Genomic DNA, 53,219 nt, shown 5'->3' on the forward strand with positions numbered 1-53,219 from the left:
TCTTTTTAATTATTTTTCCATCCTTAAAAGTATTTTAGAACAAGAATATTATTATGAAAGAAGAACTAAAAGGGCCTGAAGTTGAAAATGTATACGTTGCTATAGTACAAGAAGTTGGGGAAGATAATTTACCTGTTTTCGATGTTTATTTTATCAACGAAAGTGATGACATTTTGGAGCAAGTTTTAATTACATCGAAAGGTTATGCGATAAATAAAGAAACTGGAGAAAAAGTTGAAACTACAACTTTAAGAAAAGATTTGGGTGGATTAATTCCTTTTTCAGCACAGAAAGTAGAACCAATTATGGAAGACGTCATGGCACTAACAAATGAATATTGGGTGTGTTTTTGGGTTGGAAATAAAATGTACGATAAGAAATACGTTTTTCATTCTGACTTAATAAAAGAAGAGAATTTCGTTTACATTCCTCTATTGAATTTGAAAGGAGTATTGGTAGGGTAGGACAGCTTTGAGTTGGAGTATAGAAGTTAAAGTAGAGAAAAATATTAACCGGGACAAAGACTGTGTAATGGTCGCTAAGAAAAAACATTAAGTAAGTTTATATGTTGTTAGTCATTAACTTAAACACATCTAACGTCTAATAATTAAGATCTTTTGTCTTTCCCTTTCCGAACTTTGCGATAACCTTAGCGTTGTTTTGCGGTTAATTTTTAAGTGGCAAAGCCGCTATCTCAACCGCTCAAGACTCAAAACTGTGAAGTTACCACTTAGGACAAGTTCCACAGTTATTTTTTGGTCGCGCAAAAACATTGAAGCCTAATTGAACAGAAGGCGAAATGAATCCAACAACTTGCTTTCCCTCTGTGGCTCCATTATCAGATAGTTTAATTTGATTTTGATTTAGAATTCCACCGTCTAATTCCAATTGAAGAAAAATATGCTGTATAAATTCGAATCTTACACCAATATTTGCAGCAGCACCAAATCCACTTAATGAAGAAATCCCTGGTGAAGTATAACCATCATATGTGTATTCCACTTGTGTTAATAAGGGCCCCACTTGTACACCGTAAATTGTTTGCAATGCGAATTCAGATTTTCTCGTTCTGGTTAATAAATCGTTGCGCTGAATACCTACAGAAAAGAAGTTTACTCCGCTCGTTTGCGCTATATTGAACTGATTTCTTGTCAATAATACTTCTTCGTTTACTGCTCCAGAATAAGTTGAGTTTTCACCAGGTGCAAAATTGCCTTCTAAGGTTACTTCCTGATTGTCTTCGAAAAAGGTATTGTACCGATCAAAACCTATTGTAATTGCCCATTTTGGTTTAACGAAATAACCTAATTTTATATTGATTTGAGGAGATTTGCTAGAAAAAAATGCACCTAATTTTTCTCCTTCTAAATTATCCTGAATAGATGTTTCATTCAGTATGACATTATAATTGTTTCCTGATAATTCAACGTTAGAATTGCTATAAACACTTCTGTTTAATCCAACTTGAGCAAATAAAGTTCCTTGTCCATTTGTGTTTAATTTACTTTTGCGTTGTGCAAAAACAGGCTGATAAGAAACAGCAATTAGCAATATTATAAGAAGAGTTCTCGTTTTCATATTTCACAAAAGGTCAAAAAAAAAGGTATGCTTTTACATACCTTAATAACTTTAAAAATATTGTTTTAGTCTAAAGAAAGTTAATCGTTAAAATAATTACGTCAATAATTACTGTGATTACACAAAAATTTAAGATCTGTTTTAATGGTGCTACAGCGATAAGTAATGAAAGAGTTAACATAGTTGGAAGTACAACTAAAAACAATTGCCATGTGTGGTGAACAGCACCCAAACCAACTGTCATACCGCCTAAACAGCCAATTATAAGTAAAACAACACTAATAATTCCTAAACGATTTATTTCTAGATCCTCACCTAAAAACTTATTCCAAATTGATGCATTTGCATTCGCCATAACAAGAGTATATTTAAATTTCAAAGCAAATATAAGGAAATATGTAGTATTTCGTTTTCGGAATAATTGAAAACTGATATTATTTTTGAAAAAAACGAAATTATTAAAGTGTTTTTGATGTCTTCAACAATCTAAAATGTCAAATTTTTAACGGTTAATTTTAATGTAAGATAGGTGGTTAATTTCTCATTTCTATCCTGTCACATAATTTTTTCTCAGAGAACAACCCGATGAATGAGCCCGGCGAAGACAAAAATAATTCTGGACATTTTGTTGATTGCGTTGACTTAGCTTGTCGGAGGCCTACGTTGCGTTACAGCGCAAATAGCCACCACACCCTAAGCCTTATGAATATACCTCATTACTTCAAATGTAATATTCGTAAACAATAATTTGCTGTGGGCATTTCGTTCTACATTATAGTGGGCATCGTTGAATAAGTCATTAAAATTCAAGACATTATTCCCTGTAATAAAACGTGCAAATTTTGATAAGAAATTGGCTTCATCCGAAGAAGTGCGCATTAATTGATCTTCAGTATAGTTCTTCATTAAACTTTGCCTTACCATATATAGCGCATATTTTAGAAAGTGTTTTTGATCTTCTCTGCTCAATTTTGACATGGTTTCAGCCCAAAACATCATCGGAAGCACTTCTTTTTTATAACAAACGCGCATTAATTCAACGAAGCGCTGATAGTTGGTGTTGGAATTTTCCCCAGAACCAATCATTTCCAATGCTGAAGATACATCTCCTTCTGCTCGTGATGAAATACTTCGCAATAAATCCTCATCTGAATTTCCTTTGTTACGTAAGAATTTTACTAAATCATCGTCGTTTAATTGCTTGATTTTGGTGATTTGCGTTCGACTTAAAATCGTAGGTAAAACAGTATCTTCATTTTCAACAATCAAAATGAACAATGTATCCTTTGGTGGCTCTTCAATAATTTTCAATAACTTATTGGCACATGCAGTGTTCATTGTTTCAGCCAACCAAATAATACTGATTTTATACCCTCCTTCAAATGATTTTAATGTTAACTTCTTTATAATGGCTTCACTTTGATGAACAGAAATAATCGGTTTTCTACCCTTGTCATCAGAAACGTTAATCCATTCATTTAATCCCATGTAAGGATTTCTCAAAACATTCTTTTTCCATAATTGAAATTCCGGATCTGAAGTTTTCGAAATCGCTTGTGTAGTAGGAAAAGAAAAATGAATATCGGGATGCTCAAGTTTTTGAACTTTGCTACAAGACGCACAATTTCCACAACTGTCATTTTCTTGTCGGTTTTCGCACATTAAAAATTGCGACAAAGCCAATGCAATCGGCAAACCACCATATCCAATGTTTCCCAATAGTAAATGCGCATGAGAAACTTGTTCACTTCGTACATCATTTACAAATTTTTCCTTAAGGTCATTGTGTCCTAATACATCTTTAAAAAGCATTGGATAAAGATAAATAATTCTTGTTGTTTTTACTTCAATTCTAAAAAGAAAGCTTTAGTCGAGTATAATGACTTAATAAATATGATATTATTTTTATTTCATTTAAAATAAAATATTGTTTTTTTAAAAAAAGTTGTGATATATCTGGCTTCTAAAACCTTTAAAATATGTATCTTGATTTGATATTCAGAAATTTAAAAATCACATCATGAAAAATAAGAACATTTTACTACTTGCTACCTTCGTTTTGGGTGTTGCAATTACTCCTATAGCTAATGCATCTTCAAATCTAGAATTGTCGGTAGAAAAATCTATTCAAGACTTAAAAAATGTTGCATTTTCAGTGAATGTAACCTACTTGGGAAAGCCCGTTGAAGGTGCTACAGTTTCTATATCATTGGATGGTAAATCTTTGGCTACATCGAATACAGATTCACAAGGTAGGGCTTCAATTAAGGTCGATGAGTATGCTGGAGGAGCAACTACATTACAAATTCAAAAAGAGGGCTATAAAACACAGGTTTTAACTGGTTTCATCTTAAAGAATGGAAGCGATTATAAATTTGCTTTAGTTCGCGGTTCAGGAACGGTAACTACTGCTATTGCTAATAAGGTGAGTAATATTAACAGCAATAGTGCGCAGGAGGTAAAAAAGCAAGCTGAAAAGGAAGAAGAGGCTAGAGAGGCCGTTGAAAAAGCAAATGAAAACGCTAAATCCTCGCAAGAAAGCGCTGAAGAATACGCTGAAAAATCGAAAGAAGAGCAAGAAAGAATGAAAGCTGCAGAGAAAAAAGCTGCAGAAAATCAGGCTGCTGCTATAGCATCAGCTGAGAAGGCTGCAGAATTGGAAAAACAATTGTCCAACACAGGGACAGATTCCAAGAAACGTGCAGAACAAGAGGAGGAAAGTAAGGTACGGATAGCTGAATTAGAAAAACAACGTGCTGCTCAAGAAGCTGCGGCTGCAACATTAGCTGCGAAAAAAGCTGCCGAAAAAGCTGCCGAAAAAGCGGAGGAAGACGCCAAAGAAAAAGCTAAAGAACAAAAGGAATTGGCCAAAGAAAAAGCAGAGGCGGAAAAAGAACGTGCAAAAGCAGCAGAGGCAGCTGCGGAAGCAGAAAAAGAGAAAACAAAAGCGCAACAGCAAGCAGCCAAGGAGGCCAAAGAAGCAAGAAAGGAAGCTGAAGATGTGGCCAAAAAAGCGGCAAAAGCGGCAAAAGCAGAAGAAAAATACACAAAAAGTCTTGCTAAACTGACGAAGAAAAATGATAAAGTAGAAAAGAAACGTTCAAAATTGGATGCTGCCCAAAAGAAATTAGATAGTAAAATTGAGAAAGGGAAAATTGAGGTTGAAGATGCAAAAGAACAACAAGAAAAAATAACTGCAGCGCAAAAAGAATTAGACGAAGACTTGAAAGAACTTGAAAAAGATTTTAAAGCGTTGAAAGCGAAGTACAAAGAAAAATAAAAAACAGTTAATGATTTATTGAGGGTTGTCTATAACGGGCAACCCTTTTTTACGTTCGTAATTGTGATAGCGCCTAGGAATCGTTTTTTATTAAAACTCCATTAATTAAATCTTATTTAAACCAAGGAATAAGCAATCTTGTTTATACTTGCCGATTATCAAATCAAGGTCCTGAAATAATTAAAAAAGAAGTACTTTTAGGGAATTTAAATAGCAAATTTTAGATATTTGTAAAAAGAATTATCATGAAACATCTGTTAGTATTATTTATTTTAATTGGCCATTTTGTGAGTGCTCAAAATGTAGAGCCTTTCCAATTGTACACAAAAAACGGAAAGAAGATCAGTACAAAAAAGTTCTTTAAACAAATTGAATCTGGAGAGATCATTCTTTTTGGTGAGCTGCATGATAATCCAATTGCGCATTGGTTACAATTAAAAACAACTCAAAAAATGCATGAAAAGCACCTTATTTCATTGGGAGCTGAAATGTTGGAAGCAGATGTTCAGAAACAACTTAATAATTACCTATCTGGAGAAATTTCACAACAAGAATTAGACTCTACGGCATCACTTTGGATGAATTATAAAACAGATTATAAACCTTTGGTTGATTTCGCAAAAGAAAATAAGTTGTCTTTTATTGCTACAAATGTTCCACGTAAATATGCTAGTCATGTTTATAGACTAGGTTTAGAATCTTTGGCGTTAGAATTAACTGATGAAGAAAAAGCTTGTATCGCACCTTTGCCAATTGCGTATGACCCTGAGTTGCCAAATTACAAATCGATGTTGACCATGATGAGTGATCATGAAAATCCAAATTTTCCAAAAGCACAAGCTATAAAAGATGCAACGATGGCACATTTTATTTATGAGCATTTTCAGTCTAACAAAAATCAATTTATTCATTTTAATGGAGATTACCACAGCAAGGACTACGAAGGGATTTATTGGTATTTGAAACACAAAAATAAAGATTTAAATATCATAACTATTTCCACTGTTGAGCAATCTGATGTAAATAATCTTGAAGAGGAATTCGAAGGTCAAGCGGATTATATTTTGGTGGTAGATAAGGAAATGACCAAAACTTATTAGTTCAAATGTTGCCAAAAAAACTTCATATAGGAGATACAATTGCGATTGTTGCTCCAGCTAAAGGAATCGAAAAACATTTCGTTGACCACGCAATAAATTGTATTGAAGCAAATGGTTTTAAAGCCATTGTTTCCAAGAATTGTTTAGGTCAACACCATTACTTTTCTGGAACTTTAAAAGAGCGGTCTGAGGATTTGCAATGGGCAATTGATAACGATGATGTAAAAGCTATTCTATGTGCTAGAGGAGGTTATGGTTGTATCCAAATTATTGACAGAATAAGTTGGGCGGGATTTCTTGATGAACCAAAATGGTTGCTTGGATTTTCGGATGTTACAGTTTTTCATCAACATCTTGCCAAGATAGGTGCAGCTTCCATTCATTCCACAATGCCTTTAAACTTTGAATCGAATTCTAAACCTGCTTTGGAAAGCCTTTTTGCAGGAATTCAGGGTGGAAAGTTACATTATGAATGGAGTACAAAACAGGATAATGTAGCTGGAGAAGTAGAAGGAAAAGTAACAGGAGGGAATCTGACAGTTTTAGCAGGGCTAATTGGAACAAAACACCAACCGGATTATCAAAATACGATCTTGTTCCTGGAAGATGTGGGAGAACATTTATATGCAATCGACAGACATTTCTTTCAATTGAAAAATGCGGGAGTCCTAGACCAAATACGTGGATTAATTATCGGTGATTTTAGCGGTATAAAGGATACGAACCCACCTTATGGTAGTGACTTATACGAAATCATAAAATCGCATTTCACTTATCATTCAACTCCAATTTCTTTTGGATTCCCTGCTGGACACTTAGATGATAATCGAGCTTTGATTTTTGGAAAAACTGCAAAGTTTAACTGTAAAAAGAATAGTGCTGAACTTATTTATAAGTAGTAAGCAAAAATTAGTATCCTCTAGATTTTATCTATTGGTTTGCTTTTAGTTGAACCAAAATCTTCTGTAACTCTTCAAAAGAAGAATATTTTAATGTAAAATCAGATTTTATTCCATTTTTGCTCAAAAAAGCCTCCGTTGTTTTTCCCCAAGCAATTACTTTTTGACTTTCTGAAACCTCATTGAGTTGTAAAAATGATTCAACATTGGTGGGACTCGTGAAAACAAGAATAGATGGTTGAGCTATAAGTTTTATTGGTGTTAACACGGTCTTATAAACCACCAAATCAATAATCTGATGAGTATCTAAACTTGCTTGCATCGAACGTTGAGAATAGTTGGACTGTGGAAAGAGCACTTTTCTTTCTCCTACAAATGCTTTGAATTCTTCACTCACGATAGATGGAATTCCACTCGTAACACCTGTAAATGCGATAGAATATCCCTTAGTTTCAACAAAATCTGATGTAACTTTTCCTATTGTTGCTATTTCAACCTCGTGAGGAATTTCACAACTGTTCAAAAAGAATTGAGCAGAACGAGGACTTGTAAAAAAGACCACTTCATATTTGCTTTCTGGACATTCAATAGGTACAGCTTCAAACGAAATCATTGAAGTATCAATCATATTTATCTCCGCAGCATTAACGTAAGCTAGAAACTCAGGTTGTGTAACTTTTTTGGAGACGAATAACATTGCTTATTGTGGTTGGATGTCGCTTAGAATTTCTTTTATGATATCTGGATTGTCAACAGCCGAGTAGGTATTGAATTCTGCGCCATCTTCCCATTCTTTAGCGAAAGCTACATGAACAGTCATTTCTTCATCACAATAGATTCCTAATGGTAATTGGCATCCTCCATCAAGATTTCTCAAAACCCCTCTTTCAATACCAATGCGTTTTTCAACTTCTGTATCGTTCAGCTCCTCAAGAACCTTTGCCAATTCTTTGTCTTCTTCTCTGATTTGAAGTCCTAAAACTCCTTGAGCTGGACATGGAATAAACAGGGTTGGATCTAAAGTACTAATCGTTAAATCAGATAAATCTAAATCCAATCGTTTAACACCTGCCATGGCTAAAACAATGGCGTCATATTGACCTTCACGTAGTTTATTGATTCGTGTGCCCACATTTCCTCTTAAATCCCTAATTTCAATATCATCACGAAATGTAATTAATTGCGATTTTCTTCGTGCGGAAGAAGTCCCAATAATTGGATTTTGTTTAATTCCTAGTTCTTCATTGTTGTCAACAGATTCATTTCTGATTAACAATAATTCTGATGGATCTTCTCTGTATGAAACTGCTGCAATAACTAAACCTTCTGGGGAGGTTGTTTCTAAATCTTTATGTGAATGAACTGCTAAATCAATTGTTTTGTCAAGAAGTGCGGCTTCAATTTCTTTGGTGAAAAAACCTTTTCCTTCCATTTTGTCAAAACTCAAGTGTTGAATTCTGTCTCCTTGTGTGGAAATCACCTTAATTTCAACTTCTTGTCCTCGTTTTTGTAATTCGTCTTTTACAAAATTTGCTTGCCACAATGCCAGGTCACTTCCACGTGATCCTATGATTATTTTTTTCATTTCTTAAGTAATATTTCTTTGGCCATTTTCATAGGAACACTCATGTATTTCTTTTCAAAATAGGCCATCATTTTTTCAACTGTTTCTTTTGATGCTTCATCAAGACATTCAATTTCTTTGGCAAAAACATGTTCCATTGCAGTCGCTTTTATATCCTTCACTGTTTGAGGAACTATTCGCATAGCTTTTTCTACCTCTCTTTCGTGAGCCATGAATTTAAATTCTTTTACTGCTTCCTCAACAATTGTTTCAACGTGAATAATTTCTCGTGCTCTTTTTTCTAAATTTTTAGATGATATTTTTTGCAAATAATCAATAGAAATATAATCCAAAGAGAATTGTTGCGTTACTTCATGATCTAAATCACTAGGAATAGCCAAATCAATCACTATTTTAGAATCTGTATCTCCCTGTAATAAGTTTTCATATATAACAGGACTAATAATTGAGGAATCCGCTCCTGTACAAGTAATAATTATGTCAAAGCCCTTAATGTAAATAGGTAATTCATTTAAAGAATACGCTTCACCATATAATTGATTTGCTAAAACTTGCGCCTTACTCAATGTTCGATTAAAAACAGCAAAGTTTGTAAACCCATGTTTCTTTAAAAATCGGCTCATATTGGTGTTGGTTACCCCAGCGCCAATAATTAATATGCGAGCATCTAATGGGATATCCTTTACGCGTAATGTGTGATAAGCCAATGACACCACAGATACAGGGTTTTGAGCAATATTTGTTTGTGTATATATTCGTTTTGCAGTTTCGATGGTGTGACGAATCATTAATCGAATCGAATCTCCAGTAAGGTCAAATGCCTTACAAGTATCGAACGATTTTCTTACTTGGGTAATAATTTCTCTTTCTCCTATTACCATCGAATCTATTGAAGAGGTCACTTTTATTAGGTGCTCAACAGCATGAAATTCTCTATATCTTTCTACTTGATGACCAAATAGATTTATCTGATCTTGATCAAAATCTGGAAATAAAAAAGCCAAATAGGATTGGAACTCAGGAATATCAATTTCTTCTTGTTTTGAAATGATGAACTCAACACGGTTACATGTCGAAATGTACATTAATTCATCTATTTGAAATTTTTCCTTGAGTAAAGTTAGTTTTTCCTTTTGGTCATCAGGAGCAATATGAAGTCGACCAATCTGATTAACTTCAAGTTGGCGGTGTGTAAATGCAAATATGTGAATTCCTTTCACCTTCTTCTCCCTTTTTTTTTGCTGTAAATATCGTGATAATGCCTTATTCTATTGTCATAACATTGTCAGAATTTATTATTTAGAACGGTTTTAAATAACGGTGTAGAACAATCTATTTTGATATTATTTTTTTTTAAGTAAATATCTTTTTGAAATTGAAATAGGAGACCGAACTTATATTTAACGTTTTTTTTATGTATTTCCTCCTCTAAAAGTAAAAAATAACCATCCTTTAATAATTCAGATTCTTATTTTTCATAATGATTTACTAATTTTGCATGGTGAGAAAACAAAAGTTATATTCAATTATTTGTTTAGCAAGTTTGCTAATGTTTTTTCAGGGTCCAGTTATTTTTATTGCTGAGACCTTAATTAGTTTTCACATTGAAGACTGTAATGACTATTATGAATTAGGTGACCAAGAGAATCCAAATAGATCTGCTAATCCCATGGAGGAAGAAGTTATTCATACACCTATAGGAGTTGAGCGATACTTAGAATTGCCTATCCAATTGAAGATTGACAAGGATCTTTACTCTTTTAAAATCAAAACAAACCACCAGGAGAATACTACTCCACCACCAGAACACGCATAATTTTTCTTAATTCTTATTTATAAGCATCCTTTGAGTGGCATTTTTTTATGTTGCTTAACAATTATTATATGACATTATTTATGTCACAAAAAAATATTAATGAAAAATTTTGAAATGTTTAAAAATCTAAAATACGATGTTCCGTCAGGTTTAGTTGTCTTTTTAGTGGCTTTACCATTGTGTCTTGGTATTGCTTTAGCCTCTGGAGCTCCTATGTTTTCAGGAATTATAGCAGGTGTAGTAGGTGGAATATTAGTTGGAGCAATAAGTGGTTCTCCATTAGGAGTTTCTGGTCCAGCTGCTGGTTTAGCGGTGATTGTCGCTGATAGTATTTTGGAATTAGGTACAAATGCAGCAGGTGATTTTGATATGGCTGTTGGTTTTCAAGCCTTTTTAGTGGCTGGAGTTTTAGCCGGTATCTTCCAAATTATCTTATCCATTATGAGGGCAGGAATTATTGGATATTATTTCCCTTCTTCTGTGATAAAAGGAATGCTGGCAGGTATTGGTATCACGCTTATATTGAAACAGATTCCACATGCTTTTGGTATGGATAAAAATCCTGAAGGTGATTGGAAATATTTTCAAGTTGATGACGGTAGTTTTTTCGCTGATATTACCTATTCCTTAAGCCATTTTTCTGTAGGAGCAATCATTATTACAGTGGTTTCTTTAGTTATTTTGATACTTTTTCAAAGACCTTTTATTAAGCAAAATGCTATTTTAAAACTTATTCCAGGACCTTTATTAGCCGTTGCTGTGGCAGTATTGATCAATGAATTGTTTTTTCACACTGCACCAAATTTAGCTTTGACGAATGAATTCATAAACTTAGGGGATAAAAAATTATCAAATTCTCATTTGGTTGATATTCAGTCTGCTGATAAAGAATTGCCATATTTTGGGTTGCTTACTTTCCCAGATTGGACAATTTTATCGAACCCTAGGATATATGTTATCGCTTTAACCTTGGCAATTGTTGCTAGTTTAGAGACCTTGTTGAGTGTAGCAGCTACTGATAAAATGGATCCATTTAAACGCTCTACTCCAACAAATCGAGAATTATTGGCGCAAGGTTCGGGAAATATAGTTTCTTCTTTAATTGGTGGTTTGCCAATTACTCAAGTTATTGTAAGAAGTTCAACTAATATTGCTGCAGGTGGTAGAACTAAAATGGCCGCTATAGTTCATGGTATTTTCCTTACCGTATTTGTTCTTGCATTGCCGTCAGTTTTAAATATGATTCCTCTTGCAGTTCTTGCAGCTGTGCTTCTACAAGTTGGTTACAAGTTGGCAAATGTGGATTTATTTAAGGAGATGTATAAGCAAGGATTAAGTCAATTTTTACCATTTGTTGTTACTATTGTAGTGATTGTATTTGTTAATTTACTTTGGGGTATTATTGTAGGATTTGTAATCGCAGTATTCTATATTCTCAAAAGAAATTTCGAAAATGGAATGCATTCAAAGTACATACGAAGCGAGTCTGCATTAACTATTCAATTAGGGGAGGTTGTTTCTTTCTTTAACAAAGGTAACTTACATAAAAAGTTTGATGAACTTGAAGAAAATAGTAATGTAATAATTGATGGTTCAATTAGTAAGCATCTTGATAGCGATATCTATGATCTATTAAAGGATTTCAATCAAAACGCAAAAACAAGAAACATAAATGTGGAGTTTAAAGGATTTGAGAACCACAGAAATTTAGATGAAAATTCATTTTTAAAAAATCAATAATATGAACACAATTAATAAAGAAATTCAAACAAAGTTAAGCATTGAAGAAATTAAACAAATTTTGAAAGATGGAAATGAAAGATTTGTAAAAAACACCACAATGAACCGAGACCTTTTAAGTCAAGTAAGAGAAACTTCTACTGGTCAATTTCCACATACTGTGGTTCTAGGTTGTATTGATTCGCGCGTAACCTCTGAACAAGTTTTTGACTTAGGTATTGGTGATTCATTCAATACAAGAATCGCAGGTAACATTGTAAATGATGATATTCTTGGTTCTTTGGAATATTCTTGTAAAGTGGCAGGAGCGAAGTTAATTCTTGTTTTAGGTCATACACGTTGTGGAGCTGTAACTTCAGCTTGTCAGGGAGTTGAATTAGGTAATATTACAGGTTTATTGAGCAAAATTAAGGTTTCAGTTGATAAAGTTCGTTCTAATGTTGAAGATGTAACTGAAAATGAATCTGTTAATTTAGTTGTTAATGAGAATGTTCTGAATTCTATGAATGAAATTAGAAATGGAAGTGAAATTATTTTAGAAATGGAAAAAAATAATGAAGTAGCAATCATCGGAGGGGTTTATGATGTTGAAAATGGAGTTGTAACTTTCCTTGACTAATTAGATATTTATTTTGTATGTAAAAAGGTAGATCAATTTTGGTCTACCTTTTCTATTTTGTACTATTTCGAAAAAAAGGCTACTTAAAACTATATTTAAAACCAAAACCGTTGTTGCTCAATGAAACTTGGTCGAAAAATAGTGTAGAAGAATTCAACCTGTGATTACGGTGTCGTAAGAATTGAATAAGATCAAATACCAATAAAAAACTTCCTTGAAAAATCATGGATTTCCCATAGCCTTGAAATCGTTGTTCATTTTTAGGATATTGATCAGCAACATTACTTAATAAGATTCCTGATCCTATATAAACTACATTTAAGGCTTCATTGATAAGGTATATTTGTTCTGTTGAATATTGTTTTTGAATTAATTTTCCGTTGCTTATTTTTTTTTCTTCATCTTTTTTAGACTGAAATAATCCTGGAACTGAAATTCCTAAGTTGACTATGTTCCAAAAAGCATTCATCTGATGAAAGTATTTAGCCTCTGCTTGAGCGGTAGCCCATCCAATAGATCCAATTGCTATGTTGGCGGCCGCCCATGAAGAAAGTGCCACCATTCCCGACTTATTGATCTGTTGTCTTTCTTTATTGAATGCTAAATTGGTTTTTATTTGAGATTGACCATGGAATCCAAAACCAATAAGCATTAAAAACCCGATTATTAAGTGATTATTCATATTGTGATGCTTTTATTCTATGTTTAAACACACAAAACTTACTTGAGTTCGATTGAAATCGGTTTTCAAACATTTATGAAAAAAAAAGTCCGCCTTTCTAAAAAAAAAGCGGACTTTGAATATGTTTTAAAAGTAAATTGCCTTAGTAAAGCTCTTCTTTTAAAGCTGAACGGTAATCTTTAATTTCTTCTCTGTTAATCTTGTGATCAGAATTTAGCATAAGATTCAATAGGTTCAAAAGATTTTCTTTGTCATCGATTTCCAATGGAAATTCTCCTCCTTCTTCATCTTCTTCCCACAATGCTTGCACATCGTATGCCTCTTTTTCTTCAAGGTATTCAAATGTTAAACGTGTAACTTTTGCCAATAAAGGATCTGTTTCTTTAAGTGCTAATTCTCTTAATTCCTTAAGTTCTTGAATTAAACTTTCTGCAAGTACACCATCTTTTTCAACCAAAGCGATGATTTTCTCAATTTTCTTATTTGCAATACCTGTCTTCATACCTCGTTAAAATTTAGAACACAAATTTAATACCTTAATGCAATTAACAACCAGATTTACTCACTTTTTAATTGAACTTGTATATTATGCCTATGTTTGCTCCGAAAATAGTGGTGTTTGATGCTTCAGTAATTGTAAGTCCGTCTAAATTTTCGATACCTTCAAGGTTAGTTTCTTTATCGCCTTTGTTGAATACCAGGTGATATTTTAGGTTAGCATCTAAAAAGATATTACTTGTAACTTCATAACTGAATCCTATTTTGGGATAAAATCCAAAGTATGCATCTGATTCGTCTTGTCCAAATGCTTCTGTTCTAAATCTGTACATTCCTAAATTTAAACCAGCATAAGTTTGAAGTTGGCCAGTCAAAAATGTGTAATCTGCGCCAATTGTAATTGGCGTTATGATTGTTTTAATGGGAAAATTTCCTAAAAATCCTAACGATATGTTTTCTTCCCTTGCTAATCTTTCAAATAGAATTTCAGTACGAATTTTTTCAGTAACCTCATAAGTTATCCCAACATCAAATCCTAAATGCATGTTAGATGTACTGTTATCCAATGGTTCCCCTAATGCAAATCCAGCTTTAACTCCAATTTGTGAAAAAGCTGATCCTGAAATTATTAATGCCAGAACGGTAGTTAAAAGTAATGTTTTCCTCATGATTGATTTTTTAATTAATAGTGAATCAAACTTATATAATTAAATTCAATTTACAAACTAATGTGTAATTTCACTTGGCAAGTATTCGGCTTTTATAGTCATATTGATAGGAGTCAATGAAATCATTACAATTGCGTCATTATAATCTATAGGGCAAACCTAAATTAGCTCCTAAAATATTTTTAGCTTATGCTTAACTTCTGTCGTTGAATTAATTTCTAATAGAATTTGAAATGTTTGTATGGGGTCACTTAATAATTGTTCTGCTGGTTGAGAATCTTAAAGAAATAACCATCTATTAAAAATTATAATTTACTCCCAAGTTGGCACCAAATATTTGATTATTGGATATTCCATTGTTCTTTTGGTTGAAAATAATATGATGCTTAATGGCTAAGTCCAATTTAAAATTCTCCGTTAAATCTATATTTAACCCAACTTTTGGATGTAATGTGAAAAATTGGTTATTGTATCGTTTACTTTTTACTTTCGTTCCTAAGGTCATCATTCCTATGTTTAAACCTACATAAGGTTGAAGCATACCCGTAAGAATTCTATAATCTAATCCTAACGTTATTGGAATGATGTTATGATGTGCAGTTAAGGTATCAACCTGCAGGCTTTCTTGATTTTGTTCTATTGTTGTGAATGTTATTTCATCTTTTTGATACATTCTCTCAAATAATACTTCACCTCTAAATCTATCATTCCATTCATAAGTCAAGCCTGCATTAAATCCTAAATATGGTCCTGAAGTATAATTGTTGACTGGTTTTACTATTGCGAATCCTGCTTTTATTCCTAATTGAGAAAAGGTAGAAAAAGATATTACGAATATGATTAATGTGAGTATGGTTTTCATAGTGTTTAATTGTTTCTACTTTAAACTTGAAAAAGATATGAATATTGTAGGTCGAAAGTTTTTTAAGTTATGAATAGGGCTTGTTAAATTCAAAAAAAAGTCCAAACATTACTGCTTGGACTTTTAAATTATTTAGTTATTTCGGATTTTAGAATTTAAAATCTTCCATGAATTTTGTGGTGAAATCTCCAGCATTGAATTTCTCATCAACCATTAATTTTTGGTGAAAAGGAATTGTGCTTTTTACACCTTCAATGATGTATTCATCTAATGCACGACGCATTTTAAGAATTGCTTCTTCACGTGTTTGTGCAACAGTAATCAATTTAGCAATCATTGAATCGTAGTGAGATGGAATTGTGTATCCTGCATAAACATGAGTATCGATACGGATTCCATGACCACCTGGTTCATGGTATTCAGTGATTTTTCCTGGAGAAGGGCGGAAGTTATTATAAGGATCTTCTGCATTGATACGACATTGAATCGCATGCATGATTGGCTCATAATTTTTACCGCTGATTTTACTTCCAGCCGCTAATTTTATTTGTTCTTTAATTAAGTCAAAGTTAATTACTTCTTCAGTAATTGTGTGTTCAACTTGGATACGTGTATTCATTTCCATGAAGTAAAAATCTCTGTTTTTATCTACAAGGAATTCAACAGTACCAACACCTTCATATTTTACAGCTTTTGCTGCTTTAATAGCTGCCGCTCCCATATCCTTACGCAACTTTTTGGTCATGAATGGAGAAGGAGTTTCTTCTACTAATTTTTGGTGTCTTCGTTGAATAGAACAATCACGCTCTGAAAGGTGACATGCATTTCCAAATTGGTCTCCCGCTATTTGGATTTCGATATGACGAGGCATTTCGATGTACTTTTCCATGTACAAACCATCGTTACCAAAAGCAGCTTTAGACTCTTGTCTTGCAGAATCCCATGCTTTTTGCATATCTTCTTTTTTCCATACTTCACGCATTCCTTTACCACCACCACCGGCAGTTGCTTTAAGAATAACAGGGTACTTTATCTTTTCTGCAAGTTTTAAACATTCTTCAATGTCTTTCACAAGTCCTTTTGATCCAGGAATACAAGGAACACCAGCTTTAATCATGGTAGCCTTTGCGTTTGCTTTATCTCCCATTCCATCAATTTGTTCTGGGGTAGCACCAATGAATTTAATATTGTGTTCTTGACATACTTTAGAAAACTTTGAGTTTTCTGAAAGGAAACCATATCCTGGGTGAATTGCATCTGCATTTGTAATTTCTGCAGCAGCAATAATATTCGGTATTTGTAAATAGGATAATGAGCTAGCTGCGGGACCTATGCATACAGCTTCATCGGCGAAACGTACATGTAAACTATCCTTGTCAGCAGTACTATATACAGCGACAGTTTTAATTCCCATTTCCTTACATGTTCTAATAACACGTAAGGCGATTTCGCCCCTATTGGCAATCAATATTTTCTTGAACATGCCTTTTGGGTATTTAGTTCTACGTAAAATAATTTTATAATGTTTTAATCGTTAACATTATGAAGGATCAACCAAAAATAAAGGTTGGTCATATTCAACAGGTGAAGCATCATCTACAAGTACTTTAATAATTTTTCCTTGTACTTCTGATTCAATTTCATTGAACAATTTCATAGCTTCAATAATACAAACAGGATCACCATTTTTGATTGTGCTTCCTACTTCTACAAATACAGGTTTGTCTGGAGATGGAGAACGGTAGAATGTACCAATCATTGGAGATTTAACAGTGATGTATTTACTGTCTTCACTAGCTGTTTCCGCTGCACCTTTATCTGCCGCTGGAGCAGGGGCTGCTGGAGCTACGGCTTGTGGCATTTGTTGTTGCATTGGCTGCTGTGGCATCTGCTGCATTGGTTGTTGAATGTAAACTGTTTTCTCTTCAGATTCATTCTTTCTTTTTGGTTCAGACTTAATTGTAATTTTAAAGTCTTTTTCTTCGATTTCTACTTCTGTAACACCAGACTTAGAAACGAATTTTATTAGCTCTTGAATTTCTTTTTGATTCATCATGTGTGAATATTTATAGGATAAATGTACGTATTTTATTTTAAGAATTGTAAGCCCACTTAAGGTAAACTGCTCCCCAAGTAAAACCACCACCAAATGCAGAGAGAATAATATTGTCTCCTTTTTTTAGCTGTTTCTCCCAATCCCAAAGGCATAAAGGAAGAGTTCCAGCGGTAGTGTTACCATATTTTTCGATATTGATCATCACTTTTTCTTTTGATAATCCCATGCGATTTGCCGTTGCATCAATAATTCGTAAATTGGCTTGATGAGGTACCAACCAATTTACATCATCTGATGATAAATTGTTGCGCTCCATTATCTCAGCAGAAACATCTGCCATATTTGTAACGGCAAATTTAAATACTGCTTGACCTTCTTGCTTAACATAGTGCAAGCGTTCATCAACAGTTTTATGACTTGCTGGAAGTTTTGATCCTCCTGCAGGTTGTACTAAATATTTTTTTCCTTGACCATCACTTTTAAGGACGCTGTCGATGACACCATATCCTTCTTCGTTTGGTTCCAATAAAACAGCGCCACCACCATCTCCAAAAATCACACAAGTTGTACGATCTTCATAATCAATGATAGATGACATTTTATCTGAACCTATAACAATAACCTTTTTGTATTTCCCTGTTTCAATAAATTGAGAACCTGTAGTTAATGCATATATGAATCCTGAACATGCTGCGTTTACATCGAAACTCCAAGCGTTTGACATTCCTGTTCTATCAGAAATAATATTTGCAGTTGCGGGAAATTGATGATCTGGAGTTACTGTTGCACATATTACAAGGTCAATTTCTTCTGGAGAAATTCCTTTTTTAGCAAGCAATTCGTTTACAGCAGCTACTCCAATGTCTGAAGTAGGATTGCCATCACCCAGCATTCGCCTTTCTTTTACACCGGTGCGAGAAGTTATCCACTCGTCTGTGGTGTCAATCATTTTTTCAAGATCCTTGTTAGAAAGTACCGTTTCAGGTACATAACCTTGAACGCCTGTTATTGCCGCTGTTATTTTTTTCATTATTTGAAAGCTTCTTTTATCTTTTTAGTTAATCCAGAGCTGGCAACGTTGTGCGCTAAACACAACATACCTTTAACTGCAACGTCATTAGAGATTCCATGACCAATAATAACGTCAGAATTAACGCCTAATATAGGAGTTCCACCGTAATTTTCATAATTAAAACGCTCTAAGTACTTGTCTTTCATTCCTAGTTTCCTAGTTATAGAATACATTCCTTCTGCTTGTTTTAATACAATATTTCCAGTATAACCATCACAAACTACAACATCTGCCTTTCCAGTAAATAAGTCACGACCTTCGATATTTCCAATAAAATTGAAATCCTCGGAGTTCTTCATTAATTTGTATGCAGATTGCGTAAGTAAATTTCCTTTTCCTTCTTCTTCTCCAATATTTAATAATCCAATACGTGGATTTTTAATGTTCATTACACTTTTAGCATAAATAGAACCTAAACTGGCGAATTGATATAAAACGTCTGGTTTGCAGTCTGCATTTGCTCCAACATCCAGAATGATAGAATCTCCACCACCAAAGACAGGTAAAACAGAAGTTATGCAAGGACGAATTACCCCAGGAATGGAGTTTACCTTATATATAGAACCAACAAGCATAGCACCGGTATTACCTGTGCTAGCAAATGAATCTATTTCTTTTTGTGCTAAAAGTTCAAATCCCACTGAGATTGAACTATTGGGTTTTTGAGGAATTGCTCTTGTAGGATGATCCTCCATCGTGATGATGTCTGGAGCATTAACAATTGATAAACGGTTAGAATCCACCCCTTTTTCTTTCAAAATTGGGGTAATTTCTTCCTCACGTCCGATGAGAACAATTTCTACATCGTCGGGCAGATGGTCTAAAGCCAATATTGCACCAAGAACATTTGCTCTTGGTGCAAAATCGCCACCACTAATATCTAATCCAAGTTTCATAAGTGTTTGTACACTTTAGTTTGCTGGATAAGCAAATTATACTGCTACTTCTTTCTCAGCAATTACTTGACCTTTATAGTAAAGTTTTCCCTCGTACCAGTGAGCACGGTGAAATAAATGCGGTTGACCTGTTGTAGGACATGTTGAGATATTTCCAGCTATTGCTTTCTTGTGTGTACGTCTCTTATCTCTTCTTGTAGTCGACGTTCTTCTTTTTGGATGTGCCATTTTACTTTATATTTAAGATTTTAATTCAAATTTTTTAATGCGTCCCAACGTGGATCGGTATCTTCCTCATCATCGTCGGATTCGTCTTCATAACTTTCTGATGAATCAACGTATTTATCTATTAAGTCCAACATTTCTTCATTGCACTCATCTTCTTCATGAACTGTTCTTCCTGGCAATGCCACGGTTAACAATTCGTATAAAGTTGATGCGATATCAATTGTAAATGCTGAAACTGGAAGGACAATTAAATTTTCATCCACACTTTCTTCTTCGCCAAATTTATAAATAATTTGGTGCGAAACTTCCAATGGAATGTCCATTATATCTGTACATCGATCACATGATTTTTGAACTGTACCTGACATTTCAATATCACCAATCAACATAGTGTCTTTCTTATTCAACTGGAAATCGACTTTTACATCACCTCCTTGAATAATAGAATACGCTAACTCTTCAAAGAACTCTGTCGTTATATTAAACTCAAATGAATGTTTTCCATTCTTTAAGCCTTCAAACGGTATAATAAACTCTTTATTCGAACTCATAATGTCCAAAAATTTTGGAGTGCAAATGTATAAAAATTAATACAAATTGCACTTCTTCTTACAAAAGAATCCACAAAGTTACACTTTTTTATGCCAAACAAGTTATTAACACCTGTTAACTTTGGTTTTTTATTCTCCACAAAACGATAATTCGCTCTCCTAAATTTACTTTTTCAAGTATGAATGTTAATTTTATACCGAATATCTTACTATAAGTTTCAGAATTTTGAAGAAAGTTCAATGAATTATTTTTTGAAGTATATTTCATCTAACTAGTTTAAAAAATTATGTTCCACACCGAAAAAATTAATTACGGACCAGTATCAGTTTTCTTACTTTACTACGACGATTTTGTTACGGAAGAACACCTACATAATTTACTTCCATCTGAACACAAAAAGTTAGAATCTCTAAATCATTCTTCAAGAAGAAGAGAATATGTAGCCACACGCGTTTTAAGAACTATGCATTTTGGAAATGAACCGATTCTTTATTCCGAAATTGGAGCGCCTTACGTGGAAGGTGAAGGTTTTATTTCTATCTCTCATGCTAATCATGTTGTGGGAATGGCTTATTGTGAAACTTTTCAAGTAGGTTTGGATCTGGAGCCTATCAATGAAAAAGTGATGCGTGTAAAACATAAATTTTTAAGTGCGGAAGAAGAACGGTTAACCAACACTTCTTCTGTTGAAGAAATGATTAAAGTTTGGTCGGGAAAAGAAGCTTTGTATAAATTGGCTGGAAGAAAGAAGATTATTTTTGCTGAGAGTTTATTGCTCACAAGAATTAATGAGCAAAAATGGAAAGGCAGGATTTATTTTCCGGATAATAAAAAAGAAGTAGAGCTTATTTTAGATGTTAAAGATAATTTTGTAATTTCAATTAATCCATCTCCTGTTTATGAGGTCAACTAATCACATTATCCAAAAACTGAGGGCTAAAACTGGTCAAATTGCTGTTTTAGTTGATCCTGAAATGACAAATTCTAAAGGCGATTTACAAAAGATTGTTGAAAAAGCCGAATTCGCGAAGATTGATTACTTTTTTATTGGCGGAAGTACAGTTACGCGTTCAGATTTTGAAAAAACAACGTCGATTTTAAAAAGCCTAACGAAAATTCCATTAGTGATTTTTCCTGGTGACCATCAACAAATTTCCAATGATGCAGATGCTCTATTATATTTGAGTTTACTTTCTGGTCGAAACCCGGAGTATTTAATTGGGCAGCATGTGAAAAGTGCACAAGAGGTTATTCAATTGGATTTGGAAATTATTCCTACGGCGTATATTTTGATCGATGGAGGAAAGCAATCTACCGTGGCTTATGTGAGTCAAACCACGCCAATTCCTAGAGATAATTCATTGATTGCTTTAAATACGGCCATCGCGGGAACGCTGCAAGGTAATCAAGTTGTATATTTTGATGCTGGCAGTGGAGCCAGTGAACCAGTTGAAGTATCACTAATTTCACAAGTAAATTCAAGATTAAAAACGATTACAATTGTTGGTGGAGGAGTTCGTTCTGTAGAACAAATTAAATTTCTGGCATCCGCGGGGACAAATGTAATTGTAATTGGAAATAAGATTGAAGAGGACATTGATTTTTTATTGGACATTCAGATTTATAAATCAAATACAGTTTCATGAAATTCATCACTGTAAGAAGATTAGCAACAGTTTTTAAGCTGGATGTCTCACGCATGGATGATGAATTTATTGAAAGATTAAAAATATCGGTTGACCAACATTTTGAAAAAAGTGACATATTAATTGCTTTTGGTCAAGAATTTACTCGAAAACAATTGATTTTTATCATTAGTCAACTCCAAGAGGAACATGTTCTTGGTTTTCATGATTGGATAGAAGATGACCATTTACTTGTAGAATATTTATTTAGTAAAGGAGATATAATTTTACCAGATGAACAAATTAAACACCATGATGAAAGCTCATTACTTAAGTTATATCAAGATTTTATCGAAGTATATTTAGCACCAATTCTCTTATGTAAGATAAAGCTTTACACTCAGATTAATGATTTATTTGAGTTGAAAAATCATTTAATATTTAGTGCATTACTCAAGAAGGAGAAACGCATCGAAGTCCAAAAACCAGTTAGTGCCTATTTGAGTCAACTTTTGGTTCAAACAAAAGTGAGTCAAGATAAGGAATTGATTGAACAGCTTAAAATGGTTTATGATCATAATTATGTAGAGGTTTTGAATGAATTGGACAGTCACTTTTATGCTGACCTCATCACTTATTTCAATACCGCAAAACTAATTGTTCAAAGAAATGATTTGAGCCCATTAATTTTAGAAAGGATTAAGTCTTCAATTATTGGATTAAACCTTAAAGAAGAAGATCACGAGAAGGTTTTGTTATTTACCAATGCTAAATCTTTTAATGTTAGAAGTAAGAAACCTGAATCTAGGCTTAATGAAATTGTAAAGTCACCTTTCTTTATTGTTGCAGTGATTGTATTGTTGCTTAATTTTGTTTTTTTTGAATGTGAGCGGGAGGAAAAGAATGAAATTGAACTTATCGAAAACGAAACTGATTCAAAATTAGAAAATCAATTTCCAATTATAATGGATACATTTCAATTTAAGTCTACAAATAGAAAATTAGAAAAAAGGAACTTCTCTAATTCTTCTCCATTGTATTTTGGTGAGATAAAGGACACCCTTTATGCAGATTATAATCTTGTTTCGTATGCTTTTGGAGCTGCCACAATTTTTCAAGTTTTAGAAGATAAAGAATTGATGAAACAGAATAAAGTTAAAGCTGAATTATTCAATGAAAAGCGAGAAAATTATTCCAAATATTACAAGGATTTGAACTTTCGTTTTGACTCAATTCCTAAAACTTGGGAAGAAGCTAAAATCAAAATAACGATAGATACTTCCCAACTCATCAGAAATATTGGGAGAACTAAGTTTGAGATGAGAGAATTTGTTTACCGTGCATATCCTGTGGTTTTAGAAAACCTTTCTAATGATCAAATTTTGATAGGTTATGGTTCGCAAATTCCAATAATTACAGAAATTAAAGAAGCGAATGGAGAGTGGAAAGCGCTTGAACATCCATATAGCTATCCTTGTTCAGGCGGACTTCCATCAATAGCACTTCCAAAAGGTGAGATTGTTTTAACTTCTGTTGCAATTTTAAAAGTAGAAAAAGGAACGAGGTTTAGGTTGAAAATAGGGGAGAATTATTCTGAGGAGTTTGGAAGTTGATCATTTTCCCAAATACAAATTAAAACTTTAGTAATTATTAGTTTCGCGCTTGCTGTAAAAGTTCCAATTCTGTAAAAGAACATCACTTTCTCAATCTCTTTTTGGCCAATAAAACTTTCTTCTTTTTTTAACATTTAATGGTGAAAACCAAATTGTTTTTCATTCTACATTTGAATAAAAATTAATGTCGATAGAACGGAAGGTGAAATTAGTAGAAAAGTTATTCTGCGATTTAGAATTGGAAAGTGTTCAATTTAAAAAAGAATCAGGTTTAAGGTGCGTTTCAGGTTGTGGAAACTGTTGCACTCATCCTAATTTGGACGCTTCACCATTAGAGTTTTTACCATGGGCATTCCATTTGTTCTTGAATGGAGAGGCAGAAAACACACTTGTTGAACTTAACCAAACAAACAGTAAAACCTGCCACATTTATAAGTCATTAACCGTTTTAGGGAAAGGCCGTTGTAGCGCCTATAAATACCGAGGATTAATTTGTCGACTCTTTGGTTTTGGTGCAACTAGAGATAAATTTGGTCAACTAAGGCTTGCTACTTGTAAAACTATTAAAGAAGGTCAAACTGAAAATTACGGGAAAACAGTGAAATCCATAACTAACGGGATGTTCGTCCCAGTATTTGCCGATTACTATATGAAACTTAGTCAAATAGATCATCATATGGGCAATACTATTTTGCCAGTCAATAAAGCGCTTAAAATCGCTTTGGAAGAGGTATTACAATATTATTATTATCGACCTTATTCAGGAGCCCATTTGAACTGTGGTTAGTGAATAACATTTGGCCTAACAAATAGAACTTTTGAATTGATGGAGTGAAAATTTAAGCTCATTAAATTCAAAGGTTTTTATGTGTTCTAAAATTTTTTTCAAAATATTAAATCCAAAAACGTTTTTAGTTCGTAGGTATTAAAAAGAGAATGTTTTAAATCAATTAAATGAATTTAAACGCATAAAAGATATGCCTCTCTAAACTAAAAACTCTATGGAATGAAAACTAGAAAAAAAATTAAAATGGTTGCTACGATATTACTCGGAGGTGCTTTTTTATTCTTTGCAACACTTGTAATTCATATTGGAATTATGGTTTATGGAAAAGAAGCTTTGCCGCTTGCAACAACACAAATAGGCAGATTAGATTTTGATGAACAAATTAATGAAGGGCAAGCGAACGCCATTGAAAATCAATTCAAAAATATCGAAGGTGTCAAATCCACTTACTTTAATGTTGGAAGTGATATCCTTATTTACACTTTCGATAACCGTAAAAATTCTACAGAAAATATATACAAAGAATTTAATCAAGGTTCCAATTATCTTAGTTCAAGGTATACAGTTTCTGAAGAAGATCTTTCTAAAGGATGTCCAGCAATAGAAAGCGATTCCTTCTATGGAAAGTTGACGAGTATGGTTTCAAAAATTGTTAATTAACTTCCTATTCATCTAAATCACTATTTATTAATCTTTAAAACTTTAAATTATGTTTAAAAAATCAAAAACACCGTTCGTTATTGTCTTAACAATACTGATTGGATTTGGCTCTTTTATGTCTTGTAAGAAAGACGAAGTTACACCACCGGAAGTTGAACCTCCAGTATTAATGAGTACCCCGCTTTATGATACATTGGGTTGGTTCATACAAGGAGGAGACCCAAGTATGGCAATAGAAGGTCAGGGTACTAAGAGTATTTCTGATCCTGATAATTCTGGTCAAATGATCCAAGCTGGTCGATTAGCAATTAGAAAAGTTGTAGAAGGTTCTTTGCAAATCATTGCTGGAGACACAGTTTTGGCTAAGTATTTCCCTACTTTATTGAATGAAGTTGGAAATGGTAACACTACCGGATTCGCTCAATTGTTGGAGAGTTTCACTGACTTTACACAGCAAGCAGTAAGTGGTCAAATGGTTTATCAAGGTAAGTCAATGGCCGATGCGCACAACAATATGACTTATTCTAGATTTGGCTCTGCTAATCAACAATTTGTTACAGACAATGCAGATTTTGATAAGTTTGTTGGAGACATTGTATTGGCTGCCCAAGGATTAAATGTTCCTAATAGTGTAATTGGACAATTAGGTGTTATACTTTATAGTACCGAAAACGACATTGTTCAATAATCAAGTATAATGTGTGTTAGATAGATCGCAGGTTGAATATTCAATGAGATGATTGCTGCTTCTACCAGCGAACATTAAATTGAAATCTGTAATTGTTTTCAGGAGGATGAATTCATTTTTTTTAATGGATTCATCCTTTTTTGTTGGGTTAGAAAATCTTAGACAAAAGATATTTATGTAACGTAGTTCAATATTAACACTATTCATCAAGGAGAGTAGACAAAAAGGTGGAGGTTTTTAATCATTGTTGATTTCGTTAAATTTATATAAATGAACTCCTAATAATTGTCTATAACTCAAATCTCTACCATAATTTTGTATCTTAGTAACAAGCATAAAAGAAATGTTAAATAAGAAATTTTGCATGGCTGTTCTTTTTATAAAACAATTTATCAATTGGAAAGTTCAAGCTAAAATTTCAAGGAATTTAATATAATTAATCAATTTAAAAAAAACAAAACATGGATTCAGGAAAAGTAGTTTTAGGAGTAGTAGCAGGAATAGCGGCAGGAGCAATTTTAGGAGTATTATTTGCGCCACATAAGGGGTCAGATACTAGAGATATGATTTCTAGCAAAAGTACAGATACCATCAATGATTTAAAAACGAAAGTTACTGGTGTAATGGACTCACTTGCAAATAAATTACATAGTGAAGAAAAGGAGCTTGCTGAAAAAATTAAAAAGGCTTAAGACTTAATTAATCTTTAAAATTTTGAAGATAACTCACATGAAACTATTCTTTAAATAGAAGAATAGGGTTATGTGAGTTGTTTATCTTTTAAAGGAGGTGGTAACTTGACGAAAATCTTCAAAAATCAATTATTTATTTAAGAATTTTAACTTTTTTCAAATTTTATAAAACCTTCATTAAATAATAAATTAGTACTTTTAAAATGTATCAACTTTTTAAATAAATCCCATTTTAGAAATTAAAACTTAAAAATATGAAAACTAAAAAAACACTTATTGCGCTTTTTGGAGCGTTGACATTAATGCTAGTACCAACAACTTTAACTGCTCAAGAATCAGATAAGCCATTGACAGAGCGTCTTAAAGATAGAGTTGTTATAGAGAAGGAAGAAAGAACGAGTGATATTGAATCAAGATTAATTGAAATCAAAAACATGGATCTTTCTGACCTTGATAGATCAGAGAAAAGAGCGCTAAGAAAAGAAGTTCGTGAAATAGAAAAAACGACCGCAGTAGGAGGTGGGGTTTATATTTCTGTTGGTGGATTGCTCTTAATAATCATTCTATTAATTATCTTATTATAAGATTGTTATTTTTAAAAGATTTGAGAATCACTTAGCATTTAATGTTAAGTGATTTTTTTTTGCCTTAATTTTACCGCATCAAAGAATATTTATTGCTTGTTAGATTAAAAAAATCAATCATTTTTTTATTGTTTAGTTTCTATAGTATTTTTAATACATCGAATGCAGGAGAATGAGATGAGTATTCATGAAGTGTTTTTAAAGAACTTCGTTGAATCAATTAGGCTCTAGGATCATGAAATTCGTCCAGTACATTTTAAGCCAGAGGAATTCCTTCCCAAGTCTCATTTAGAAGAGGTTTTACAAGTATTAAACGAGGACGAAAAGGATGTTTTTATGGATAATACAAAAGATGCACCCAAGAAATTTGATTTGATTCATGAAATTGCTTCAGCCTTAGATTGTGGTATGGATTGTGATTATAATTCAAAATTAACGGATTCTGCTATTGTGATTTTGCTAATGGTGAAAAACAAGAATATGATTTGCGCCACTTATCAAAACAAGAACAATTTGACACGTGTAGTATGCATGATCAAAGTGCTGGAGGTTTTGGAGGTGAGTGTGAATTGAAAGAATAACCAAATTGATTTATAAATATTAAAAAGGTCGCATCTATGCGACTTTTTTAATTCAGTTAGCGATGAAGTGTAACCAATCTGAATTATTCCGATATAGTATGTACATTACTTTTATACTTTCGCTAAAATTTTATTTATGAAACCAATAAAACTTACCCTACTTTTTATCTTTTCATTTTTGTTTTCTGAAACTTCTTTTGGACAGTTTTATCCTGTGCCAGAAATGACTGTTGAGCCTATAATTGCATCATCAAAAACAAAGGAGTTGCTAGTTACTCCATTTAGCATTTCGGAGTTTATTTCTGTTGGGGAATTTAAAACCTATATGGAAGAAATTAAACGCGATTCTACTTTGGGTTTTTATGAAACTCAGTTACCGAAATCCATAACTTTTAGTATCGAGTTATTCAATAATATTTTGAAAAACGAAGCATTACAAAATAAACCAATGCCTGGTGTTTCATGGACCGTAGCACAAAATTATTGTAATTGGCTAACTGAAAAATCGAAGTTGAAAGGTAGAAGTTTTGAATATGATTTACCTATAGTTTCAGAGTTAATTGCTTACTATGAATTGTATAATCCAAAAACAGATCAAGGTCTTGAATCATGGACATTGAATGCTTATGACGAGAGTATGTTTGAGCTTTCAGAAATGACGGTAGATTATCAATATAATGCAAAAACGTATGATCCTCCAGCGCTGAAAAGAAAAGTGATTTATGGTGGTTCTTATCATATGGAGTATTCTCCAGGTTCAAAAAATGATTTTCACCTAATTAACGCACCTTACAAATATATTTATCAAGACAGTTCTTCCAGATATGTTGGTTTTAGAGTAGTAAGAAAAAGTTCAGACGCGATAAAATCCATGAATGATAGTTTGTTTGTAAATGCTGATTTTGGCTTTCAAAACAATCATTTCAATGGAATTTATCATGAAAAATATCAGACAGGTGAAACTAAGGTTTTAGGTGAATTTTTCAAAGGGCAGAGAATTGGAATTTGGTCAGTTTGGGATAGCACAGGAGTATTGAAAGTACAAAGAAATTATTCAAATAATAGATCTTTTGAATTTGTGTATCCTGTATCTAACCATCCTTACAAAGAAATTTACGCAGAGAACCCAAGTTATGTTTTAGAAAGGAATGATAAGAATTTGTATAAAAATCGTTATTTGAAATTGCGTTCTGTTGCTTATTCTGCAAGAGGTTGGAAACAATTTTCTGAGAAAAACGAGCCTGAATTGTTTAATCAAATTGATTTAAAATCTATAGTTAAACAAGTTTTTGAACAAGACCTCACCTGGTATTTTTATGAAAATAATGGAAGTTTTAAAAATGAATTAACTAATGAAGATCTCTTGAAAATAGCTTATGAATACGATTCTTGGGATTTCAGCAGAGTTGAAATAAAAGAAGATTTTATTATTAATACAGAAAGCATGAGTTCCGAAACGCGTCAAATCGGAATGGCTTTTTATACGGATAGCATTGCTGTTGATCCAACATATTTATTGTACTTTCCAAGTATTCGTTCAATACTTTCTAAACACAAAATTGTAGTAATGGGAAGATCAGAAATTGAGCATTTAGACGACGCTTTTTTCTTCAATGCATATAGAGGTAAATTTATTAAACCATTCCAAAGTGTGTATAATCATGAAATGAAAAACGACAAAGAAGATTTGTTTATGGAGTTTCAAAAGCTATCCGCAGAACACGATTTTTGGGTGGCTTTTGGAAGGTAGTCTTTTAGTGAGTTTCTAGTTTTTCAACGCTATCTTTATGGGATTCCTTGTAAATTGTTTTTCAAAGCATTACATTGTAGAAAACAAACTACATAATGGAACAAGCAATTGGCATTTTTATTATCATTCATGCCAGTTTTGGCGGCGTAGCATTCATTTTTGGTCTTATTGCAATGATTGCTAAGAAAGGTTTAAAAGTACATAGGAGATCAGGCCTAGTATTCTTTTATTCAATGGTTATATCAGCTATTAGTGCAATGATTATTGCAGTGCTTCCTAATCACGAAAGTCCTTTCCTTTTTGCTGTGGGTTTATTTAGTTTATACTTTGTTTTAATTGGGAAAAGAGCACTTAGATTTAAGCATAAGAATCCAAATCTAACTTTTGAAAAATGGATGGCATGGATTATGATTTTCGCCGGAATTTTAATGATTAGCCTGCCAATAATTCTACTTGGAGTGATCAATATAGTTTTATCGGTATTTGCTGTCGTCGGAATTCTTTCAGCATTTAAAAATTTGACTTTATACAAACACCCTGAACGTTTACAAAAAGATTGGTTGAAGTTACATTTAGGAAATATTATGGGAGGCTATATCGCTGCAGTAACCGCTTTCGTTGTGGTAAATCAGTTTTTCCCAAGTTTTTATGGATGGTTCATTCCAGGAATAATAGGCGGTTTTTTTATCGCATATTGGTTGAGTAAAGTGAGGCCTCAACAAAAGTGAGGTCAATTCCAATGGATAATATTTGAATTTTAAGCGGAGATAAGTTTTAATATTTATGTTGAATTTAAGTAGATGATTTCCCTCTAATTGATTCAAAAACGTGCGATTTTTTCGTTATAAATTTCGACTGATTTTTCATCTTCTAATTTGAAAATCTTGACCGTTTTTACATTCAAACTTTTATTAAAACGAATTGAGAAATAGTTCCTTTCTATTTGGTCATTTATCAGTTCTTTTTGTTCTTCTTCTTCGTATTGATCTATAATTTGAAGATTAGACTTCATAATTACCAATTCATCCGTAATGATGTTTTTAGAATCCACTAATCTAACCAGCAATTTACTTAATTCTTTAGGAGGATAAATGATTTCACTTTCATCTAGTTTTCCCGCTATAACTTCTGATTTAATTAATGTGATTTGTTCTTGATTTTTTTTGCTTTTAACAATTTCAAAATCCAGTTTTACAATCTCGGAATTTGTTGGTTTTTCCGTCGAATTATCTTCTGTATTTGTGCTGTTCTGAACATCTTGTGTTGAGGCGCAACTTGTGAAGAAAAGGCAAGGTAAAGCGAATATTAAAATTATTAAGCGCATAAGTTTCGAATTTTCAATAAATCTAACTAAAATCAAATTCTTTTCATACTATTTCTGATCACTATTTATAAAGATTTTCTCCTATATTTTTTTATAATTCTATGCGTAAACAACTTACTGCCATTAAAAGCATATATGTTTGTAAGCTATTTTTATGGTTCAATATTTTGTAATTATTTCTATTAAAAGTGTAAATAAAGAAATAGGAATCGTAAGTAAATAGATAAATTTTCAAATTGTTTAGTTTGAAAAAATCCGTTACTTTGGGATTAGAAAATTGGCATGTGCAATTCTTTTCCAATCATTGAAACATGGATGATAAATCAATAAAGCTTGAAAATTATTTAGAAAAACATTACATCCACAAAAGCAATTGGCTTCGTGCAGCTGTTTTGGGTGCAAATGACGGTATTCTTTCTACTGCAAGTCTTGCAATTGGAGTTGCGGCAGCTAGTGAATCTAGACAGACTTTAATTATTGCTACCCTGGCCGGATTAGTGGCTGGAGCTTTGTCAATGGCAGCTGGTGAGTATGTTTCGGTAAGTTCACAATCTGATTTAGAAAAAGCGGATATTGAAAGAGAACGCAAACAATTGAAAGAAACTCCCGAGTATGAATTGCTGCATTTAGCTGATATTTATGAACAAAGAGGCCTCAAAAAAGAAACGGCCTTAATTGTGGCCAAAGAGCTCACTGAAAAAGATGCTTTAAAAGCACATATTAGGGATGAATTAGGAATTAGCGACGCCAACGAACCAAAGCCAATTCAAGCTGCTTTCGCTTCTGGTGCTGCGTTTACTATCGGAGGATTGTTGCCTTTTTTAGTTGCTTTGTTTATTCCATTGGAAATCATGGAATATTCGTTATACGGATTTGCTATTTTGTTTTTAATGATGCTTGGTGCTCTTTCTGCATATACCGGTGGGTCTAGTATTTTAAAAGCGGTTTTAAGAATAACTCTTTGGGGAACCGTAGCCATGGGATTAACTGCGTTTGTGGGTTATTTGTTCAATGTGAATATTTAGAGTAAAAACTCCCTTGATCTCTTCTATCTTCGTTTGAAAACTGATAAAAAAATGAATTACAATAATAAAAAATTCCGTCCACTTCATAATACAGAAAACGGTGAAACTACTTCAGAAACTGTTTTTATTTACAAACAAGAAGGTAATATCCTTACCTCAGATTATGCTGGTGGAAAAATAAAAAAAGGTCATTTGATTGGATTAGTTGATGAAGATGGAATTATAAAAATGCGATATCATCAAGTAAATATTTATGGTGAGTTAATGACAGGAAGGTGCAAGTCAACACCTGAGATATTACCGAATGGAAAAATTAGACTCCATGAAAATTGGCAATGGACTTCTGGAGATAAATCTTCTGGTAAATCGGTTTTAGAAGAGATTTAGATTCAATTAAAAAGCTTATATTTTAAAGGATGAAAATTCACTTTCAATAAAATTTATTATGAATAAAACCTTACTCATATTTCTATTATTTTCATTCCAAATATTTGGTCAAAACGAATCTGAAGTAGAATTAAAACCTTTAAAATTAATTGATACAATTTCTGAGGAATCAACAATTGATTATTTAAAGGAAATTAGTGTTTATGAAGATAATAATCACTTTATAGTTATGGATTTTAATCACAATGAAGGTTTATTTTTTCTTCAAAAGAAATATGATATTTGGAAAGTTTATGAATTAGACTATGAATTTTTTTTAGGCAAAAAAACAAAAATTGTGACTGTTGAAAAAATGCGGGAAGGTTTTATAGATATTCAAATTAACCGCAGTATTATTGACGAATGTGTAGATATTTATGGTTTCATGTTTCTACTAAATATTGAGTTGTTAGAAACTATTATGTTTTCGAATTTTTATAATCAAGTTTGTTATGATGAGAAAAGTAAGAAAAAAGTGAAGGTTTGTAGGGCTGAATTTGAAATAATTAATGGCATACTTTTTATAAAAAGTGAGAAACTGCCGAATGATGGGTTAAGTTGTATTGAAACTGGTGAGTTTATGCTGCAAGGAGGCAAGTATATTCGAATTAATTAATTTCTGAATTTGAATTTTATCGCTTTAAATACTTAACTATTTTACACAAATTAACATGAAAAAAATCAATAGATTACTTACAAATATATGTTCAAATGAATTAAATAATAGTAGAGACTTTTATACTAAACTTTTTGATTTTAAAGTGGACTTTTAAAGTGATTGGTTTATTCATTTAGTTTCAAAAGATAAAAACTTGGAATTGGGAATTATTGATAAAAATCATGAACTGGTTCCAAACGAATTTCAAAATTTACCAACAGGTTTTTATATCACTTTTGTGGTTGATAATGCAGATGAAATTTATGAAATCGCTCAACTTGAAAAGTTAGAAATAGTGAGCGAACCAAAGGATACTTTTTACGGACAAAGACGTTTCCTTCTCAAAGATCCTGACGGTAGTTTAGTAGATGTTTCTTCTCCAGTTAAAAACTAAATCTATAATTAAAGTTAACACATATCTATTGATCAGTTATTGTTATTATTTTAAATAAGAATTTCACTTTTTTAAAAACTTTATAAGATATGGCCTTACAAGAATTTGATGTATTTGTTATTGGAACGGGTGGTTCTGGGAAGACAATAGCTTTTGACTGTGCAGCTGAAGGAATGAAAGTTGCAATTGCCGATAATAGAGAATATGGTGGGACTTGCGCCCTTCGAGGATGCAGTCCAAAGAAAGTTTTTTCTGGAATTACAGAGGTGTTACAATCTGTAAGAAATTTAGAAGAAAAAGGATTGTTGAGTGAAACTAAAATTGATTGGAAAAGTTTACAAAATTTCAAAAAAGATTTTACTGATACTGTTCCAGTTCAGACTGAAAAAAATTTAAAAAAAGCAGGGATTACATTATATCATCAATCACCTAAATTTATTGGTGAACAAACTTTGTCTGTAGAAGGAAAATTAATAAAAGCTAAGAAAATAGTTATCGCAACAGGTCACATCCCTTTAGAATTAAAAATTCCAGGTCGGGAATATTTAAGAATTAGCGATGATTTTTTAAATCTTGAAGCGCTTCCAAAAGAGATTGTTTTTGTTGGTGGTGGTTATATCGGAATGGAATTGGCACACATTGCGGCCAGATGTGGAGCTAAAGTTACGATCATTGAGTTTGGTGATGCTATTTTAAAAGAGTTTGACAAAGATTTGACCAATGAATTAGCAGATGTGTCAAAAGATTTAGGGATTAATATTATTCTCGGAGCAAAAGTTAACAAGGTAGAAAAACTTCAAAAAAACTACCGTGTTTATTATGAAATGGATGGTGAAATAAAGTCAATGAAAACAGAAATGGTTTTCAATACGGCAGGTCGTGTTCCAGCAGTAAATGAATTGGATTTAGAAAACGGCAATGTAAAAGTTGAAAAAAGAGGTGTGAGGGTAAATGAATTTCTTCAGAGTTCGAGTAATCCCCATGTTTATGCTTGTGGTGATGTTGCAGCGACTTCTTTCCCTCCCCTTACACCAACCGCAAGTTTAGAGGCCAAAATCTTATCTAAAAACATTCGAGAAGGGAATAAAAATAAACTCCCACAATTAGCGATTCCTTTAATGGTTCATTGTGTACCTCAATTGGCTATGGTGGGTATGAGTGAAAGGGATTTAGAAAATCAGAAAGATAAATACCAAATTAACTATGAAAAAGTTCCTTATTGGTTCAACGCAAAACTTTTGAACGAAAAGAATTATAGTTACAAAATAATCCTTGATAAAAAGAGCCAAACCATTATTGGAGCACATATTTTGTCTCCAACAGCTGGTGAAATTATCAATCTGTTCACAATGGCTATTAATCAAAAACTTACAGTTAGTGAGTTTAAGAATATGGTTTTTGCCTATCCAACATGGGGATCAGATATTGAGTCAATGTTGTAGTTTTAAATTCCTCTAAAAAACCATAAACACTAAGCTTATTGTCTTTATTTAAAGTTGAATTATTCCTAAATATGAAATGATGGACCTCACTTCGAATGAACCTTTTTGGCGGGTTAAAAATGGATTGATTAATTCCTTTCCTTCTGTAAAATCAGACTTAAAGACTGAAATACTAATAGTTGGTGGTGGAATCACGGGTGCTCTGATGGCCCATAAATGTATGGAGGAGGGTTATGACACCACCTTGATTGATCGTAGAGAAATTGCTAACGGAAGTACTTCTGCTACAACTTCAATGTTACAATATGAAATCGACCTTCCTCTTCATAAACTTAGTCAAATCATTGGAGAAAATGCGGCTGAAGCAAATTATTTGGCGGGACATAAGGCCATAAATGATCTGGAAAAAATAGTTAAAAAAATAAAGTCAGATTGTGGATTTAAAAAGAAAAAATCACTTTACTATGCTGCCTTTAAAAAGGATGTGAAAGATCTTGAAAAGGAATTGAAAGCAAGAAAAAAATGTGGAATTTCGGTGCAATGGCTTTCACCAAAGGAAATTGAGAATAAATATAAGATTATAAATACTCAAGGAGGAATTTTATCAAAGCAAGGGGCAAGTGTTGATGCTTTTAAATTAACGCATGACTTGTTGGCTTTCAATTTGAAAAGAGGCTTACAAGTGTTTGATAAGACGGATACTAAATTGACGAATTATAGCAAAACCAAAGTTGAATTAACTACTGAATTCGACAATAAAATCACAGCGGATAAGGTCATTTATTGTAACGGATATGAAAGTACGGAAATGATAAAAGATGATTTTGTTAAATTGCTGTCTACTTTTGCTATTATTGGAGAACCCAATGAAGACCACCAATCTCATCTGAATGATACTCTTTTCTGGAATACTGCCGAACCTTATATTTATATGCGAACAACCGACGATAATCGCTTGTTAATTGGAGGGGAAGATGAGGAGTTTATTAATACAGAAATGCGGGATGAATTAATTTCTAAAAAAACTAAAAAATTAGAGAAACAGTTGAAGAATATGTTGCCTCATTATAAATTTAGATCTGATTTTGCTTGGGCAGGAACTTTTGGAGAAACCAAAGATGGTTTGCCTTATATTGGTGAACATCCAAATTTTAAAAATTCTTATTTTTTGTTGGGCTTTGGGGGTAATGGTATTACATTTTCAGTAATCGGAACGGAAGTAATTTCAGATATGCTAGATAAGAAAGTTCATCCATTGGCAGAATATTATAAATTTAGAAGATAGTTTTACAAGTTATTAGAGATCTTTATTAAATTATGAACTTATTGACATCTATACTTTTAATCGGAATTATTCTTAGCCTTTTTTATTTCAAAAATACGCAATCTAAGTTTCTAAAATGGATTTTGATTGGGTTGATTCTGAGTGTAGTAGTGCCATTTTTATCCTTTCCTATATTAACAACGTTTGGATATTTTGTTTTTGGAATTCTAAGTCTAATTTATACTTTTTATTGTTTTAAATTAAAGAAACATTTAGGAATGATAATTGGCTTATTTGTATTTATTTCATTTCTCGTTTCAATTTTAAATTTACCCTTATTAAATGAGGTGAGATTAATGATGATTGTTCCGGTTTAGTGCTTTGCTTTTACATTCAAAAGCCCAATTAAATACCAGAATGAACTTTCAATATTAATTATTTTTGCGTTCTACCAATTAGGAGAATTATTACAATTACTTTTTATCAATTAATACAGGTTTTAGTTGGTTTATAGGAATCGTCAAACTTTAACTGATTAAACCTCAAAAACTAAAAGACTACCCTAACATTTCTTTACATTCTCCTAAAATCTCCTTACTTTCGCATGAATCAAAAAATCAAAAAATTCATGTCAGAAATTGATATCAATAAAGTATTAAGTCAACTAGGAGTTAAAAACGAAGTCAATAAAGGAGCATCAACTGGAAAAAACTGGATAGATACAAAAGGCGACGTGATTGATTCTTTTACACCCGTTGATGGTTCGAAAATCGGACAAGTAAAATTAGCTTCTGTAGAAGATTATAATGAGGCAGTAGAAGTAGCAACAAATGCATTTTATGAATGGAGACAATGGACTGCGCCAGCGCGTGGAGAAGTTGTTCGTCAGTTGGGAAATGCTTTAAGAGAATATAAAGAACCATTAGGTAAATTGGTTTCTTACGAAATGGGGAAATCATACCAAGAGGGACTTGGTGAAGTGCAAGAAATGATCGATATCTGTGATTTTGCAGTTGGACTTTCTCGTCAACTATATGGATTAACAATTGCTTCAGAACGTCCAGGACACAGAATGTATGAGCAATATCACCCACTAGGAGTTGTTGGAGTAATTTCGGCATTTAACTTCCCAGTTGCCGTTTGGAGTTGGAATACAGCTTTGGCATGGGTTTGTGGTGATTCCTGTGTTTGGAAGCCATCTGAAAAAACACCTTTAACATCTATCGCTTGTCAAAATATTGCACAAGAAGTATTTGCAAAGAATAATGTTCCTGAGGGAGTTTCAACTATGGTAATAGGTGATGCAGAAGTAGGTAAAGCAATGGCCAACGATAAGAATATCGCATTGGTTTCCGCAACTGGTTCTACAAGAATGGGACGTTCAGTTAACGAAGCTGTAGCGAAACGTTTAGGTAAAGTATTGTTAGAATTAGGTGGAAATAATGCAATGATTATCACTCCAGATGCTGACTTGAAAATTGTTGTTCCAGGCGCTGTGTTTGGTGCTGTAGGAACTGCTGGTCAACGATGTACTTCTACGCGTCGTTTAATTATTCACGATAGCATTTACGATAAAGTAATGAAAACTATCGTTGACGCTTATGGTCAGATTAAAATTGGTAATCCATTGGATGAAAATATGCATGTTGGACCGCTTATCGATAAAGATTCTGTAAAAAATTACTTAAATGCAATTGAATCTGCAAAGAAAGAAGGAGCAAAAGTATTAGTGGAAGGTGGAGTTCTTGAAGGAAAAGGATACGAATCTGGATGTTACGTAAAACCAGCTATTCTAGAAGTTGAGAATCACTATGAAACTGTTCAACACGAGACTTTCGCACCAATTCTTTACGTGATGAAATATGCCGGTGATGTTACCGAAGCTATTAAACTTCAAAATGGAGTAGTGCAGGGTTTATCTTCTGCAATTATGACAACAAACTTACGTGAAGCAGAGGCTTTCTTATCAGCTCAAGGTTCTGATTGTGGAATAGCGAATGTTAATATAGGTACTTCAGGTGCTGAGATTGGTGGAGCATTCGGAGGTGAAAAAGAAACAGGAGGTGGACGTGAGTCTGGTTCTGATGCTTGGAAAGTTTACATGAGAAGACAAACGAATACTATCAACTATACTGCTGAATTGCCATTAGCGCAAGGCATCAAGTTTGATTTGTAGTCTTTGCAAGAAAACTTCAAATATTGCTTTAAGCTAGTTTTAAATTACAGTCATTTATAAAAATAAACTCCTGACAATTTATTAAATAGCAATCCTTGCCTTTGAAGCTTTTTTGTCAAAGGATTAAGCATTGGTTTTCTTAAGAACACGAAATAAATATTTAATAGTCTCGGCGGAAACGTCGGGACTTTTTTCCATTTGTAGAAAACTGAATTGATTTAACTGAAGTGTTAACAAATAATTCCTTCCATTTTCGTCATTTTCCTAAATTTAATTGCTCGCTGAACCTCAGTGAAAACAAAAATAATTGAATAGGAATTCTGAAATGCTCCTGATGAAATAAATACATTTTTAAGATGTAAATCTCTGACATTCAGTTTTTAAATATATAGGAAAGCCCAATAAATCAAAACAAATTGCAACGGCAATCTCAAATAAGCAATCCATGCATTTTTGCTTTGTTTTTGGTACATGCGCTTTGCCATATAAATGTTAGCAGGGAAAACAGCAATTAATAATAAGATAAGTCCTATCGCTGCATAGGATCTTGTTATTTCAAACAGTAATCCGATTCCGAAAATCAATTCGAAAAAACCAGATATATATACCATCATTTTCGGATATGGAATATATTTCGGTATTATTCTGGCGTAAGGTTTTGGCTTAATGAAATGGAGAATTCCAGCAATAATATATATTGATGCCATGATGTAAAGTGAAAAATTCTCCATTTGATATTTTTAGGTAAGTTAATAAAAAAGAGTCTTTAGCATTCTGAAATAGCCGTTTTTATAAGAATCCCCTTCTTTTTGCAAACTATTCCTCTGTATTTAACCTCATTTTCAATAAATCGGGATGAAATCCAATTTTTTTGTAGGCTTGCAATGCACTTTGATTTTCTGCATAAAGTTCTATTACAATTTCCGATAAGTCATGTTGTTTTGACCATTTAATCAGATATTCCACAATTTGACCATTTACTCCTCTACCTCTAAATTCTGGAATTACATACATAAATCCTAAATAGGCATGAAAGCGTTCTTTTTTTGTGGGTTCAGCTTCCTCGATTGATGCATATCCAGAAGCAATTAACTTATTGTCAACTTCAGCTACAACAAAACAAGAATCTTCATTTTTTATAAGATCATCAATAGCATAATAATGAATAGGGTCAGCTTTTAATTGTGGAGCAAATGTACGTTCATATTGAATCACTCCTTGCTCAAATTCTTCTAGTGCTTCAAGGTCGTCTAAAGTTGCAATTCTGAGTTTTATATCATGCATAAATTATATGTTTTTTCAGTTAATAAAGCTAATAAATTTTTTAAGCTGAATTTACTGAAAACTTATTTAATTTTGAATTTTCTATAATTTGATCCTTCTATTCAAACTCCCGTTATTCAACTCCAAACGTTTTTTTTATATTTGTCAAAAAATAAATCTAACTATGAAACTCATTCCATTCTTGTTTTTAACTTTTGCTTTTATATTGACCTCTTGTGGTGCAACTAAATTTAGTAAGAGTGATGAAATAGTTGATTATCCTGATATTGAAGCTGAATATCCCGGAGGAGTTGATGCAATGAGGACATTCCTTTCAAGTAATATTAATTATCCAGATATTTCAATGGAATTGGGTGATCAAGGTAGAGTATTTGTTCAATTCGTAATTGAAAAAGATGGTAGTTTAACTAATATAGAAGTACTGAGAGGTGTTTCGGATGAGATAGATGAAGAATCTATTAGAGTTATTGCGATCATGCCGGCTTGGACACCTGCTATTTATAAACGAAAATATGTACGTGCGAGAGCAAGAATGCCAATAAATTATATTCTTGAATAATATTGATATAATTAATTCTGGTGATGCTAACTTGAAAAACTAAGGCGTCTCTACTGCACAAAATTAGCAAATCAGATTGTCAATTTATTTTTTTCATTCCTAACTTGTTTATTTTTTTGTGGAAGGAATAATTTAGTAAGTAGCTTGATATACGATTAGTTTTTTTCCCTGAACTGATTACCTCAATTAATACCTGACTCAATTGCTCCTTTAATTTAGACAATCAACATTGCCTGAATATATTATTTAATATTCTAATATTTCTAATTGATTCAATCATTTCTCCATTGAATAATAATTGAGTTTTAACCTAATCTATTCAAAAGATTATGGGTCTTGTTCGTGCAACAAAACAGTAGCTTTCAATTGTCGTAAAAAATGATTTTTGTCATTTTTCATAGTGCAAAGTGATTGATTCTGATATTAATTCAAGATTAATTTATGACTTAAGTCATGTTTCTAAAATATTGAAGTGCAGATTCTTGTATGTTAATTTTATTTTTTTTATAGATTTCTTTATGGTATGTTTTGTAATTTTTGTTACATTTGGTTTGATTTACATATTATTGTGAGCTATTGTTGATTTTTTTACAGTAGATTTTTTTTGTGATAAATTGTAAATTATAAGTTGTCAAATAAGAAGATATTACTATGAACTAACTAGAGACCTAATGAGAATTTTTGATTTTATTTTAACATTATTATGTGTCCCTTTCCAAGTGTTAGGTGAAGCTGATGTTTATTCTCAAAGGTATGTTATTTCTAGTTCAATTTTTCAGACTCAATCAATAGCAAATTGTAATGACTATCTAAGTCATAATTCAAATAATAATATTTATCGTTCATCTTTCCTGCCTTGTATAGTAAGGGTAAATGTGAATACGTGAGATTTTTTCAGTTGAATATTGTGTTCAGCTTATTTTTTTTTTTATAAAAGAAGAGTTAAGTTGAAGTGTTTTTAATTTTTTGATATAGAAGCTTATGAAAGGAATTGTACTAAAAAATTGGTTATTGTTATTGCTAATTGTAAACGTTGTAAGCGTAAATGCACAAAATAACATATCAACCTTACCAAAAAATCAAATTGTTCCATTAGTGAATGATGGGACTAATTTTACAAGTGTAGGTGTGAGTAGTAGTCAAGATTGGTCTATCATTGGAGGTTACTATGACGAGTTTAGTAATAAAGGAAGAGCGGTTGATGCCGATTTAACAAATTACACTTCAACTAATGTAAATAGTTTTTTAACCATCACTTCTCCTATTGATATTCCTGCAGGTAGTTTTGCAGGAGCAAGAATAAGAACGTCTTCATTGTTAGGAACGGTAACTAGTTTGTTGGGAGGTCTTGACGATATTGTTATTAAAACATTAGATGCTAATGATAACGTGTTAGAAACCTATGAGCCTGGGAATGATAATTCATCAATAGAATTATTAAGCCTAGCGCAAATACGAAATGTTGGGTTTGTTACAGGCCAGGCCTTTAGGAAAATAAGAATTGAATATTCAGCCTCAATATTATCAGGTCTTAGAGTATACTATCCTTTTATTAAAGTATATAGTGACAATGTTGCGCCTTTAGCTTGTAATGCTCAAACACCTGTAATAGCTCCAAATTATGCTTTGGAAGTTGATGATGTAGGTGTTTCCGGAGTTTCTATTAGTGTTTTAGGTAGCTCTATTCTTAATCCTGAAAATGTGATTGATGCGAATTCTACGAATCATGCAACTTTGAACGCAGGTACTGTTGGTGTGACTGCTTTAGGAACTTCATATTTATCAGTTAAAAAACAATTAGCGTATGATGATTCGGATGGTATTCTGGATCCTTTTCCTGCTGGCACTTACGCAGGGTTTAATATTACATTATCTGATCTTGCAAACGTAGGTCTATTAGATAATATTACGATCATTACCTATTTGGATGATGTACAACAAGAAATAAGTACTTCTTCAACCAATCTTGTAGATGTTGCACTTTTAGGCGCTGCAACACAAAACAAAGGATTTGTAACCACTTTGCCTTATAATGAAATTCGTATTGTAGCAAATGCCGAACTGGCAAGTGTTTCATTAGGAGAGCTTCAAGTCAACTATCCAATTATCAAAAAATACTGTTCATATGATGTAGCGACTGGTGGGGTTTTAGATTGCAATACACAAACGCCTTGGACGAACACTGATTATCCAGTCGAAGTTCATACTCCAAATTCTTCGGGCCTTATTGCAGCTGGGACTTCAGTTTTAGGGTTAGAAAATATTATTAATCCTGGTGCTATCGATGTTGATGGTGATAATATTGGTGATGATTATGCCCAATTAGGCCTAAATGTTAGCGCTCTAAGTGTTTTCGAAATAGGTGTATATGATGTTTTGGATAGTTATACTTCTTCGCATTTTGTTGGTTTTGATATAGAAACTGCAAGTTTGCTAGATGTTAATTTATTAAATAACATTACCATCTCTACATATTTGAATGGTGTGGCAACGGGAGAATCTGTTACTGGAACAAGTTCATTAGTTAATGCACCTTTATTGTCAGGTTCAATTTCTCAAACAATTGGTTTTGTAACTTCAGATGAATTTGATGAGGTGAGAATTAAATTTAATTCAACGGTTAATGCAAATTTAGGTTCTATTAAAATATATGGTAGTGTAATAAAGAAAATGTGTCCAATAACTTTGGCTTGTAATTCATCCTACAGTTTAAGTTCACCAGATTTTTCTGCCTATATAGATTTTTCACAAACCGGAATTAGTGGATTGGCTTGTGTAGATTGTAATGTTGAAAACGTAAATAATGTTTTAACTGCCAATCAAAATGATTATGCTGTTTTAGATTTAGCAGTAGGAGTCATAGGTTCAGCAAGCATTGCGGTAAGAGATGCCACAAACTCATTTCCTCCTGGATCAACGGCTGGTTTTAATATTGAATACGAATCTTCAATTTTATCGATAGATCTTTTTGACGCAATTACCATATCAACTTTAGATGCCAATGGTTCGGTTCTCGAAAGTAAATCTGGTACTGATTTGCTAGGATTAGGTTTGTTAGGTGGTACTTTCTCTGGAACTACTGGTACAGGGTTTACTAATATTGGTTTTGAAACTTCACAAACTTATCATGGAATCAAAATAACAGTTGAAAAATTATTAGGAGCTGACCTTGGAGGAATTTTAGCAAATTCTGAAATTAAAGTATATGGTGCATTTGTAGATACAAGGAATGCCACTGGAGGTATTTTCGATGCATGTCCAGTTCCTTGTTCTAATATTCCAGTCTTAGGTTTGATTACTCAGCCAACTTGTGCGATAGCAACTGGGAGCCTTCAATTAACAAACTTTGATGCTTCGCATACTTATGTATTTAGTCCTTCAATTCCTTCAGCAAATATTTCATCAACAGGATTGGTGACTTTGCCAGTAGGAACTTATACTTATACAGTGAATGATGGATCATGTGTTTCATCTTCAAGTGCTAATATTGAAGTACTGTCTCCTACTTCTAATCTTAGCTTGAACAGTACTCAAGTAAATGTTACATGTTTAGGTGGAAATACTGGTTCTATTGATTTAACTGTTTCTGGAGGTCAACCTAATTACACTTATAATTGGACAACAAGTAACGGAAGTGGTTTAAATTCATCAGCTGAAGATCAATCAGGTCTAACGGCAGGCAAATATTACATTACCGTTACTGATGCCAATACTTGTACAATTCAGGATAGTGTAATTATAACTGAGTCTTCTCCTTTTGCTATTTCTGTAACCGGAACAAATACAAATGTTAGTAGTAATGATAATGGTACGGCAACAGCTAGTATATCAAGTGGTTCTTCAACGTATTCTTATTTATGGTCACCTGGTGGTGAAACTACACCTACTATTACAGGATTGAGTCCGGGTAATTATGTTGTTACTGTAACAGACTTAGGAGGTTGTGAAGTCACTGATTCTATTGAAATCGAAAATGGATTGCAAATAACTATACCATGTAATACTGATAATTTTGTTCCTATTACATCAGAAAATTTTAATGATTTAACAGTGCTAACTAGCACGAGTGGCGTTTGTCTCGGGCTATTAGGCTGTGGGATATATAATTCAAATAACATTATTAATACAGATCAAACAGATTTCGGATCTGCTTCTTTAGGACTTTCTCTTGCTGCTACTCATACGGTGAGAGTATCCGATTTAACACCTGGTGAATTCTTTAAAGGAGGAAGTTATGCAGGTTTTGTCATTTCTAATAACTCACTTGTTAGCCTTGACTTATTATCTGTTACAACAATAAGAACTTATTTGAATGGGGTTTTACAAGAAACTAGTTCTTCAAGCTCCCTATTGGGTGTTTCAACTACATTATTAGGTTCAGGGCAGTTTAATGTTGGTTTTTATACAACGCTAGATTTTGATGCCATCGAGATTTCACTTGGTAGTACAGTTGGTTTAGACCTTACTGGAGCTACAAATATATTCTATGCAGTAACAAATAGTTTCTGTGAAGGACCGGATTTTCAAGATCCACAATTTTGCAATACACCAACTTATCTAGCTAAACCAACATTCCCTGCTAGAATTGTTGCAGAACGTACAGGAACTTCAGGGATTTCTGTAGCTACAGTAACAAATCCAACCCATATGGTTGATTCAGATCCATTGACTTATGCGGAAATTAACTTTTTGGCTGGTTTATTAGGTGGTTCGGCTTCGATTAGTGTAAAAGATGAATTGTCTTCATATCCTTCTGGAACTTTTGTTGGTTTTGACCTGGAAACAGTTTCAACACTTGGAGTGGATTTATTGGGTCAAATTTCTATTACGACCTACCTCAATGGTATTCAAGTTGAAAATGTTTCAAATGCCTCGGCATTATTAGGAGTTGGTTCAGGACTTCTGACAGGTTCCGAGACTACCCGTGTAGGTTTTGTTACTTCGAGTGCTTTTGATGAAGTTCAATTAACAGTTTCAGGTTCGGTAACAGTTGATCTTGGTAGTACAAAAGTTTATGGTTTAATTCTTCAAAGATTCTGTGATGGTCCTATTGAATGTAGTGAAGACTTCGTTGTAAGTAATCCAACATATCCTGTAATTATTAATAATGCTCTAACAGGGGTTGAGGGTGTTGCATGTGTTGGATGTGAGGTTGATAATTCACAGAATGTCATATCTCAAAGTCCTACAGATTTTGCTTCAATTAATGTACTTGCCGGAGTTGCAGGAACAGCTTCTGTTTCTGTTCAAAATATACTTAATACTTACCCAGCAGGAACTGTTGCAGGATTTGTGATTAGAGATTTAGGTTCAATTCTAGAATTAGATTTATTAAATTCTATGACCGTTTCAACTTATCTTGATGGAGTTCAACAAGAAAGTTATTCAGGTGGATCAGGATTACTTTCATTAAATGTTCTGGGTATATTAAATATCAACCCAGACCCAAATGGAGCTTATGCATTTGCTTTCCCTTCATCACTTCCTTTTAATGAGGTACGATTAACTGTTGGCTCCTTAGTTGGAGTGATAAATTCAATAGAAGTTTATGGTCAGTATATCAACATAAGCGCTACAGGTATATGTTCTTCTCCATTTAACAATGATTTTAATGTTGGGATATTGAATGATTCCATCAGTGGAGATTTAAGTACAAATGATTCGGCACCAGCAGGAACAACTTATGGAAGTATAGTGGATAATGGAAGTAATCCTTCAACTGATTTGCCTGTTCTGAATTCTGATGGAACTTATACCTTCATTACTGATACAGTAGGTGTATATGAGTTTTTAGCTGATGCTTGTTTACCTGGAGTTACATCACCAAATTGTAACCAAACAACTTTAACCATCACAGTGACAAATCCAACGCTTTCAAGTAACCCTCCAATAGTTAACCCAGATATTGCTACAGTTATAGAAGGCACTCCATTAACAGTTAATGTGTTGAGTAATGATGGTCCTGGAAATTTAGGAGGAACATTAGGTAATCCGACAGTTGTGGGTGCTCCTTCAAATGGAACAACCACAATTGATGGAAATGGAAACGTAGTTTATACCCCAAATACAGGGTTCGTTGGTGCAGATACTTTAACATACGAAGTCTGTGAAACACCAGGTAACTTATGTGCAACGGCAACAGTTACTATAACCGTTTTGCCAGCAGGTTCTGACAACACTACAATTGCAAACGATGATTATACAAGCACTGCATACAACACAGCAGCTAGTGGAAATGCTATTTCAAATGATACGGATCCGGAAGGGAATTCACAATCAGCTACACCTGAAACAGTAGTATTACCAGAAGGTACATTTGAAATTGACGCTGCAGGGGACTGGACATTTACACCAAATGCAACTTATTTAGGAGGAACTGTAAATATTTCGTATGAAGTATGTGATGATGGAACTCCAATTGCATGTTCAAATGCAACCATCCATGTTGTTGTAGAAAATCCAGAGATGACCATCAATCATGACTTTAATGTTGGAATGTTAAATGATACAATTACTGGTGATGTAAGTACAAATGATTCTATCCCAAATGGTACAACTTACAGTAACCCTGTTGCAAATGGTAGTAATCCAAATACGAATTTGCCAGTATTGAATACTGATGGTACCTATACTTTCGTGACAGATGTGGCAGGTGTTTATGAATTTGAAATAGATGTTTGTGCACCAGGGCTTGTATCACCAGATTGTGATGTGACCACTTTAACGCTAACAATTACAGATCCAACAATTTCAACTAACCCGCCAATTGTAAACCCAGATATGGCAGTAGTCATAGCAGGAAACCCGGTAACTATTAATGTTGTAATTAATGATGGCCCTGGAAATACTGGAGGTGTACTAGGCACACCCACTGTTGTTGGAATACCAACAAATGGAACAACAACTGTTGATGTAAACGGAAATGTTGTTTATACACCAAATACAGGATTTACTGGTACTGATACTTTTACTTATGAATTGTGTGAGACACCAAGTAATTTATGTGGATCTGCAACGGTAACGGTGGAAGTATTTCCAATAGATACAAGAATTAAAAACAGAACAATAGCTATCGATGATTATGCTAGTACACCGTATAACACAGTGGTAAATGGTAATGCATTGGCTAATGATGTAGATCCAGAAAATGACTCACAGGTGGCTACCGCTCAAACCATAACTTTAACAGAAGGTTCTTTCACAATTGACGCTGCAGGAGACTGGACATTTACACCAAATGCTTCCTATATAGGAGGTACTGTAAATATTCCTTACGAAGTGTGTGATGACGGAACACCAATGGCATGTGCAAGTGGAACCATTCATGTACTTGTGGGTAATCCTCCAACTATTCCAGATTTTAAGCCGACTATTTTCACTAGTAATTTGAATATTATTGGAGGAACAGGTGTTATTGACTTTAGAGTGCTTATAGGAGAATATTTGAATGTAAATTCTAATGGAGTTTCTAATGTAGAATTAATAATTCTTAAGAACCCATTATTAAATATTTCATTCAATAATATGCTCACTACTTTCCAGGGTATGCCTGTTAATAATTCTGATTGGGTATTTGATGATACGAACCCTGCTTTATACAAATTCACATATGTTGGAAACAATACCATATTTCAAAAGAATTCTGGGGAATTTATTGGAATAAACGCAACCTATAATCCAGCGTCAAATTCAGAAGGATTTTTCCCACTTAAAGTTACAATTAAGTACTTGTCCGGTGGTGAAACTAATACGATTAATAATGATGACATAGATTATATTCAATATAATAACAATTAGGCACAACAACTCCTTTAAGTATTCATATTAAAAAGGATTGTTCAATTAAATTTTTAATAAAATAATAAAAGTATTTCATTATGAAAAAAAGTATATTCTTATTGGCATTGTTGTTTTCGGTTTTTACCGTAAGCGCACAATCCGTGTCTTTACCTTCTTCATCCATATCTCCCGCTCCCTTGGATCTTTTTGAGAATAATGGTACTGGAATTGCTACTTTCACTTTCGGAGAAAGTTCTGGTCTGCCTGTACCTGCTGAATCATTCCCAGGAATCGCCAACGTGAGAATAATCGTAGGTTTACAGTATATTGAACTTACTGGAGCAGATATTAATGGAGTAACGGGTACTATTTTAAATTACTTTACACCATCTTATGATGTTGCTACTAATAATTTAATTTTCACTCAGAATGGCGTTATTCCAGGTTTTACTGGGTTAACAGCAAACTTTCCAATTACAGTAACTCAAAATTCAACATCGGCACAAAAGTATAATGGTTTTAATGCGAATATTAGTGCTACAGGAGGTAATACAAATGCTCAAGGAAATACAGCTGTTTTTACTTTTACCGACGGGTGTATTAATCCAAATACACCAATAGTATCAGTAAGTGCAGCAACTATTAGTTCTGCAGCTTTAGTTACAGTAACAAATTATGATGCTGGACTAACTTATACATCAAACCCTGCAGGTCTGACAGTAGGACCAGGAGGAGTTGTTACAGGCGGAACAGATGGAGTAGATTATACAATCACGGCCAGTAACTCTGGAACAACTTGTTCAGCAACATCACTAAGTTTCACATTCGATGATGATATACAATTACCGGACCCAGTATTATTTGAAGCCCAAATAGCTCAGGTATGTGAGAACAACGATGCCACTACATTATATGCTACTGCAGTTGGAGCTCCTTCTGGACAATGGGAGGTATATAATACAACTACTTCATCTGTAATTGGTGGGCCGTTTAACAATGGTGTTTATATAGAAATAAATTCTGTGGCTATCACCCAAAATATTCAGATTCGTGACGTTACCACTTCTGCAACATTGGCGGATTTTGTTAATATAAGCGGAGGAGGTTCTGATTTTATTACGGCTGATGATGGCTCATCAGATGCAAGTTGTTTGCAAGAACGGGCATGTAGTGGAAATATGTTCGATCTAATAGAGCAGGGATACGCCGGTAGCTTTTTAAATACAACTAATGAGGATGGGATTCTTGGAGATTTTTCTTTAGCTGGCCCTCACAACGGAAGCTTTAATGCAGTCGTTTTTGGAAATTTTAGTTCGGATGGAACAGGTGATACTGAAGGTCGATTGGCTATAGAAGGTGATTTAACTGTTGCACCTGGAACCTACACTGTGGGGGGAGGAGCACCATCATCTACTGGAGGTCTAAATGCCCCAATGGGTTGGGACAATCTTATTGTTGGTGGTAATATGGATTACACAACGGGTGGTGTAAGAGGAAATATTTTATTCAACAACAATGTTGGAGCAAACTTGCCTGGGTTTATCGGTATAGGGTCGGCTTCAGGTGTGTATAGAAATATTTCGCCAGATATAAATTGGTCAGGGGCAAAATCTTTATTTGAAAATTTAAGTACTGACAATAATCCTTCAAATATTAGTAATTCTTGTCAAGGAGCAGTTGCAGGTACGATAACTGATTATGGTGGAGGAAGTTTTGATTTGGATGCTAACAATAGTGCATCTGTGGTATATTTCGATTTATCTACGTTTACTTTACCGAGCTTCCCTAGTTTCAACTTTATTAATATAGGAAATGCCGAATCTATAATAATTCTTTATCCTTCCAATTCAGGTACAGTTTCTTTTACTGGTGGGAGTATTTCAATTGAAGGTACAGCGCCAGCTTCGCCTTACTCAGGTGCAGCATTAGGGTTTATAGAAAAGACCTTATGGAATTTTTATGATGCTACAACATTTAATTTTAGTTCTTATGCAATTTTCGGAAGTGTTCTTGCTCCTTTTACTACATCGGCTACCCTTTCTGGTGGTCAATTGAATGGTCAAGCAATCTTATCTGGAAACGTAAATCAATTAGGAGGTTTCGAATTTCATAACTTCTGCTTTAATGGTGGTGCAGAAAACTGTGATGTTGCAGATTTGTCTATGGACAAAACTGTAAGCAACACAACACCAGCTGTGAATGATATAGTAACCTTCACATTGACAGTAACAAATCTTGGTGGAGATGATGCCACTAATGTAAATATAGAAGATGTGGTTCCAGCTGGTTATAGTAATATTACCAATATAAGTAATAGTGGTGTACTAAGTGGCAATACAATAAGCTGGACAGGTTTTAATGTTAATACAATTACACCACTTGTCCTGACTTTTGATGTTACCGTTGACGCACCTACGGGTGCATTAGAGGAATACAAAAACACGGCTACCATTACAGACAGCGACCAGTATGACTCGAACCCAAATAACAATGAAGATGACGCCACGATAACAACTCCGTGTGTTGCTCCTTTAACACCAGTGGTAACAGTAACATCTGAAGATTGTACAGAAGATGCAAGTAACAAAGTAACGAACTATGATAATGCTCTTACTTACACTTCGACACCATCAGGTTTAACAGTAGGCTCAGGTGGGATTATTACTGGAGGAACAACAGGAACGGATTATACAATTACAGCAAATAATGGAACCGTAGGATGTTCATCAACATCTGCAAGTTTCACATATGATGGAGATCTTCAAATTACTGTTCCACAACCAACATTAGCATGTTACGAAACGGCAACGTTCAATACTACAACATGTGTATGGGATGTAACAGGTACGCAACCAGCACAACCAACATTAGCATGTTATGAAACGGCAACGTTTAATACAACAACATGTGTTTGGGATGTAACAGGTACGCAACCAGCACAACCAACATTAGCATGTTATGAAACGGCAACGTTCAACACAACAACATGTGTTTGGGATGTAACTGGAGCACAACCAGTACAACCAACTTTAGCTTGTTACGAAACAGCAACATTTAATACAGCAACATGTGTATGGGATGTAACTGGAACACAACCGGTAGAACCAACAACAGCATGTCATGAAACAGCAACTTTCAATACAACGACATGTACTTGGGATATTACAGTTACAGATAATCAAGATCCTGTGATTGCGGGTTGTCCTGCAAACATTACACAGGTGAATGATCTTGGATTAAGTACAGCTGTAGTAACATGGACAGCTCCAACAGCTACTGATAACTGTTCAGTAACATTAACGAGTAGCCATAATCCGGGTGATGTATTCCCATCTGGAACAACAACTGTTACTTATACAGCAACAGATGGAGCAGGAAACGTAGTGACTTGTACTTTTGATGTAACAGTTTCAGATGATGAAGATCCTGTGATTGTAAATTGTCCAACTGACATAACAGAAACTATAACTGCAGGAAATTGTTCACAAACTGTAACATGGACAGCTCCAACAGCAACAGATAATACACCTGGTGTAACTTTAACAAGTACGCATAACCCAGGAGATGCTTTCCCAATTGGAACAACAACTGTTACTTATACTGCAACAGATGTTGATGGAAATACAGCAATTTGTACTTTCGATGTTGTAATCTTGCCACCAGCACAACCAACATTAGCTTGTTATGAAACAGCAACGTTTAATACTACAACGTGTGTTTGGGATGTTACTGGAACACAACCAGCACAACCAACATTAGCATGTTATGAAACAGCAACGTTCAACACAACAACATGTGTATGGGATGTAACTGGAACACAACCCGTAAAACCAACATTAGCATGTTATGAAACAGCAACGTTTAATACAACAACTTGTTCTTGGGATGTAACTGGAGCACAACCAGTACAACCAACATTAGCATGTTACGAAACGGCAACGTTTAATACAGCAACATGTGTATGGGATGTAACTGGAACACAACCGGTAGAACCAACAACAGCATGTCATGAAACAGCAACTTTCAATACAACGACATGTACTTGGGATATTACAGTTACAGATAACCAAGATCCTGTGATTGTAGGTTGTCCAGCTAATATTACTCAAGTAAATGATGCCGGAGTAAGTACAGCGGTTGTAACATGGACAGCACCAACAGCAACAGACAACTGTTCAGTAACCTTAACTAGTAGTCATAATCCAGGAGATGTATTCCCATCTGGAACAACAACTGTTACTTATACAGCAACAGATGGAGCAGGAAACGTAGTGACTTGTACTTTTGATGTAACAGTTTCAGATGATGAAGATCCTGTGATTGTAAATTGTCCAACTGACATAACAGAAACTATAACTGCAGGAAATTGTTCACAAACTGTAACATGGACAGCTCCAACAGCAACAGATAATACACCTGGTGTAACTTTAACAAGTACGCATAACCCAGGAGATGCTTTCCCAATTGGAACAACAACTGTTACTTATACTGCAACAGATGTTGATGGAAATACAGCAATTTGTACTTTCGATGTTGTAATCTTGCCACCAGCACAACCAACATTAGCATGTTACGAAACAGCAACGTTTAATACAACAACATGTGTTTGGGATGTTACTGGAACACAACCAGCACAACCAACATTAGCATGTTACGAAACGGCAACGTTCAATACTACAACATGTGTTTGGGATGTAACAGGAACACAACCGGCAGAACCAACAACAGCATGTCATGAAACAGCAACTTTCAATACAACGACATGTACTTGGGATATTACAGTTACAGATAATCAAGATCCTGTGATCGCGGGTTGTCCTGCAAACATTACACAGGTGAATGATCCTGGAGTAAATACAGCTGTAGTAACATGGATAGCACCGACAGCAACAGATAANTTGGATTAAGTACAGCTGTAGTAACATGGACAGCTCCAACAGCTACTGATAACTGTTCAGTAACATTAACGAGTAGCCATAATCCTGGTGATGTATTCCCATCTGGAACAACAACTGTTACTTATACAGCAACAGATGGAGTAGGAAACGTAGTGACTTGTACTTTTGATGTAACAGTTTCAGATGATGAAGATCCTGTGATTGTAAATTGTCCAACTGACATAACAGAAACTATAACTGCAGGAAATTGTTCACAAACTGTAACATGGACAGCTCCAACAGCAACAGATAATACACCTGGTGTAACTTTAACAAGTACGCATAACCCAGGAGATGCTTTCCCAATTGGAACAACAACTGTTACTTATACTGCAACAGATGTTGATGGAAATACAGCAATTTGTACTTTCGATGTTGTAATCTTGCCACCAGCACAACCAACATTAGCTTGTTATGAAACAGCAACGTTCAACACAACAACATGTGTATGGGATGTAACAGGTACGCAACCGGTAGAGCCAACAACAGCATGTCATGAAACTGCAACTTTCAATACAACAACTTGTATGTGGGATATTGCAGTTACCGATAATCAAGATCCTGTGATTTCAGGCTGTCCAGCAAACATTACTCAAGTAAGTGATCCAGGAGTAAGTACTGCAGTAGTAACTTGGATAGCACCGACAGCAACAGATAACTGTTCCGTATCATTAACAAGTAGCCATAATCCAGGTGATGTATTCTCCACAGGAACGACTACAGTTACTTATACAGCAACAGATGGGGCAGGAAATAGTGTTACTTGTTCATTCGAAATCACAATTCTTAGTGATTGTTTATCAAATCCTTTATTGGATTGTGATGGGGATGGTGTGTCAA

Annotated in this window: 48 protein-coding genes and 1 pseudogene; 30 read left to right on the forward strand and 19 right to left on the reverse strand. The window is 33.7% G+C overall.

Annotated elements, in window-relative coordinates:
- The first annotated feature begins 53 nt into the window (after positions 1-53).
- Positions 54-464 carry a hypothetical protein gene (locus C6368_RS16240; RefSeq protein ID WP_107040282.1) on the forward strand — a complete coding sequence of 137 codons (411 nt, stop codon included), beginning with the start codon at positions 54-56 and terminating at the stop codon, positions 462-464.
- A gap of 259 nt (positions 465-723) precedes the next feature.
- On the opposite strand, the gene C6368_RS16245 is transcribed toward C6368_RS16240, so the two are convergent.
- From C6368_RS16245 to C6368_RS16255, 3 genes are all read right to left on the reverse strand, one after another.
- Complete coding sequence (locus C6368_RS16245; RefSeq protein ID WP_107040283.1) at positions 724-1,578, reverse strand: hypothetical protein; 855 nt, start codon at positions 1,576-1,578, stop codon at positions 724-726.
- A gap of 70 nt (positions 1,579-1,648) precedes the next feature.
- Positions 1,649-1,933, reverse strand: a complete 285-nt coding sequence (locus C6368_RS16250) for a hypothetical protein (protein WP_107040284.1) — start codon at positions 1,931-1,933, stop codon at positions 1,649-1,651.
- 338 nt (positions 1,934-2,271) lie between these two features.
- Positions 2,272-3,390: a DNA polymerase III subunit gene (locus tag C6368_RS16255; protein WP_107040285.1), complete on the reverse strand. Its 1,119-nt coding sequence runs from the start codon at positions 3,388-3,390 to the stop codon at positions 2,272-2,274.
- A gap of 208 nt (positions 3,391-3,598) precedes the next feature.
- Between C6368_RS16255 and C6368_RS16260 the strand changes: the two genes are divergently transcribed.
- The 3 genes from C6368_RS16260 to C6368_RS16270 all read left to right on the forward strand — a co-directional run bounded on the left by C6368_RS16260 (position 3,599) and on the right by C6368_RS16270 (position 6,857).
- The gene (locus C6368_RS16260; protein ID WP_107040286.1) at positions 3,599-4,858 is read left to right on the forward strand and encodes a carboxypeptidase-like regulatory domain-containing protein; all 1,260 of its coding nucleotides are present in this window, start codon (positions 3,599-3,601) and stop codon (positions 4,856-4,858) included.
- Between the two features lie 245 nt (positions 4,859-5,103).
- Positions 5,104-5,958: a ChaN family lipoprotein gene (locus C6368_RS16265; protein ID WP_107040287.1), complete on the forward strand. Its 855-nt coding sequence runs from the start codon at positions 5,104-5,106 to the stop codon at positions 5,956-5,958.
- 5 nt (positions 5,959-5,963) lie between these two features.
- On the forward strand, positions 5,964-6,857 hold the full coding sequence (locus C6368_RS16270) for a S66 peptidase family protein (RefSeq protein ID WP_107040288.1): 894 nt from the start codon (positions 5,964-5,966) through the stop codon (positions 6,855-6,857).
- 31 nt (positions 6,858-6,888) lie between these two features.
- On the opposite strand, the gene C6368_RS16275 is transcribed toward C6368_RS16270, so the two are convergent.
- The 3 genes from C6368_RS16275 to hemA are packed head-to-tail and all read right to left on the reverse strand — an operon-like array spanning position 6,889 to position 9,662.
- Positions 6,889-7,554 (reverse strand): uroporphyrinogen-III synthase, encoded by a 666-nt coding sequence (locus tag C6368_RS16275; RefSeq protein WP_107040289.1) that lies wholly within the window; start codon positions 7,552-7,554, stop codon positions 6,889-6,891.
- A 3-nt stretch (positions 7,555-7,557) separates the two neighbouring features.
- Positions 7,558-8,442 carry a hydroxymethylbilane synthase gene (gene hemC, locus C6368_RS16280; protein ID WP_107040290.1) on the reverse strand — a complete coding sequence of 295 codons (885 nt, stop codon included), beginning with the start codon at positions 8,440-8,442 and terminating at the stop codon, positions 7,558-7,560.
- A complete protein-coding gene (gene hemA / locus C6368_RS16285) occupies positions 8,439-9,662 on the reverse strand; it encodes a glutamyl-tRNA reductase (RefSeq protein ID WP_107040291.1) in 1,224 nt (407 codons plus the stop codon). Before hemA ends, hemC begins: the two co-directional genes overlap by 4 nt.
- A 329-nt stretch (positions 9,663-9,991) precedes the next feature.
- Between hemA and C6368_RS16290 the strand changes: the two genes are divergently transcribed.
- The 3 genes from C6368_RS16290 (at position 9,992) to C6368_RS16300 (ending at position 12,617) form a co-directional block, all read left to right on the forward strand.
- A complete protein-coding gene (locus tag C6368_RS16290) occupies positions 9,992-10,258 on the forward strand; it encodes a hypothetical protein (protein WP_159038650.1) in 267 nt (88 codons plus the stop codon).
- Positions 10,259-10,357: 99 nt separating this feature from the next.
- Positions 10,358-11,998: a SulP family inorganic anion transporter gene (locus C6368_RS16295; protein ID WP_107040293.1), complete on the forward strand. Its 1,641-nt coding sequence runs from the start codon at positions 10,358-10,360 to the stop codon at positions 11,996-11,998.
- Between the two features lies 1 nt (position 11,999).
- The gene (locus tag C6368_RS16300) at positions 12,000-12,617 is read left to right on the forward strand and encodes a carbonic anhydrase family protein (RefSeq protein WP_107040294.1); all 618 of its coding nucleotides are present in this window, start codon (positions 12,000-12,002) and stop codon (positions 12,615-12,617) included.
- A gap of 79 nt (positions 12,618-12,696) precedes the next feature.
- Here the strand turns inward: C6368_RS16300 and C6368_RS16305 are convergent, their stop codons facing one another.
- From C6368_RS16305 to C6368_RS16350, 10 genes are all read right to left on the reverse strand, one after another.
- Positions 12,697-13,299 carry a DUF6992 family protein gene (locus C6368_RS16305; RefSeq protein ID WP_107040295.1) on the reverse strand — a complete coding sequence of 201 codons (603 nt, stop codon included), beginning with the start codon at positions 13,297-13,299 and terminating at the stop codon, positions 12,697-12,699.
- A 142-nt stretch (positions 13,300-13,441) separates the two neighbouring features.
- Positions 13,442-13,801 (reverse strand): hypothetical protein, encoded by a 360-nt coding sequence (locus C6368_RS16310; RefSeq protein WP_107040296.1) that lies wholly within the window; start codon positions 13,799-13,801, stop codon positions 13,442-13,444.
- Between the two features lie 67 nt (positions 13,802-13,868).
- A complete protein-coding gene (locus C6368_RS16315) occupies positions 13,869-14,465 on the reverse strand; it encodes an outer membrane beta-barrel protein (protein ID WP_107040297.1) in 597 nt (198 codons plus the stop codon).
- 298 nt (positions 14,466-14,763) lie between these two features.
- A complete protein-coding gene (locus C6368_RS16320; RefSeq protein WP_107040298.1) occupies positions 14,764-15,327 on the reverse strand; it encodes a porin family protein in 564 nt (187 codons plus the stop codon).
- 148 nt (positions 15,328-15,475) lie between these two features.
- The gene (gene accC, locus C6368_RS16325) at positions 15,476-16,810 is read right to left on the reverse strand and encodes an acetyl-CoA carboxylase biotin carboxylase subunit (RefSeq protein ID WP_107040299.1); all 1,335 of its coding nucleotides are present in this window, start codon (positions 16,808-16,810) and stop codon (positions 15,476-15,478) included.
- Between the two features lie 57 nt (positions 16,811-16,867).
- The gene (accB, locus tag C6368_RS16330) at positions 16,868-17,380 is read right to left on the reverse strand and encodes an acetyl-CoA carboxylase biotin carboxyl carrier protein (protein WP_107040327.1); all 513 of its coding nucleotides are present in this window, start codon (positions 17,378-17,380) and stop codon (positions 16,868-16,870) included.
- Positions 17,381-17,420: 40 nt separating this feature from the next.
- Positions 17,421-18,413, reverse strand: a complete 993-nt coding sequence (locus tag C6368_RS16335; RefSeq protein WP_107040300.1) for a beta-ketoacyl-ACP synthase III — start codon at positions 18,411-18,413, stop codon at positions 17,421-17,423.
- Positions 18,413-19,351 carry a phosphate acyltransferase PlsX gene (gene plsX, locus C6368_RS16340; RefSeq protein WP_107040301.1) on the reverse strand — a complete coding sequence of 313 codons (939 nt, stop codon included), beginning with the start codon at positions 19,349-19,351 and terminating at the stop codon, positions 18,413-18,415. The genes C6368_RS16335 and plsX overlap by 1 nt, the downstream gene beginning before the upstream one ends.
- A gap of 36 nt (positions 19,352-19,387) precedes the next feature.
- The gene (rpmF, locus tag C6368_RS16345) at positions 19,388-19,579 is read right to left on the reverse strand and encodes a 50S ribosomal protein L32 (protein ID WP_107040302.1); all 192 of its coding nucleotides are present in this window, start codon (positions 19,577-19,579) and stop codon (positions 19,388-19,390) included.
- 20 nt (positions 19,580-19,599) lie between these two features.
- Complete coding sequence (locus tag C6368_RS16350; RefSeq protein ID WP_107040303.1) at positions 19,600-20,130, reverse strand: YceD family protein; 531 nt, start codon at positions 20,128-20,130, stop codon at positions 19,600-19,602.
- A gap of 287 nt (positions 20,131-20,417) precedes the next feature.
- Here C6368_RS16350 and C6368_RS16355 point away from each other — a divergent pair, with 287 nt between their 5' ends.
- From C6368_RS16355 to C6368_RS16405, 11 genes are all read left to right on the forward strand, one after another.
- A complete protein-coding gene (locus C6368_RS16355; RefSeq protein ID WP_107040304.1) occupies positions 20,418-21,044 on the forward strand; it encodes a 4'-phosphopantetheinyl transferase family protein in 627 nt (208 codons plus the stop codon).
- Entirely contained in the window at positions 21,031-21,777 is a 747-nt protein-coding gene (locus C6368_RS16360) for a geranylgeranylglyceryl/heptaprenylglyceryl phosphate synthase (RefSeq protein ID WP_107040305.1), read from the forward strand. Before C6368_RS16355 ends, C6368_RS16360 begins: the two co-directional genes overlap by 14 nt.
- Complete coding sequence (locus C6368_RS16365; RefSeq protein ID WP_107040306.1) at positions 21,774-23,369, forward strand: hypothetical protein; 1,596 nt, start codon at positions 21,774-21,776, stop codon at positions 23,367-23,369. The genes C6368_RS16360 and C6368_RS16365 overlap by 4 nt, the downstream gene beginning before the upstream one ends.
- A 184-nt stretch (positions 23,370-23,553) precedes the next feature.
- Positions 23,554-24,156: a YkgJ family cysteine cluster protein gene (locus tag C6368_RS16370; protein WP_107040307.1), complete on the forward strand. Its 603-nt coding sequence runs from the start codon at positions 23,554-23,556 to the stop codon at positions 24,154-24,156.
- 219 nt (positions 24,157-24,375) lie between these two features.
- A complete protein-coding gene (locus C6368_RS16375) occupies positions 24,376-24,816 on the forward strand; it encodes a hypothetical protein (protein WP_107040308.1) in 441 nt (146 codons plus the stop codon).
- Positions 24,817-24,865: 49 nt separating this feature from the next.
- Positions 24,866-25,504, forward strand: a complete 639-nt coding sequence (locus C6368_RS16380) for a globin family protein (protein ID WP_107040309.1) — start codon at positions 24,866-24,868, stop codon at positions 25,502-25,504.
- Between the two features lie 461 nt (positions 25,505-25,965).
- Entirely contained in the window at positions 25,966-26,196 is a 231-nt protein-coding gene (locus C6368_RS16385) for a YtxH domain-containing protein (protein ID WP_107040310.1), read from the forward strand.
- Positions 26,197-26,450: 254 nt separating this feature from the next.
- The gene (locus C6368_RS16390) at positions 26,451-26,780 is read left to right on the forward strand and encodes a hypothetical protein (RefSeq protein ID WP_107040311.1); all 330 of its coding nucleotides are present in this window, start codon (positions 26,451-26,453) and stop codon (positions 26,778-26,780) included.
- A gap of 336 nt (positions 26,781-27,116) precedes the next feature.
- A complete protein-coding gene (locus C6368_RS16395; protein WP_107040312.1) occupies positions 27,117-27,353 on the forward strand; it encodes a hypothetical protein in 237 nt (78 codons plus the stop codon).
- 144 nt (positions 27,354-27,497) lie between these two features.
- Positions 27,498-29,111 (forward strand): SUMF1/EgtB/PvdO family nonheme iron enzyme, encoded by a 1,614-nt coding sequence (locus C6368_RS16400; RefSeq protein WP_107040313.1) that lies wholly within the window; start codon positions 27,498-27,500, stop codon positions 29,109-29,111.
- Positions 29,112-29,206: 95 nt separating this feature from the next.
- Positions 29,207-29,839, forward strand: a complete 633-nt coding sequence (locus C6368_RS16405) for a DUF2306 domain-containing protein (protein WP_107040314.1) — start codon at positions 29,207-29,209, stop codon at positions 29,837-29,839.
- A 92-nt stretch (positions 29,840-29,931) separates the two neighbouring features.
- Here the strand turns inward: C6368_RS16405 and C6368_RS16410 are convergent, their stop codons facing one another.
- On the reverse strand, positions 29,932-30,435 hold the full coding sequence (locus tag C6368_RS16410; protein ID WP_107040315.1) for a hypothetical protein: 504 nt from the start codon (positions 30,433-30,435) through the stop codon (positions 29,932-29,934).
- A 311-nt stretch (positions 30,436-30,746) separates the two neighbouring features.
- Between C6368_RS16410 and C6368_RS16415 the strand changes: the two genes are divergently transcribed.
- The 7 genes from C6368_RS16415 (at position 30,747) to amaB (ending at position 37,820) form a co-directional block, all read left to right on the forward strand.
- Positions 30,747-31,460, forward strand: a complete 714-nt coding sequence (locus C6368_RS16415; RefSeq protein ID WP_107040316.1) for a VIT1/CCC1 transporter family protein — start codon at positions 30,747-30,749, stop codon at positions 31,458-31,460.
- 51 nt (positions 31,461-31,511) lie between these two features.
- Complete coding sequence (locus C6368_RS16420; RefSeq protein ID WP_107040317.1) at positions 31,512-31,847, forward strand: n-acetylglutamate synthase; 336 nt, start codon at positions 31,512-31,514, stop codon at positions 31,845-31,847.
- A gap of 58 nt (positions 31,848-31,905) precedes the next feature.
- Positions 31,906-32,502 carry a hypothetical protein gene (locus tag C6368_RS16425; RefSeq protein ID WP_107040318.1) on the forward strand — a complete coding sequence of 199 codons (597 nt, stop codon included), beginning with the start codon at positions 31,906-31,908 and terminating at the stop codon, positions 32,500-32,502.
- A gap of 196 nt (positions 32,503-32,698) precedes the next feature.
- On the forward strand, positions 32,699-32,938 hold the full coding sequence (locus C6368_RS17410; protein WP_199851663.1) for a VOC family protein: 240 nt from the start codon (positions 32,699-32,701) through the stop codon (positions 32,936-32,938).
- Positions 32,939-33,027: 89 nt separating this feature from the next.
- Positions 33,028-34,380 carry a dihydrolipoyl dehydrogenase family protein gene (locus tag C6368_RS16435; RefSeq protein ID WP_107040319.1) on the forward strand — a complete coding sequence of 451 codons (1,353 nt, stop codon included), beginning with the start codon at positions 33,028-33,030 and terminating at the stop codon, positions 34,378-34,380.
- A 76-nt stretch (positions 34,381-34,456) separates the two neighbouring features.
- On the forward strand, positions 34,457-35,665 hold the full coding sequence (locus tag C6368_RS16440; protein WP_234369159.1) for an NAD(P)/FAD-dependent oxidoreductase: 1,209 nt from the start codon (positions 34,457-34,459) through the stop codon (positions 35,663-35,665).
- 607 nt (positions 35,666-36,272) lie between these two features.
- Entirely contained in the window at positions 36,273-37,820 is a 1,548-nt protein-coding gene (gene amaB / locus C6368_RS16450; protein WP_107040328.1) for an L-piperidine-6-carboxylate dehydrogenase, read from the forward strand.
- A gap of 380 nt (positions 37,821-38,200) precedes the next feature.
- Here amaB and C6368_RS16455 read toward each other — a convergent pair whose 3' ends face one another.
- Together C6368_RS16455 and C6368_RS16460 are read right to left on the reverse strand one after the other, a co-directional pair.
- Positions 38,201-38,551 carry a DoxX family protein gene (locus tag C6368_RS16455; protein WP_107040322.1) on the reverse strand — a complete coding sequence of 117 codons (351 nt, stop codon included), beginning with the start codon at positions 38,549-38,551 and terminating at the stop codon, positions 38,201-38,203.
- An 85-nt stretch (positions 38,552-38,636) separates the two neighbouring features.
- Complete coding sequence (locus C6368_RS16460; RefSeq protein ID WP_107040323.1) at positions 38,637-39,104, reverse strand: GNAT family N-acetyltransferase; 468 nt, start codon at positions 39,102-39,104, stop codon at positions 38,637-38,639.
- Positions 39,105-39,267: 163 nt separating this feature from the next.
- On the opposite strand from C6368_RS16460, the gene C6368_RS16465 reads away from it, so the two are divergent.
- The 5 genes and pseudogenes from C6368_RS16465 to C6368_RS16480 form a co-directional block, all read left to right on the forward strand.
- Positions 39,268-39,663: an energy transducer TonB gene (locus tag C6368_RS16465; RefSeq protein WP_107040324.1), complete on the forward strand. Its 396-nt coding sequence runs from the start codon at positions 39,268-39,270 to the stop codon at positions 39,661-39,663.
- A 981-nt stretch (positions 39,664-40,644) separates the two neighbouring features.
- Positions 40,645-47,460 (forward strand): Ig-like domain-containing protein, encoded by a 6,816-nt coding sequence (locus C6368_RS16470; RefSeq protein WP_107040325.1) that lies wholly within the window; start codon positions 40,645-40,647, stop codon positions 47,458-47,460.
- A 1,160-nt stretch (positions 47,461-48,620) separates the two neighbouring features.
- A complete protein-coding gene (locus C6368_RS16475) occupies positions 48,621-52,349 on the forward strand; it encodes an HYR domain-containing protein (protein ID WP_449374863.1) in 3,729 nt (1,242 codons plus the stop codon).
- A 53-nt stretch (positions 52,350-52,402) separates the two neighbouring features.
- A pseudogene (locus tag C6368_RS17685) lies at positions 52,403-52,459 on the forward strand (hypothetical protein); the annotation flags it as partial.
- A gap of 33 nt (positions 52,460-52,492) precedes the next feature.
- Positions 52,493-53,219, forward strand: a 727-nt coding sequence (locus C6368_RS16480) for an HYR domain-containing protein (protein ID WP_159038651.1), incomplete at its 3' end; no start/stop codon positions are given.

The organism is Brumimicrobium mesophilum, assembly GCF_003025005.1.
Taxonomy (GTDB): domain Bacteria; phylum Bacteroidota; class Bacteroidia; order Flavobacteriales_D; family Crocinitomicaceae; genus Brumimicrobium; species Brumimicrobium mesophilum.

Bases quoted from the DNA above. Each gene is read 5' to 3' on its own strand.
- C6368_RS16240 (WP_107040282.1), top strand. From the start codon at position 54: ATGAAAGAAGAACTAAAAGGGCCTGAAGTTGAAAATGTATACGTTGCT.
- C6368_RS16245 (WP_107040283.1), bottom strand. From the start codon at position 1,578: ATGAAAACGAGAACTCTTCTTATAATATTGCTAATTGCTGTTTCTTAT.
- C6368_RS16250 (WP_107040284.1), bottom strand. From the start codon at position 1,933: ATGGCGAATGCAAATGCATCAATTTGGAATAAGTTTTTAGGTGAGGAT.
- C6368_RS16255 (WP_107040285.1), bottom strand. From the start codon at position 3,390: ATGCTTTTTAAAGATGTATTAGGACACAATGACCTTAAGGAAAAATTT.
- C6368_RS16260 (WP_107040286.1), top strand. From the start codon at position 3,599: ATGAAAAATAAGAACATTTTACTACTTGCTACCTTCGTTTTGGGTGTT.
- C6368_RS16265 (WP_107040287.1), top strand. From the start codon at position 5,104: ATGAAACATCTGTTAGTATTATTTATTTTAATTGGCCATTTTGTGAGT.
- C6368_RS16270 (WP_107040288.1), top strand. From the start codon at position 5,964: ATGTTGCCAAAAAAACTTCATATAGGAGATACAATTGCGATTGTTGCT.
- C6368_RS16275 (WP_107040289.1), bottom strand. From the start codon at position 7,554: ATGTTATTCGTCTCCAAAAAAGTTACACAACCTGAGTTTCTAGCTTAC.
- hemC (WP_107040290.1), bottom strand. From the start codon at position 8,442: ATGAAAAAAATAATCATAGGATCACGTGGAAGTGACCTGGCATTGTGG.
- C6368_RS16290 (WP_159038650.1), top strand. From the start codon at position 9,992: ATGTTTTTTCAGGGTCCAGTTATTTTTATTGCTGAGACCTTAATTAGT.
- C6368_RS16295 (WP_107040293.1), top strand. From the start codon at position 10,358: ATGAAAAATTTTGAAATGTTTAAAAATCTAAAATACGATGTTCCGTCA.
- C6368_RS16300 (WP_107040294.1), top strand. From the start codon at position 12,000: ATGAACACAATTAATAAAGAAATTCAAACAAAGTTAAGCATTGAAGAA.
- C6368_RS16305 (WP_107040295.1), bottom strand. From the start codon at position 13,299: ATGAATAATCACTTAATAATCGGGTTTTTAATGCTTATTGGTTTTGGA.
- C6368_RS16310 (WP_107040296.1), bottom strand. From the start codon at position 13,801: ATGAAGACAGGTATTGCAAATAAGAAAATTGAGAAAATCATCGCTTTG.
- C6368_RS16315 (WP_107040297.1), bottom strand. From the start codon at position 14,465: ATGAGGAAAACATTACTTTTAACTACCGTTCTGGCATTAATAATTTCA.
- C6368_RS16320 (WP_107040298.1), bottom strand. From the start codon at position 15,327: ATGAAAACCATACTCACATTAATCATATTCGTAATATCTTTTTCTACC.
- accC (WP_107040299.1), bottom strand. From the start codon at position 16,810: ATGTTCAAGAAAATATTGATTGCCAATAGGGGCGAAATCGCCTTACGT.
- accB (WP_107040327.1), bottom strand. From the start codon at position 17,380: ATGAATCAAAAAGAAATTCAAGAGCTAATAAAATTCGTTTCTAAGTCT.
- C6368_RS16335 (WP_107040300.1), bottom strand. From the start codon at position 18,413: ATGAAAAAAATAACAGCGGCAATAACAGGCGTTCAAGGTTATGTACCT.
- plsX (WP_107040301.1), bottom strand. From the start codon at position 19,351: ATGAAACTTGGATTAGATATTAGTGGTGGCGATTTTGCACCAAGAGCA.
- rpmF (WP_107040302.1), bottom strand. From the start codon at position 19,579: ATGGCACATCCAAAAAGAAGAACGTCGACTACAAGAAGAGATAAGAGA.
- C6368_RS16350 (WP_107040303.1), bottom strand. From the start codon at position 20,130: ATGAGTTCGAATAAAGAGTTTATTATACCGTTTGAAGGCTTAAAGAAT.
- C6368_RS16355 (WP_107040304.1), top strand. From the start codon at position 20,418: ATGTTCCACACCGAAAAAATTAATTACGGACCAGTATCAGTTTTCTTA.
- C6368_RS16360 (WP_107040305.1), top strand. From the start codon at position 21,031: ATGAGGTCAACTAATCACATTATCCAAAAACTGAGGGCTAAAACTGGT.
- C6368_RS16365 (WP_107040306.1), top strand. From the start codon at position 21,774: ATGAAATTCATCACTGTAAGAAGATTAGCAACAGTTTTTAAGCTGGAT.
- C6368_RS16370 (WP_107040307.1), top strand. From the start codon at position 23,554: ATGTCGATAGAACGGAAGGTGAAATTAGTAGAAAAGTTATTCTGCGAT.
- C6368_RS16375 (WP_107040308.1), top strand. From the start codon at position 24,376: ATGAAAACTAGAAAAAAAATTAAAATGGTTGCTACGATATTACTCGGA.
- C6368_RS16380 (WP_107040309.1), top strand. From the start codon at position 24,866: ATGTTTAAAAAATCAAAAACACCGTTCGTTATTGTCTTAACAATACTG.
- C6368_RS16385 (WP_107040310.1), top strand. From the start codon at position 25,966: ATGGATTCAGGAAAAGTAGTTTTAGGAGTAGTAGCAGGAATAGCGGCA.
- C6368_RS16390 (WP_107040311.1), top strand. From the start codon at position 26,451: ATGAAAACTAAAAAAACACTTATTGCGCTTTTTGGAGCGTTGACATTA.
- C6368_RS16395 (WP_107040312.1), top strand. From the start codon at position 27,117: ATGGATAATACAAAAGATGCACCCAAGAAATTTGATTTGATTCATGAA.
- C6368_RS16400 (WP_107040313.1), top strand. From the start codon at position 27,498: ATGAAACCAATAAAACTTACCCTACTTTTTATCTTTTCATTTTTGTTT.
- C6368_RS16405 (WP_107040314.1), top strand. From the start codon at position 29,207: ATGGAACAAGCAATTGGCATTTTTATTATCATTCATGCCAGTTTTGGC.
- C6368_RS16410 (WP_107040315.1), bottom strand. From the start codon at position 30,435: ATGCGCTTAATAATTTTAATATTCGCTTTACCTTGCCTTTTCTTCACA.
- C6368_RS16415 (WP_107040316.1), top strand. From the start codon at position 30,747: ATGGATGATAAATCAATAAAGCTTGAAAATTATTTAGAAAAACATTAC.
- C6368_RS16420 (WP_107040317.1), top strand. From the start codon at position 31,512: ATGAATTACAATAATAAAAAATTCCGTCCACTTCATAATACAGAAAAC.
- C6368_RS16425 (WP_107040318.1), top strand. From the start codon at position 31,906: ATGAATAAAACCTTACTCATATTTCTATTATTTTCATTCCAAATATTT.
- C6368_RS16435 (WP_107040319.1), top strand. From the start codon at position 33,028: ATGGCCTTACAAGAATTTGATGTATTTGTTATTGGAACGGGTGGTTCT.
- C6368_RS16440 (WP_234369159.1), top strand. From the start codon at position 34,457: ATGATGGACCTCACTTCGAATGAACCTTTTTGGCGGGTTAAAAATGGA.
- amaB (WP_107040328.1), top strand. From the start codon at position 36,273: ATGTCAGAAATTGATATCAATAAAGTATTAAGTCAACTAGGAGTTAAA.
- C6368_RS16455 (WP_107040322.1), bottom strand. From the start codon at position 38,551: ATGGAGAATTTTTCACTTTACATCATGGCATCAATATATATTATTGCT.
- C6368_RS16460 (WP_107040323.1), bottom strand. From the start codon at position 39,104: ATGCATGATATAAAACTCAGAATTGCAACTTTAGACGACCTTGAAGCA.
- C6368_RS16465 (WP_107040324.1), top strand. From the start codon at position 39,268: ATGAAACTCATTCCATTCTTGTTTTTAACTTTTGCTTTTATATTGACC.
- C6368_RS16470 (WP_107040325.1), top strand. From the start codon at position 40,645: ATGAAAGGAATTGTACTAAAAAATTGGTTATTGTTATTGCTAATTGTA.